General features: G+C 42.5%; 57 protein-coding genes and 1 tRNA gene (2 of these 58 running past the window's edge). 25 read left to right on the top strand and 33 right to left on the bottom strand.

What is annotated here, in order from left to right; translation table 11 throughout:
• On the top strand, nt 1-524 hold the 3' portion of the coding sequence (locus ACTJIX_RS00515; protein WP_008306696.1) for a M48 family metallopeptidase. The gene continues 247 nt to the left of window position 1, outside the view; the window shows 524 of its 771 coding nt (coding positions 248-771); its start codon lies off the left edge, out of view; it ends in the stop codon at nt 522-524.
• 125 nt (nt 525-649) lie between these two features.
• Here the strand turns inward: ACTJIX_RS00515 and slyD are convergent, their stop codons facing one another.
• The 3 genes from slyD to ACTJIX_RS00530 form a co-directional block, all read right to left on the bottom strand.
• Entirely contained in the window at nt 650-1,132 is a 483-nt protein-coding gene (slyD, locus tag ACTJIX_RS00520) for a peptidylprolyl isomerase (RefSeq protein WP_004815419.1), read from the bottom strand.
• A 138-nt stretch (nt 1,133-1,270) separates the two neighbouring features.
• Nucleotides 1,271-2,557: an NAD(P)/FAD-dependent oxidoreductase gene (locus tag ACTJIX_RS00525; RefSeq protein ID WP_004815420.1), complete on the bottom strand. Its 1,287-nt coding sequence runs from the start codon at nt 2,555-2,557 to the stop codon at nt 1,271-1,273.
• A gap of 232 nt (nt 2,558-2,789) precedes the next feature.
• Entirely contained in the window at nt 2,790-4,094 is a 1,305-nt protein-coding gene (locus tag ACTJIX_RS00530; RefSeq protein WP_004815422.1) for a D-alanyl-D-alanine carboxypeptidase PBP6B, read from the bottom strand.
• A gap of 175 nt (nt 4,095-4,269) precedes the next feature.
• Between ACTJIX_RS00530 and ACTJIX_RS00535 the strand changes: the two genes are divergently transcribed.
• On the top strand, nt 4,270-5,973 hold the full coding sequence (locus ACTJIX_RS00535; RefSeq protein WP_262478644.1) for a M61 family metallopeptidase: 1,704 nt from the start codon (nt 4,270-4,272) through the stop codon (nt 5,971-5,973).
• A gap of 51 nt (nt 5,974-6,024) precedes the next feature.
• On the opposite strand, the gene ACTJIX_RS00540 is transcribed toward ACTJIX_RS00535, so the two are convergent.
• The 4 genes from ACTJIX_RS00540 to ACTJIX_RS00555 all read right to left on the bottom strand — a co-directional run bounded on the left by ACTJIX_RS00540 (nt 6,025) and on the right by ACTJIX_RS00555 (nt 8,813).
• Nucleotides 6,025-6,645, bottom strand: coding sequence for a hypothetical protein (locus ACTJIX_RS00540; RefSeq protein ID WP_108619360.1), 621 nt, complete (start codon nt 6,643-6,645; stop codon nt 6,025-6,027).
• Nucleotides 6,646-6,727: 82 nt separating this feature from the next.
• Nucleotides 6,728-7,123 carry a hydroxyisourate hydrolase gene (uraH, locus tag ACTJIX_RS00545; RefSeq protein WP_262478643.1) on the bottom strand — a complete coding sequence of 132 codons (396 nt, stop codon included), beginning with the start codon at nt 7,121-7,123 and terminating at the stop codon, nt 6,728-6,730.
• Between the two features lie 119 nt (nt 7,124-7,242).
• A complete protein-coding gene (locus tag ACTJIX_RS00550) occupies nt 7,243-8,034 on the bottom strand; it encodes a pseudouridine synthase (protein ID WP_004815429.1) in 792 nt (263 codons plus the stop codon).
• A 233-nt stretch (nt 8,035-8,267) separates the two neighbouring features.
• A complete protein-coding gene (locus tag ACTJIX_RS00555; RefSeq protein ID WP_227591100.1) occupies nt 8,268-8,813 on the bottom strand; it encodes a 3'-5' exonuclease in 546 nt (181 codons plus the stop codon).
• Between the two features lie 434 nt (nt 8,814-9,247).
• Between ACTJIX_RS00555 and ACTJIX_RS00560 the strand changes: the two genes are divergently transcribed.
• From ACTJIX_RS00560 to ACTJIX_RS00575, 4 genes are all read left to right on the top strand, one after another.
• Nucleotides 9,248-9,382 (top strand): hypothetical protein, encoded by a 135-nt coding sequence (locus ACTJIX_RS00560; protein WP_004892608.1) that lies wholly within the window; start codon nt 9,248-9,250, stop codon nt 9,380-9,382.
• 175 nt (nt 9,383-9,557) lie between these two features.
• Complete coding sequence (locus ACTJIX_RS00565; RefSeq protein ID WP_262478642.1) at nt 9,558-10,109, top strand: M23 family metallopeptidase; 552 nt, start codon at nt 9,558-9,560, stop codon at nt 10,107-10,109.
• An 86-nt stretch (nt 10,110-10,195) separates the two neighbouring features.
• Nucleotides 10,196-11,503, top strand: coding sequence for an acyltransferase family protein (locus tag ACTJIX_RS00570; protein WP_262478641.1), 1,308 nt, complete (start codon nt 10,196-10,198; stop codon nt 11,501-11,503).
• A complete protein-coding gene (locus ACTJIX_RS00575; protein ID WP_262478640.1) occupies nt 11,500-12,000 on the top strand; it encodes an SGNH hydrolase domain-containing protein in 501 nt (166 codons plus the stop codon). Before ACTJIX_RS00570 ends, ACTJIX_RS00575 begins: the two co-directional genes overlap by 4 nt.
• A 47-nt stretch (nt 12,001-12,047) precedes the next feature.
• Here the strand turns inward: ACTJIX_RS00575 and ACTJIX_RS00580 are convergent, their stop codons facing one another.
• A complete protein-coding gene (locus ACTJIX_RS00580) occupies nt 12,048-13,478 on the bottom strand; it encodes a pyridoxal phosphate-dependent aminotransferase (RefSeq protein ID WP_071320667.1) in 1,431 nt (476 codons plus the stop codon).
• A gap of 229 nt (nt 13,479-13,707) precedes the next feature.
• Between ACTJIX_RS00580 and msrB the strand changes: the two genes are divergently transcribed.
• Genes msrB through ACTJIX_RS00595 form a run of 3 tightly spaced genes read left to right on the top strand, consistent with a single transcriptional unit; the run spans nt 13,708 to nt 15,093 of the window.
• The gene (gene msrB, locus ACTJIX_RS00585; protein WP_262478639.1) at nt 13,708-14,127 is read left to right on the top strand and encodes a peptide-methionine (R)-S-oxide reductase MsrB; all 420 of its coding nucleotides are present in this window, start codon (nt 13,708-13,710) and stop codon (nt 14,125-14,127) included.
• Complete coding sequence (locus ACTJIX_RS00590) at nt 14,124-14,600, top strand: glutathione peroxidase (RefSeq protein WP_004815442.1); 477 nt, start codon at nt 14,124-14,126, stop codon at nt 14,598-14,600. Before msrB ends, ACTJIX_RS00590 begins: the two co-directional genes overlap by 4 nt.
• 40 nt (nt 14,601-14,640) lie before the next feature.
• Complete coding sequence (locus ACTJIX_RS00595) at nt 14,641-15,093, top strand: energy transducer TonB family protein (RefSeq protein WP_262478638.1); 453 nt, start codon at nt 14,641-14,643, stop codon at nt 15,091-15,093.
• A 30-nt stretch (nt 15,094-15,123) separates the two neighbouring features.
• Here ACTJIX_RS00595 and dapC read toward each other — a convergent pair whose 3' ends face one another.
• The 5 genes from dapC to ACTJIX_RS00620 all read right to left on the bottom strand — a co-directional run bounded on the left by dapC (nt 15,124) and on the right by ACTJIX_RS00620 (nt 21,829).
• The gene (gene dapC / locus ACTJIX_RS00600; RefSeq protein ID WP_004815447.1) at nt 15,124-16,293 is read right to left on the bottom strand and encodes a succinyldiaminopimelate transaminase; all 1,170 of its coding nucleotides are present in this window, start codon (nt 16,291-16,293) and stop codon (nt 15,124-15,126) included.
• A gap of 17 nt (nt 16,294-16,310) precedes the next feature.
• The gene (glnD, locus tag ACTJIX_RS00605) at nt 16,311-18,983 is read right to left on the bottom strand and encodes a [protein-PII] uridylyltransferase (RefSeq protein ID WP_004815450.1); all 2,673 of its coding nucleotides are present in this window, start codon (nt 18,981-18,983) and stop codon (nt 16,311-16,313) included.
• Between the two features lie 27 nt (nt 18,984-19,010).
• A complete protein-coding gene (gene purT / locus ACTJIX_RS00610) occupies nt 19,011-20,225 on the bottom strand; it encodes a formate-dependent phosphoribosylglycinamide formyltransferase (protein WP_262478637.1) in 1,215 nt (404 codons plus the stop codon).
• A 507-nt stretch (nt 20,226-20,732) separates the two neighbouring features.
• The gene (gene ygaH / locus ACTJIX_RS00615; protein WP_005222633.1) at nt 20,733-21,080 is read right to left on the bottom strand and encodes an L-valine transporter subunit YgaH; all 348 of its coding nucleotides are present in this window, start codon (nt 21,078-21,080) and stop codon (nt 20,733-20,735) included.
• Nucleotides 21,077-21,829: an AzlC family ABC transporter permease gene (locus ACTJIX_RS00620; protein ID WP_262478636.1), complete on the bottom strand. Its 753-nt coding sequence runs from the start codon at nt 21,827-21,829 to the stop codon at nt 21,077-21,079. Before ACTJIX_RS00620 ends, ygaH begins: the two co-directional genes overlap by 4 nt.
• Nucleotides 21,830-21,934: 105 nt before the next feature.
• Here ACTJIX_RS00620 and ACTJIX_RS00625 point away from each other — a divergent pair, with 105 nt between their 5' ends.
• Nucleotides 21,935-22,420: a hypothetical protein gene (locus ACTJIX_RS00625; RefSeq protein WP_004892643.1), complete on the top strand. Its 486-nt coding sequence runs from the start codon at nt 21,935-21,937 to the stop codon at nt 22,418-22,420.
• A gap of 68 nt (nt 22,421-22,488) precedes the next feature.
• On the opposite strand, the gene ACTJIX_RS00630 is transcribed toward ACTJIX_RS00625, so the two are convergent.
• Nucleotides 22,489-23,184 carry a Crp/Fnr family transcriptional regulator gene (locus ACTJIX_RS00630; protein WP_004892645.1) on the bottom strand — a complete coding sequence of 232 codons (696 nt, stop codon included), beginning with the start codon at nt 23,182-23,184 and terminating at the stop codon, nt 22,489-22,491.
• Nucleotides 23,185-23,286: 102 nt separating this feature from the next.
• Here ACTJIX_RS00630 and ACTJIX_RS00635 point away from each other — a divergent pair, with 102 nt between their 5' ends.
• Nucleotides 23,287-23,832, top strand: a complete 546-nt coding sequence (locus tag ACTJIX_RS00635) for an Mpo1 family 2-hydroxy fatty acid dioxygenase (RefSeq protein WP_163165655.1) — start codon at nt 23,287-23,289, stop codon at nt 23,830-23,832.
• 57 nt (nt 23,833-23,889) lie between these two features.
• Here the strand turns inward: ACTJIX_RS00635 and ychF are convergent, their stop codons facing one another.
• From ychF to ACTJIX_RS00670, 7 genes are all read right to left on the bottom strand, one after another.
• Complete coding sequence (ychF, locus tag ACTJIX_RS00640) at nt 23,890-24,981, bottom strand: redox-regulated ATPase YchF (RefSeq protein ID WP_005222625.1); 1,092 nt, start codon at nt 24,979-24,981, stop codon at nt 23,890-23,892.
• Between the two features lie 112 nt (nt 24,982-25,093).
• Nucleotides 25,094-25,753: a methionine ABC transporter permease gene (locus ACTJIX_RS00645; protein ID WP_262478635.1), complete on the bottom strand. Its 660-nt coding sequence runs from the start codon at nt 25,751-25,753 to the stop codon at nt 25,094-25,096.
• A complete protein-coding gene (locus tag ACTJIX_RS00650; RefSeq protein WP_262478647.1) occupies nt 25,734-26,804 on the bottom strand; it encodes a methionine ABC transporter ATP-binding protein in 1,071 nt (356 codons plus the stop codon). Before ACTJIX_RS00650 ends, ACTJIX_RS00645 begins: the two co-directional genes overlap by 20 nt.
• 10 nt (nt 26,805-26,814) lie before the next feature.
• Nucleotides 26,815-27,645 carry a MetQ/NlpA family ABC transporter substrate-binding protein gene (locus ACTJIX_RS00655; RefSeq protein WP_005222622.1) on the bottom strand — a complete coding sequence of 277 codons (831 nt, stop codon included), beginning with the start codon at nt 27,643-27,645 and terminating at the stop codon, nt 26,815-26,817.
• A 19-nt stretch (nt 27,646-27,664) separates the two neighbouring features.
• Nucleotides 27,665-29,077, bottom strand: a complete 1,413-nt coding sequence (locus ACTJIX_RS00660) for an LLM class flavin-dependent oxidoreductase (protein ID WP_262478646.1) — start codon at nt 29,075-29,077, stop codon at nt 27,665-27,667.
• Nucleotides 29,078-29,088: 11 nt separating this feature from the next.
• The gene (locus ACTJIX_RS00665; RefSeq protein ID WP_262478634.1) at nt 29,089-30,312 is read right to left on the bottom strand and encodes an SfnB family sulfur acquisition oxidoreductase; all 1,224 of its coding nucleotides are present in this window, start codon (nt 30,310-30,312) and stop codon (nt 29,089-29,091) included.
• A gap of 11 nt (nt 30,313-30,323) precedes the next feature.
• A complete protein-coding gene (locus tag ACTJIX_RS00670; protein WP_262478633.1) occupies nt 30,324-31,526 on the bottom strand; it encodes an SfnB family sulfur acquisition oxidoreductase in 1,203 nt (400 codons plus the stop codon).
• A gap of 535 nt (nt 31,527-32,061) precedes the next feature.
• Between ACTJIX_RS00670 and ACTJIX_RS00675 the strand changes: the two genes are divergently transcribed.
• Nucleotides 32,062-32,826, top strand: coding sequence for a glutathione S-transferase family protein (locus tag ACTJIX_RS00675; RefSeq protein WP_004815483.1), 765 nt, complete (start codon nt 32,062-32,064; stop codon nt 32,824-32,826).
• A 53-nt stretch (nt 32,827-32,879) separates the two neighbouring features.
• On the opposite strand, the gene ACTJIX_RS00680 is transcribed toward ACTJIX_RS00675, so the two are convergent.
• Nucleotides 32,880-34,454 (bottom strand): hypothetical protein, encoded by a 1,575-nt coding sequence (locus ACTJIX_RS00680; RefSeq protein WP_004815485.1) that lies wholly within the window; start codon nt 34,452-34,454, stop codon nt 32,880-32,882.
• A gap of 359 nt (nt 34,455-34,813) precedes the next feature.
• On the opposite strand from ACTJIX_RS00680, the gene ACTJIX_RS00685 reads away from it, so the two are divergent.
• Nucleotides 34,814-35,284 carry an Lrp/AsnC family transcriptional regulator gene (locus tag ACTJIX_RS00685; protein ID WP_004815486.1) on the top strand — a complete coding sequence of 157 codons (471 nt, stop codon included), beginning with the start codon at nt 34,814-34,816 and terminating at the stop codon, nt 35,282-35,284.
• 135 nt (nt 35,285-35,419) lie between these two features.
• Here the strand turns inward: ACTJIX_RS00685 and ACTJIX_RS00690 are convergent, their stop codons facing one another.
• Both ACTJIX_RS00690 and ACTJIX_RS00695 read right to left on the bottom strand, forming a co-directional pair.
• Complete coding sequence (locus ACTJIX_RS00690) at nt 35,420-36,169, bottom strand: YebC/PmpR family DNA-binding transcriptional regulator (protein WP_004815488.1); 750 nt, start codon at nt 36,167-36,169, stop codon at nt 35,420-35,422.
• 256 nt (nt 36,170-36,425) lie between these two features.
• Nucleotides 36,426-36,986 carry a 1-acyl-sn-glycerol-3-phosphate acyltransferase gene (locus tag ACTJIX_RS00695; RefSeq protein WP_004815491.1) on the bottom strand — a complete coding sequence of 187 codons (561 nt, stop codon included), beginning with the start codon at nt 36,984-36,986 and terminating at the stop codon, nt 36,426-36,428.
• Between the two features lie 778 nt (nt 36,987-37,764).
• Here ACTJIX_RS00695 and ACTJIX_RS00700 point away from each other — a divergent pair.
• Together ACTJIX_RS00700 and mdh are read left to right on the top strand one after the other, a co-directional pair.
• A tRNA-Ile gene (locus ACTJIX_RS00700) sits at nt 37,765-37,841 on the top strand.
• A 201-nt stretch (nt 37,842-38,042) separates the two neighbouring features.
• Nucleotides 38,043-39,215: an iron-dependent methanol dehydrogenase gene (gene mdh / locus ACTJIX_RS00705; protein ID WP_005222600.1), complete on the top strand. Its 1,173-nt coding sequence runs from the start codon at nt 38,043-38,045 to the stop codon at nt 39,213-39,215.
• Nucleotides 39,216-39,655: 440 nt separating this feature from the next.
• On the opposite strand, the gene ACTJIX_RS00710 is transcribed toward mdh, so the two are convergent.
• Nucleotides 39,656-40,837, bottom strand: coding sequence for a transcriptional regulator (locus tag ACTJIX_RS00710; RefSeq protein WP_163165669.1), 1,182 nt, complete (start codon nt 40,835-40,837; stop codon nt 39,656-39,658).
• A 206-nt stretch (nt 40,838-41,043) separates the two neighbouring features.
• On the opposite strand from ACTJIX_RS00710, the gene exaC reads away from it, so the two are divergent.
• Nucleotides 41,044-42,555 (top strand): acetaldehyde dehydrogenase ExaC, encoded by a 1,512-nt coding sequence (exaC, locus tag ACTJIX_RS00715; protein ID WP_005222596.1) that lies wholly within the window; start codon nt 41,044-41,046, stop codon nt 42,553-42,555.
• Nucleotides 42,556-43,049: 494 nt separating this feature from the next.
• Nucleotides 43,050-43,289, top strand: coding sequence for a hypothetical protein (locus tag ACTJIX_RS00720; RefSeq protein ID WP_005222593.1), 240 nt, complete (start codon nt 43,050-43,052; stop codon nt 43,287-43,289).
• Nucleotides 43,290-43,447: 158 nt separating this feature from the next.
• Here the strand turns inward: ACTJIX_RS00720 and ACTJIX_RS00725 are convergent, their stop codons facing one another.
• Entirely contained in the window at nt 43,448-43,657 is a 210-nt protein-coding gene (locus tag ACTJIX_RS00725; RefSeq protein WP_005222592.1) for a hypothetical protein, read from the bottom strand.
• 106 nt (nt 43,658-43,763) lie between these two features.
• Nucleotides 43,764-44,858: a tRNA epoxyqueuosine(34) reductase QueG gene (queG, locus tag ACTJIX_RS00730; protein WP_005222590.1), complete on the bottom strand. Its 1,095-nt coding sequence runs from the start codon at nt 44,856-44,858 to the stop codon at nt 43,764-43,766.
• A 23-nt stretch (nt 44,859-44,881) separates the two neighbouring features.
• Here queG and ACTJIX_RS00735 point away from each other — a divergent pair, with 23 nt between their 5' ends.
• A complete protein-coding gene (locus ACTJIX_RS00735) occupies nt 44,882-46,354 on the top strand; it encodes a bifunctional ADP-dependent NAD(P)H-hydrate dehydratase/NAD(P)H-hydrate epimerase (protein WP_005222589.1) in 1,473 nt (490 codons plus the stop codon).
• Between the two features lie 7 nt (nt 46,355-46,361).
• Nucleotides 46,362-46,652, top strand: a complete 291-nt coding sequence (locus tag ACTJIX_RS00740) for an acylphosphatase (RefSeq protein WP_005222587.1) — start codon at nt 46,362-46,364, stop codon at nt 46,650-46,652.
• Here ACTJIX_RS00740 and ruvC read toward each other — a convergent pair.
• On the bottom strand, nt 46,649-47,191 hold the full coding sequence (gene ruvC / locus ACTJIX_RS00745) for a crossover junction endodeoxyribonuclease RuvC (RefSeq protein ID WP_004815506.1): 543 nt from the start codon (nt 47,189-47,191) through the stop codon (nt 46,649-46,651). The genes ACTJIX_RS00740 and ruvC overlap by 4 nt on opposite strands.
• A 120-nt stretch (nt 47,192-47,311) precedes the next feature.
• Here ruvC and ACTJIX_RS00750 point away from each other — a divergent pair, with 120 nt between their 5' ends.
• Both ACTJIX_RS00750 and ACTJIX_RS00755 read left to right on the top strand, forming a co-directional pair.
• Nucleotides 47,312-47,878 (top strand): FxsA family protein, encoded by a 567-nt coding sequence (locus tag ACTJIX_RS00750; protein WP_004892709.1) that lies wholly within the window; start codon nt 47,312-47,314, stop codon nt 47,876-47,878.
• A 132-nt stretch (nt 47,879-48,010) separates the two neighbouring features.
• Nucleotides 48,011-48,649, top strand: coding sequence for a LysE family transporter (locus ACTJIX_RS00755; protein WP_005222585.1), 639 nt, complete (start codon nt 48,011-48,013; stop codon nt 48,647-48,649).
• Nucleotides 48,650-48,654: 5 nt separating this feature from the next.
• On the opposite strand, the gene ACTJIX_RS00760 is transcribed toward ACTJIX_RS00755, so the two are convergent.
• The 3 genes from ACTJIX_RS00760 to ahpF form a co-directional block, all read right to left on the bottom strand.
• Nucleotides 48,655-48,846, bottom strand: a complete 192-nt coding sequence (locus tag ACTJIX_RS00760; protein ID WP_005222584.1) for a hypothetical protein — start codon at nt 48,844-48,846, stop codon at nt 48,655-48,657.
• A gap of 174 nt (nt 48,847-49,020) precedes the next feature.
• Nucleotides 49,021-49,269: a hypothetical protein gene (locus tag ACTJIX_RS00765; RefSeq protein WP_005222579.1), complete on the bottom strand. Its 249-nt coding sequence runs from the start codon at nt 49,267-49,269 to the stop codon at nt 49,021-49,023.
• 299 nt (nt 49,270-49,568) lie between these two features.
• Nucleotides 49,569-51,134, bottom strand: a complete 1,566-nt coding sequence (ahpF, locus tag ACTJIX_RS00770; RefSeq protein WP_005222577.1) for an alkyl hydroperoxide reductase subunit F — start codon at nt 51,132-51,134, stop codon at nt 49,569-49,571.
• A gap of 235 nt (nt 51,135-51,369) precedes the next feature.
• Here ahpF and ACTJIX_RS00775 point away from each other — a divergent pair, with 235 nt between their 5' ends.
• Nucleotides 51,370-51,588: a DUF1653 domain-containing protein gene (locus ACTJIX_RS00775; RefSeq protein ID WP_005222572.1), complete on the top strand. Its 219-nt coding sequence runs from the start codon at nt 51,370-51,372 to the stop codon at nt 51,586-51,588.
• A gap of 27 nt (nt 51,589-51,615) precedes the next feature.
• Nucleotides 51,616-52,206 (top strand): O-methyltransferase, encoded by a 591-nt coding sequence (locus ACTJIX_RS00780; RefSeq protein WP_005222567.1) that lies wholly within the window; start codon nt 51,616-51,618, stop codon nt 52,204-52,206.
• Between the two features lie 23 nt (nt 52,207-52,229).
• Here ACTJIX_RS00780 and ACTJIX_RS00785 read toward each other — a convergent pair whose 3' ends face one another.
• Nucleotides 52,230-52,436, bottom strand: coding sequence for a KTSC domain-containing protein (locus tag ACTJIX_RS00785; RefSeq protein WP_005222566.1), 207 nt, complete (start codon nt 52,434-52,436; stop codon nt 52,230-52,232).
• 310 nt (nt 52,437-52,746) lie between these two features.
• On the opposite strand from ACTJIX_RS00785, the gene ACTJIX_RS00790 reads away from it, so the two are divergent.
• The gene (locus ACTJIX_RS00790) at nt 52,747-53,838 is read left to right on the top strand and encodes a zinc-binding metallopeptidase family protein (RefSeq protein WP_005222565.1); all 1,092 of its coding nucleotides are present in this window, start codon (nt 52,747-52,749) and stop codon (nt 53,836-53,838) included.
• A gap of 66 nt (nt 53,839-53,904) precedes the next feature.
• Here the strand turns inward: ACTJIX_RS00790 and ahpC are convergent, their stop codons facing one another.
• On the bottom strand, nt 53,905-54,468 hold the full coding sequence (gene ahpC, locus ACTJIX_RS00795) for an alkyl hydroperoxide reductase subunit C (protein ID WP_005222564.1): 564 nt from the start codon (nt 54,466-54,468) through the stop codon (nt 53,905-53,907).
• Between the two features lie 690 nt (nt 54,469-55,158).
• On the opposite strand from ahpC, the gene hrpA reads away from it, so the two are divergent.
• Nucleotides 55,159-56,966, top strand: partial view of an ATP-dependent RNA helicase HrpA gene (hrpA, locus tag ACTJIX_RS00800; protein WP_314295855.1) — the 5' end (the start) only. It continues 2,080 nt past the right edge of the window; 1,808 of the gene's 3,888 nt are visible here — the first part of the coding sequence; the start codon lies at nt 55,159-55,161; the stop codon falls past the right edge of the window.

Below are 56,966 nucleotides of genomic sequence, written 5' to 3' on the forward strand. Positions count from 1 at the left end.
GCACCCGATTTGACTGGCAGCTGGCTGTACTGAAGAGCGATCAGGTCAATGCTTATGTTGCACCAGGCGGTAAGGTAGTGTTCTATACAGGTATCGTCAATAAATTGAACTTAACTGATGCTGAAATTGCAGCAATTATGGGTCATGAAATGGTGCATGCGCTAGAAGAGCATTCTAAACAGAAGATTGGTGCTCAGGCACTGACTGACTTGGCTTTGGGCATTGGCCTGAGTGCGGCAGGTGTGGGTCAGGGTGGTGCAGCAGCTGCACAACTAGGCAGCCAGATTGGTATTGGTCTGCCATACTCACGTAATCTGGAAAGCCGTGCTGACCAAGGTGGCTTAATGTTGATGGCTCGTGCAGGTTATAACCCGAATGCTGCAATTACCCTGTGGGAAAAAATGAGTAAGCAAACCAGTAGTGGTGTCGCGTTCTTATCGACTCACCCATCAAGCAGCCAGCGTATTGCCGCAATGCGTCAAAATCTGCCAGCCGCAATGCAGATTTATAACCAACGTAAATAATTATTGCTTGAATCATAAAAAAAGCAGGGTAGAGGCTCTGCTTTTTTTATGCCTGAATAAAATATATAGGCAACAAAAAAAGGCAAAGTTTTCACTTTGCCTTTTGCACTTCAGATCAATCGATCTTAGTGGTGGTGACCGCCTGCACCGTGTACGTGACCATGGTCAAGTTCTTCTTGAGAAGCTTCACGGATTTCCACGATTTCAACGTCGAAAGTCAGGTCTTGGCCAGCAAGTGGGAAGTTCGCATCAACAACAATGTTTTCGCCTTCAACTGCTTTAACAGTTACGATTTGAACGCCGTCATCAGTTTGCGCCTGGAATTGCATACCAGGTTGGATGTTGTCCACACCCTGGAACATTTTCGCAGGAACTTCTTGTACTAGCTCTGGGTTGTATTCGCCATAGCCTTCAGCTGCTGGAACAGTTACAGTGAATTTGTCGCCTACAGTTTTACCAAGTAGTGCATTTTCAAGGCCAGGAATGATGTTGCCTGCACCATGCAAATATGCAAGTGGTTCACCTTGAGATTTATCGAGAGTTTCACCCTCTGCGTTAGTCAATGTGTAGTGGAAAGAAACCACGAGGTCATTTGCAACTGCAGTCATGATATTGATCCAATCAAATTTTTTAAGAGATACATCATAAAGTGAAATTGAGTTTTTGTAGACTAAAATTAGCAAAAAAAATGCAATTTCCCTATATAAATGCTGATTTTTTCATTGATGGGGGCGCATCTGTAAATTTCAATGCAATTTTATCTTCGGCGAGATTTTTCTTGTAACGAAGTCTTTTACCGTCATTACCCCAGCCTGAGTATAGCCCAAGATCGTGGCCTGATGCAGCCGGTATAATGAAACATACATCGACTTGGCGACAAAGCCCTGTACATTGACCTGACCGAGTAATTCACCTACGGCTTTATTTTCACTTAAGGACACCAGAGAACCTTTATCCGAGAAGACAAACATCGGTAACTGTGTCTGACCATTCGCACGTAATCGTAAAGAATTGACAAGGAAACTGGCCTGCTGGCTGGCAACCTGTGCACGTGGTCCCAAGACGGGTTCATCAGCTCTAGGCTTGCAATGTGCACAATCTCCAAAGGCAAAAATATTCGGATCTGCGGTCGTCTGCAATGTCGCATAAACTTTAAGGCGATGAATATTGTCTCTTTCCAGTCCCTCAAGTTGCGTGAGTACCTCAGGCGCCTTGATTCCGGCTGCCCAGACTTTTACTTCTGCTTCCAAACTTGAACCATCTGCAAAATAAATATGCTCTTCATCGACTTTAGCCACACGATGTTGAGTTAGTACTTCAATACCTAGCTGTTTCAGCTGCTTCATCGTGTGCTCAGCAACTTTGGGAGACAGGGCAGGAAGAATACGATCTGCAGCTTCAATCAGGGTAATTTTGACCTTATTCGGATCGATCTTGTTTAGACCATATTTATGAAAATTATTCTTGGCAGAAACCAGTTCTGCTGCCAGTTCAACGCCTGTAGCACCTGCACCAATAATGGCAATTTTCAGTTCACGGCTATCTGCTTCATTCTGGGCATTTAAGTAAAGATGCAGCAGGTCTTGCTGGAAAATATCCGCCTGTTCGCGACTGTCGAGGAAATGACAGAACTGTTTGACACCTTTGGTATTAAAGTCATTTGAAGTGGAGCCTAAAGCAAGCACCAAGGTGTCATAGTCAATATTTCTATTCTTGGTAGGTTGGACTTTTTTAGAAAAGTATTCGGTTTCAACCAAAATCTGTTTGGTTTCACGGTCAATATTTTTAAACGTGCCCAGAACAAATTCATAATGATTTGCTGCGGCATGGGCAAAATAATTGGTTTCTTCTTCATGCGGATTGAGTGTTCCCGCTGCAATTTCGTGAAGAAGAGGTTTCCAGATATGGGTCAGCTTCTGGTCGATCAGGGTAATCTGGGCCTTACCATTTCTGCCTAAGCTTTGTCCTAACTGGGTAGCCAGTTCCAGACCACCTGCACCACCACCTACAATCACAATTTTATGGGCTGTCATACCTTATTAACCTATTTATTTTTTTAATGAAATAGAAAGAAAACATACTATGACAGGCTTAAAATAAGGTCTTGATAAGAATTGTTATACAGCTTACAAATTGTAGCAATTCAAGGATATAAATTAATAATGTCTTTTATGGAGGTTGTTATTGGTAAAATTAAAAATAAATGTAGGCAATAAAAAAGGACGGCTAATTAATATAATTACCATCCTTTGTCTGTCTCAGATTTTATTTGCCAATCGGATACAATATAACGTCTGCGTTCGTATTTGAGAATAGGCCAAATAACCATTGCAGGAACTTTTCAAAGAAATTCGCTTCTTCAATATCGACCTGATCTTCAATCAGGATGGTACGAATCAACTGATTATTCTGATAGACGTTTACCGTTGCCAATTGCATGACTTTTGCCAGTGGCGCGGTCAGTTGGGTCTCATTCACTTCAATGTTTAAGTGGGTCTGAGTTTCGCGTAATGGCTCAATGCTTTGTAGAGTACCATTCCCTGTATCTAACATCACGCGTTGAGTACTTTGATCAAACTGGTTCAGGTCAATGCTATAGCTCTGATCATAGAGTGAAGTAGTAATTAATTCAGGTTTTTTGGTCGCTACCTTAAACATTTTCAGGGTAGATTGAACCACAGGCAGTTCAGCCAGCACTTGCTTGTCCTTAAGTGCTACCTCATTGCGGGTATAGGTATAGGCCAGATTCATTAGCTTATGAGCGACTTCCGCACGTTTTACCGCACTTTTGCTCCCCATCACCACGACGATTAAACGACGGTTAGATAGACTCATGTCCATGCTTGGACGGATCGCGGTGGCAGCTAGGTTATAACCCGCGGCACGGGTAAAACCAGTTTTCAAGCCGTCTACTGTTGGGTCTATTTTTAGCAATAGATTGGTGGCACGGTGGAAACGCTGGTTATAACTGAAGCTCTGTTGCTTGGAATAGAACAGATAGTTTGGCGTTTCATTGACCAAAGCCTGAGACAGTTTGGCCAGGTCGGCTGCCGTGGAATAGTGCTCAGGCATGGTGATACCAGCCGGATTCTGGAAGTTGGTATGCTGCATGCCCAGTGCTTTGGCTTCCTGATTCATACGCTCCACAAATTTGGGTACGCTTCCAGAAATTTTTTCCGCCAACGTCACTGCGGCATCATTGGCAGACATTACAATTAAGCCTGCTAATAACTGATCTACTGAAATCTGATCACCTTCTTTTAGGTACATCTGGGATTCATCCCACATCACCATATTCACTACAGACGTTGCAGTTATTACTTCATTTTTATCTAATTTTCCGGCCTGAATTTCCTTGAGCGTGATATAAGCTACCATCATTTTGGTCAGGGAAGCCGGAGCACGTTGCAGGTCTTCATTATGTGAAGCAATAGTCTGACCGGTCTGGCTGTCCAGAATGGTCCAGGCTTCTGCCTCAACACTTTCAGGATTAATATTCAGTAGGGCAGCATGCGAGATTGCGGACATAAAAAAGCACAATGTCGCAATCAGTGAGGCGATAAATTTCAAGGGGGTTCCTTATTCGACCAGTCCGTTGGCGAGCAAAAAAATTTTAGGCATGCTAAGCCTTTTTTTTTGTCATGGCTAGTACTCATTGTAGACATTTAAGACACTTCCGCAATGTATTGGAAAAAAATGTTAAGCTTAGACTTAACACATTCTAATTTCTTTTGAATCGCCCATTATGTTGCATTATCAAATCGAATTTGACGATTATCGTCAGCATCTTGTTCACGTGACTGTTCGCTTTTTAGCAGACCCTACACAGGTGTTGTCTTTGCCAACGTGGATTCCGGGCAGTTACCTGATTCGTGAATTTTCCAAGCACATTGAAGGGGTGAAAGCCTTTGATGAAGCAGGACGCCAGCTGAAAATCCAGAAATTTGAAAAGAATAAATGGCGCTTGTTTAATACCGACCATGAGCTGATTACGGTTGAATATGATGTCTATGCCTATGATCTGTCCGTACGCGGTGCATATGTCGATGGAACACGTCTATATGTGAACCCGGCCTGTACTTGTCTGGGGCTGGAAGGACAAGAAAATAAAGCGATTGAAGTTGAAATCTTCCTGCCAGATGAACTGAAACATTTCCAGTTAGCAACCGGTATGGCATCCAAGAGCCTGGTCAAAGGCCGCTATACGCTTAAAGCAGAAAATTATGCCGAGCTGATCGATTCACCATTTGAACTGGCAGAACAGACCCGTTTTAGCTTTGAAGCCAATGGTATTCCGCATGAGTTCGTGGTTTCTGGCAAACATGAGATGAATGCTGAACGTATGCAGCAGGATCTGGAAAAGATCTGTAGTACCGAAATTTCTATGTTTGGTTCGGTGCCATTTAGTAACTATACTTTTATGACCATGGCAACAGGCAACAGTTATGGTGGTCTGGAACATCCAAATTCAACCAGTCTGATTACACCACGTGACGAGCTGCCGAAAGCCAACGAGCCGGAAGAGCCATCGAAGGATTATCAGCGTTTCTTAGGTTTATGTAGCCATGAATATTTCCACTCTTGGTTAGTGAAATTTATTCGCCCTGAAAACTTTGTAAATTACGATTTAAACAAAGAAGGCTACACCTCTTTACTTTGGATCTTTGAAGGATTTACTTCTTATTATGATGACCTGATTCTGCTACGTAGTGGTGTGATTAACCAGGAATCATATATTGCTTTACTGAAAGCACAGATTGACCGTTATTTGCAAAACTCAGGTCGCTTTATTCAAAGTGTGTCTGAATCAAGCTTTGATGCCTGGGTGAAATTCTATCGTCAAGATGAAAACTCGAATAATGCTGGCACCAGCTATTACAACAAAGGTTGTTTAGTGGCACTTTGCTTAGATTTAGGCTTGCGTCTACGTGGTTCAAGCCTGGATGCCTTGATGCGCAAGTTGTATGAAAATGCGCAAAATGGCATTCAGGTGAACGAGCGTACTATCTTCGAGTTATGTGAAGAATTGACTGGCGATAACTGGTTAGAACAGATCAACCATCTGATCAATACCACAGAAGAATTACCACTGGATCAGTTATTCCCTGAGTTTGGGGTAAGCTATACCCTGAAAAATGACAAGTCTCTGCCATTTGGTTTGAAATTGGTAGATAAGCCTGAAGGTGTATTCGTTCAATCCGCTCGTCGTGACAGTGCTGCGGCTAAGGCAGGCCTGTCAGCCAATGATGTGATCATTGCAATTGATGGCTTGAAAGCGACGACAAAGCTTGCCGAGAAATATGCGAAGCAGGAAGGAATTTATACTGTTCATGCATTCCGTCGTGATGAGTTAATGGCCTTTGATATTCAAGCAGCGGGTTCTGAATTGACTGAAGTCGAACTTAAAATTGAAGATCAAACTAAAGCTGAGAAATGGTTGAAAGCTTGATTTGCATAGCTTAAATAAACCATGTAAAACCCATACTTAGGTATGGGTTTTTTATTGAATAGAGATGTACTTACTGCAAGTTTTTAAAATGGATGCATTTGCATGTTTAAATTCGTTCATAAATTCTGATTGATTATCTCTATATTCTAAAAAATCAATTGTAGACCAAGGATAAAAAAACTCTAGATAATTTATATAGTTTTGAAGATCATCCCAAGAATCATTATCAATACGGGATTCTAGTAAGATTTGTAATTGTTGAGATTTTGTCCTCAAAGGTACAGCTAGTTGAATGAGTTCAGCATAAATGAGATTGTAATCTTTTTCTTTCGTATTGACCGTAAACGTATATGTGAGTTTATAAATTTGCGATGTTAGCTGAGTATGTAAATCCCATATTTCTGTTACTAATTTTGAAATCAAGGTTAAGTTATGCTGATGTTTCCAATTAAGCACTAAGATTGCTGCAGTAACAGCAGCAAATACCGTTGCAGCAGAACTTAAAAGAGATGTGATAAAGCTAAGATCTTCATAGTTATTATTAATACTCGAAAGCCAGCCTCCAAACCATAAATATAAAATATTTATAAAAATGAAAGCTGCTGTTAAAAATATAAAAACATGTGTAGAAAGTATAAATCTTAAAAAAGAGTAGAATGCTTTTGATAACATTTTAATATCTAGTAATATAATCTAGAAGGTAAAAATGCATTAAAAATATAATAAAATCAAGAGATTTTGAATATAGCTTTCATTAATTCCCCCGATACGTTGAATATCCATAAGAACTTAACAACGGTGGAATATGGTAATGCTCCAAAGTACCATCAATCACAAATACAACCGGAATTTCTGGAAAAAAGGTGCGTTGATTATTGGTCTTAAACCAGTCACCGGTTTTAAAAGTCACTTTATAAATTCCTTTCTGCAGATTGGTATCTTTGGGATATCGTTCTTTAATCCGGCCATTACTATCGGTTTTGGCTTCATTCAGCTTGACCCATTTCTCACCTTGCTGGGCTTCTAAAGTTACCGTGACATTGCTGGTAGGCAGGCCGGTTTCCTGATTGAGCACATGCACACTGAGCGGATTGGCAAAACCAAAAGTTGAAAGGGAAGTCGCAGCTAAAGCAAAAATAATTTTTTTCATGAGACCCATCGCAAAATAAATACTTATAATTATTCTAAAAGACTGAAAAATAAAAAATATTAAAGTTATGTAATAAAAAAAAGCCCACCTTCGTGAGCTTTCATTAATTCATTTAAATATTATCCACGACCGCGTCCGCGACCACGTGGTGCTTTGGTATTTGGACGTGTCGTACCATTGGTCTTACGACGTGGTTTTTCACCTTCTTCCAGTTGCCAAACACGTGGTGTACCGGTTTTCTTCTTGGTACCGTCTTTATTCACTTTTTTATTGAGTGGTTTGCCGCCCGTACCACCTGGTTTTTTCACATAAGAACGTGAACGGTATGGCTCTTCTGCGGGTACATCTTTAAAGTCAGGGTAAAGCAAAGGTTCAATTTCTTTGGTTTCACCCGGTTGCAGACCCAATTGAACCAGATCAATAGAACCGATTTTGGTACGGATCAAACGTAAAGTTGGGAAACCTACGGCAGCAGTCATACGACGTACCTGACGGTTACGGCCTTCACAAATTGAGATTTCTACCCATGAAGTTGGCACAGAAGCACGGTAACGAACTGGAGGATCGCGATCCCATAACCATTCAGGTTGCTGAACCTTGATTGCTTTTGCAGGTAAGGTCATACCATCTTTCAGCTCTACACCTTTACGTAACTGCTCAAGTGCTTCTTCAGTCACGTCGCCTTCAACCTGAACCAGGTAAGTCTTGAATTTTTTATTGGCAGGATTGGTAATGAACTGGTTTAAACCACCATGATCGGTCAGGAATACCAAACCTTCCGAGTCCATATCGAGACGACCTGCCAGACGCAGTGTAGGATCATCTACGAAATCAGACATCGTCATGTGTGCTTCGTCTTTACGAAACTGGGAGAGGACGTCATAAGGTTTATTTAGAATGACGATTTTCATAGGAAAAGACTTCTATAATTACAAAAATTTGAAAATGAGCAGATTTCTTCGCGTGGGGATAGTCGTGATCTCCCATTGAAATCTAAAAAGCGGTGGATTTATATATGGGTATTATGAGGGAAGACGGCCTTAAAGTGTTGCTTATCTCGAAATATTTTTGAAACCGCTCGCAGTTGAATCTGTAAATAGTATCTTGTAAAAGGGTAAAGTGCAGCTATAAGCGTTAATAAAAATCAAACCTGAATCTGTTTTAAAATTAAACGGAACAGCTCAGCCTGAAAGATCGCATCCTGTAATGCATTATGATTGCCTCTGCTTTGTGGCTTTAAAATTTCAATAATATTCTTTGCCCGTGTTTCTGACCAACGTCCGCCAAATGCACCCATATAAAGAGATTTAATATCGAGTGAGGAAACACCAAAAGGATTGTGTCCGATAAATTTATGGAAATAATAATTCATAAAAGACCAGTCAAAACCGGCATTTAATCCGACAAAAATTGGTGTTTCAGATTTGGAAAGATGTTGCTCAATCCACGCAGTGCAATTCTGCATCGCAGTGGTGGGATCTATCCCATTTTTTGTTAAATCTTCTAAATTGAAATCGGTAACGGCCAAGGCTTTCGGGTCAGCTTTATGGGAGACCGGCTTTAATTCACAATAAAACTGGATCTCAGGTTGATCGACGAGACACATGCCGATAGATAGCAAATCATATTCCCCAGGAATCGGGCCGGAAGCTTCAATATCGACGGAAATAAACACTTCTTTTTTAGCCATTTTTGTCTAATCACTCTCATCTATCTGTGAAAATTTTAATCTTGCTTGCCAGGTTTTCTGAACATCCATATTAAAATCACTATTGTGGCAGAGAAGGGACTCTTCCAATATCTTAGATAAACAATACAGGGTTAAAATGACCGAGTTAAAGTCATCATAATCTGTGATCTTTACAGTCGGAGCTGACACTAAAATTCTGGCTTTATAATTATAAACCTCAATATATAAATTATACGCTGAGTAATCTCATGTTTCAGCGTGCAAACATCTGTAAGACTTGTAATAACAAAAAACCATGTCCCCTTAAAACAGAATAACTTAGTTAAAGTGTAATTACATTGAAGCAATTAGATACGACTCTGGCATTGGTTATTTATTTATAGTGGTTAGAGTAGAAAAACAATCTTTTTGATCGAGATGAGTAGGAGTCAAAAATGGCTAGATCTCAGGCAAAACATAAGCAGGTTCAGCAAAAGGACAAAAAGGATTCCATGCAGGATGAGGATCAACAGCAGCAACAGCAACAACCTCAAAAATCTAAACCATCACGGGCGAAAAAACGTAAATAGTCCATGATTTCGAATCGGTGATAATCAATGATAAAACCCTCTATAAGAGGGTTTTATTGTTTAGAAGAGAAAAAATAATTTTCAAAGGAATCATCAATAAAAATTACAAGAACAGCACGTGTAATCAGATTGAATTGAATAAGATTATTTTAAGAAGAATGAATGAGAAATTACAGTGCCGAATTTAAGCGCTTCCTTGTTACTGATTACTGTATTAATACTTCTGAGTGGCTGTCAGCCACCACCTTCTGGTGAGTCAGCGGGCTGGAAAAGTCCTTATCTGTATTGGCAATTAAGAAAAGAAACTTTATCGCAACCTTTAACCATTCCAGTCGAAGGTGTGACCCAAAGACAGCTCAATGATACTTGGGGTGCTTCACGAAGTGCAGGCCGTAAGCATGAAGGAATTGATATCTTTGCTAAACGAGGTACACCTGTGCTGAGTGCAACCAGAGGTATTGTTAGAAATATTGGAACAAATAATCTCGGTGGTAAAGTGATCTGGGTAACAGGACCGGAGCTGAGCCAGCATTATTATGCACATCTGGAGGATTATGCTGAGCATATTCAGGAAGGTGACTGGGTGGAAGCTGGCGAAGTCATTGCCTATGTGGGCAACACCGGTAATGCTAAAACCACACCACCACATTTGCATTATGGAATTTATTTTAGTGGGCAGGGCGCAACGAATCCTTATCCTTACTTGAAAGCTGAGGAATTAGAATAAACGCCATAATGTAAGATAAATATAAAAAAATTTATTCTGAAATTGGAAAGGCATAAAATAGCTTATCTCCCGCTTTTCCTGTTTTTATGAGTATTGCCTACAGACCAGATATCGATGGCCTACGTGCTATTGCGGTATCTCTGGTTATTTTCAATCATTTAGGCTGGTCACTATTTTCTGGTGGCTATATTGGCGTAGATATCTTCTTTGTGATTTCAGGCTATCTGATCACTATTATTCTCACACGCGATATTCAGGCCCAACAATTTTCAATTGCGCGATTCTATAAAAAGCGTGTAGTTCGTTTGGCACCAGCGTATTTTACCGTACTCGCTGTGGTTAGCCTGATTGCCTGGCAGGTGATGCTGCCGGGTGAACTGACTGAATACTTTAAGAGTGTCATGTATGCCACTGTGCTCATTGCGAATCTCTATATGCGCAATGAAGTGGGGGATTACTTTAGCCCGAGCGTGGAAAATGTACCGCTATTGCACTTATGGTCATTGGGGGTGGAAGAACAGTTCTATATTTTCTGGCCTTTAATATTATGGCTATTTTTTGCCAGAGCATCACGCAAATATCTCTGGTTGATGATCAGTACATTGATTATTGTTCTACTGGTTTATGCCCAGTACCAACTCACGCAAAATCCAACCAAGGCCTATTACAGCATGCCGGTCCGGGCTTTTGAGTTACTGATTGGCGCATTGATTACCTGTTTGCCACGACCAAAACTCCCTAAAAAATTATTACAAATTCTGGTGTGGCTTGGGGTTCTTGTTTTATTTGCAGCAGCAATATATTTTGATCAATACACGCCATTTCCCGGTCTTATGGCGCTGATTCCGTGTCTGGCAACAGCAGTAATTATTTATCTGGGCCAATCTGTATCCGTAACTAATCTGCTGCTCAGTAATCAGCTGAGCACCTGGATCGGAAAAATTTCATATCCGCTGTATTTATGGCACTGGCCGATTATCATGTTATTTGGCATTTATATGCTGCCACTCAATACAGAAAATCAGATCATCATTCTCCTGCTGTCAGTGCTTTTGGCATTTCTTACCTATCAGCTGGCAGAAAAACCCCTAAAACGCTTTGTAATGGCTGCCAATTACAAGGTGATTCTTCTCGGATTTTTAATTCCTGCGATTATCTTTATTGTAATTGCCCAGATCATTAAAACTAATGAAGGTTTTCCTGATCGGTTTCCACCCTCCGTATATGTCAAGCAGGAAGCATTGCAGGCTTATGCGCATGTGATTCGTAGCCAGTGTATGGATACGAATCCGAAAACCTTACCTGATCCAAAAGATTGTATATTAGGGCACACGAAGGATGATATTGATTTAATGCTCTTACCGAACATCTGTCTAAAACCCATTATCCAATGATTATTTTGGTCGGTTCTTATGCACCATATTTTGGAGATGAGGTAAAACTTAAAGATGGGATTCATCAGCGCAATAATGAAATCTTTAAAGTCGGCTTGATGAAAGCGCTAGAAATTGCCCACAAAGCGAGTGATCAAGTGGTAATACTGAACGATGTACCACGATTAGATTGGGATGAGATCCCTTCAGACTGTAATATCCGTAACGAGATTCTAAATCGACATGCACAATGTACGGTTTCCAGAAGGAGTTACGAAACCCATTTAAAACCATTTAACCAAATATTGGCTGAAGCTAAACTGAAATACCCTGATTTGAAAATCATTGATCCGACCAAAGTGATCTGTGATCAGCAGGTATGTAAGATCATCGTGAATGATGTGCCTTTATATCGCCTAAAAGATGATAACCATATTAATGATCAGGGTTCACGTCAATTAGGGATTGAATATCTGAAACAATTTGGTAATCCACTAAAAGACTTAAAAGCAAATTAATTATAAAAAAACCGCGTTATTGAACGCGGTTTTTTTTATCGGTGCTATTAACGAATTTTTGCTAGGAAACGGCTCAAACGATTAATGGCTTCACGCAGTTCATTTTCTGCTGGCAGAAATACCACACGGAAATGATCCGGAGTTGGCCAGTTAAAGCCTGTACCTTGAACCAGCAATACTTTCTCGGCACGCAGCAGATCCAGCATCAGTTTTTCATCATCTTCAATCGGGTAAATTTCCGGATCTAAACGCGGGAAGCAGTACATTGCACCTTCTGGTTTCACACAAGTGACACCAGGAATTTCATTGAGCATTTCCCAGGCAATATTGCGCTGCTCATACAGGCGACCACCTGGGCGGATCAGGTCATTAATTGATTGGTAACCCCCGAGAGCAGTCTGGATTGCATATTGAGCCTGATGGTTGGCACAAAGGCGCATCGATGCCAGCATATCCAAGCCTTCGATGTAATCTGCTGCACGAGACTTATCACCCGTAATAGCCATCCAGCCAGAACGGTAACCTGCAATACGGTAAGCTTTAGACAGGCCATTGAAAGAGATACATAGCTGATCACCGGCAAGTGATGCAACGGCAACATGCTCAATACCGTCATAAACGATCTTGTCATAAATTTCGTCAGCAAACAAAATCAGGTCGTGCTTTTTCGCCAGATCCACGATTTGCTGTAATACGTGACGTGGATAAACTGAGCCCGTCGGGTTATTCGGGTTAATGATCACGATACCGCGGGTATTCGGTGTGATCTTGCTTTCCATATCTGCGATGTCTGGATACCAGTAATTTTCTTCATCACATTTATAGTGAATCGCAGTACCACCAGACAGGTTCACTGCCGCAGTCCACAACGGATAATCAGGCATTGGAATCAGCATTTCATCGCCGTCATCCAGCAAGCCTTGCATTGCCATTACAATCAGCTCGGACACGCCGTTACCCACATACACATCATTGACGTGCATATCCAGAATACCTTTTTGCTGGTAGTACTGACAGATCGCCTTACGTGCCGGGAAAATACCTTTTGAGTCGGTATATCCAATCGCATTTGGCAGGTTGAGTGCCACATCATTGATAATCTCTTGTGGTGCTTCAAAACCAAATGGAGCAGGGTTGCCGATATTCAGCTTGATGATCTTATGTCCGGCTTCCTCCATCTCGTTGGCCGCTCGTAACACTGGTCCGCGAATGTCATAGCATACATGCTCGAGTTTAGACGATTTTTTGATTTCGCGAGATTTTTGGAAAGTGTTCGGCATTTTGATGTTCTCTGAAAGAGTGGAGGTCACTTTTGCATAACGATATAAATAGCTTTTAAATGTCTCAGTGGTGACTAGATCGAGATCGTGCTCATCTCGGAGTAATGCAACAATCTTTTCATGCGTAAATCCAAGCTGTTGATATTGTTTAATCACCGGCAATAGATTTTTAAAAATTACGCTTTTTTTTTGCGACATTATTTAATCCTGAGCAAATTTAGTACCAAGCCTACCACTAAAATTGCTTACAAAAAAGCATTTAATGAAAAAAATGCTTACTTTTATTTTGTTTATTTGCTTACTTTTTGCTTTTTTGGGAATTATATGTCTTTTGTAAAATGTTAAACAAACACTAGAATTTTTAAAATGAATCACGTAAATATAGAATTATCCTATTTAAAATAGCAAGATAGAAAGGACCGTCATCATGGGAAAACTCAGTAAATCAGACAGAGAATGGCAAAGAGAGTTATCACCTGAAGAGTTCCGTATTACACGTCAAAAAGGGACGGAGCCAGCATTTACCGGTAAATACTGGAATACGAAACAAGATGGTACTTATGTATGCCGTTGTTGTGGTGAACCTTTATTTACCTCAGAAACCAAATATGACAGTGGCTGTGGCTGGCCAAGCTTCTATAAGGTGATCAACGGCTCTGCAATTGAAGAGCATTTAGACACATCTCATGGTATGGTCAGAACAGAAATTGTTTGCCATCATTGTGATGCACATTTAGGGCATGTTTTCACTGATGGACCTCAGCCAACTGGCTTACGTTATTGTGTGAACTCCGCTTCATTAGAATTAAAAACACAAGAAAAGAATGATGAGGAAACTTATCCATGACCAGCATATATCAGTTTGAAGCTGAATTGTTAGATGGAAAAACCAAACAATTTGCAGACTATGAAGGAAAGGTACTGTTAATTGTGAATACCGCAAGTAAGTGCGGTTTCACACCGCAGTTCGCCGGCCTGGAAAAACTTTACGAGAAATATAAAGATCGTGGCCTGGAAGTTTTAGGCTTTCCCTGTAACCAGTTTGGCGGACAGGATCCGGGCAGTAATGAGCAAATTGGTGCATATTGCCAGAAGAACTATGGGGTGACATTTCCGATGTTCTCCAAGATCGATGTCAAAGGTCCTGAAGCACATGCAATTTTCCGTTATCTGACCAATAATTCTAAAGGGATTCTGGGTAATGGTATTAAATGGAACTTTACCAAGTTCCTGATTGGGCGTGATGGCAAGGTGCTGAACCGTTTTGCGCCAACCACCAAGCCGGAAGACCTGGAAGCTGAGATCGAAAAAGCGCTGTAAGGCGGTTATTGGCCGCCTTTACTCTCTTCAAGTCATTGCCATGCCATTCAGAATCCTCGTTCAGAGCCTGCTATTTAGCGCATGTATCGAGCTGTTTTTAGCTCCTGCTTATGCACAGGATGAAAAAACCCGGCAATTACTAAAAAGGCTGAAGCAGCCTGTTCCAGCGTATCAGCCGCCTACTGTCAAAAATGCTGTTCCGCCACATTTGCTGGCGAAGCAGGGCTATGAAGTCAGCTGGCTAAAAGCACCGTATCTGAGATTTAATGATGCAGAACTGCAACGTGCCAAGACAGTAATCGTGCAAATGACGGTCATCGCCAATACAGGGCGGATTACCGACGTTGAGATCATTCAGAGTTCTGGCTTGAGAGTTGTCGATGCTAAAGTTAAAGAAGCGGTACTGGCTGCCAAGCTGGAGCCGATTAAGGGTGTAGACCACAATCTGGTGTATATTCTGGAATATAAGATTGAAATAAAAAATCCACTATAAATATAGTGGATTTTTTATTAAAATTTTAGGTTAAAGAATGGCTTTTAAGCGCTCAATGACCTGTTCACATTGTGCCAGATCAGCCACCAATGCCAGACGTACATGGTTTTCACCTGGATTGCCTTGCTCAGTATCACGAGACAGGTAGCGGCCAGGAAGTACTTTGATATGTGCCTGTTCCATTAAGCGTTTGGCAAATTCTTCATCATTGTCTACTTTCAACCAGTAGTAGAAACCCGCATCCGGTTTTTTCAGTGGCAACAAGTGACCAAGCTCTTTCTGGAACAGATCAAACTTGGCACGGTACTGTACGCGGTTTTCTTCAACATGTGCTTCATCATCCCAGGCAGCAATTGAAGCCAGCTGATGTTGAACCGGCATCGCTGCACCGTGGTAAGTACGATATTGCAGATAAGGTTTAAGCAAATCCGCATCACCCGCAACAAAGCCTGAACGCATGCCTGGAAGATTCGAGCGTTTAGAGAGCGAATGGAATACTACGCAGTTTTTGTAGTCATCACGACCGATTTCTGCACAGACTTCCAGTAAGCCAACCGGTGCTTCATCAAACCATAGCTCTGAGTAGCATTCATCTGAAGCAATCACAAAATCATATTGATCAGAAAGTGCAATTAGCTTTTTAAACTGTTCTTTAGACAGGACTGCACCTGTCGGGTTACCCGGTGTACAGACAAATAGAAGTGCGGTTCTTTTCCAGACTTCAGCAGGGACTGTATCAAAATCACCAAGATAATTATTTTCCTCAGTGCAGTTAATGAAGTACGGTTTTGCACCTGCAAGTAGCGTTGCACCTTCATAAATCTGATAAAAAGGATTTGGCATCACTACATAAGGTGCATCTTCACGATTAATCAGTGCCTGTACAAAAGAGAAGATTGCTTCACGGGTACCCGATACTGGCAAGATATTGCTGTCTGCACTAATGCTGTTCAGTTTAAAACGGCGAGTCAGCCAGTTGGCGATACTGGTACGCAGTTCAGGTAAACCTTTCGAGTTTGGATAAGTTGAAAGATGCTGAAAATTATCAATAATGGCCTGTTTCACGAACTCAGGAGCTGGATGCTTTGGTTCACCAATCGATAGGGGAATGAGTGGCATATTCGCAGGCTTAATATCCGCAAAAAGTTTATTCAACTTTTCAAATGGATAAGGATGCAATAAAGACAAGCTAGAGTTCATGAATGAGTTACCGCGTTTTAATGTGAGTGTTGACTGTTGACCTGATTAGAGGCTTCATCCAGCGCTGCTTTTAACGCAGAGGCAAATTCAGAAGATTCTTCAGGGTTCAACGGCATGCCATCTTTTTTGGTGACAAAGAAAATGTCTTCGGCACGTTCGCCAAGTGTGGCAATTTTAGCAGAATGGATATCCAGACCACGCATCATAAATAATCCGCCTACTTTGGCAAGTAGACCCGGTTGGTCGAGCGTGGCAATTTCCACCATATTCTGGTTCAAAACAGGGTTCAGGCTGATATCTACCGTATTTTCAATATCAAAATGACGAAGCTGACGTGGAATACGGCGCTGCATCAGGCCTGGATATTTATCGGAGTGGCTTAAAGCATCTTTAAGTGCATCAATCACTTTCAGCTCGCGTTCCGGATCGGTGAGGAGTGTACCGAAACGGTCAAGCACGACATAAGTGTCCAGACTGAACGCCTTGGTCGCCGTGATAATCCGCGCATCCTGTACATCCAGGTCCATGCGGTCCAGAACGGCCACTGTGGTGGCAAACAGATTTGGTTTATCTTGCGTATAAATAAAGATTTGCACTGCATCTTGCGCATATTTACGATGCGGACGCATCAGCACCAGCGGTTCAGAATTATCACCATGCTGTAAAATGGCACGAGTATGCCAGGCGATTTCATCTGGCGATTCTTTCAGGAAGTAGTCATCACCGAGTTCCTGCCAGATGGTTTCCACATCATATAAAGAGAAGTCCTGTACCAGTAGTTCGCTGGCAGCAAACTTGGTGTCTTCAATCAGCATCTGATAGTCCACCGGACGACCCAGACCAGAACGGATCACATCGCGCGCATGCGTATATAGCTGACGCATTAAAGATGCACGCCAGGTATTCCACAGTTTGGGATTGGTGGCATTAATGTCGGCAACGGTCAGGGTATACAGATAGTCCAGGTGCTCCATATCACCCATTTGTTCTGCGAATTCACGGACCACATCCGGATCAGAAATATCTTTTTTCTGTGAAGTCACTGACATGATGAGGTGATTCTGAATCAGCCATGCAACCAGATTGCATTCACGCTCGGTAAAGCCATGCGTGCGGCAAAATGCAATCGCATCAGTGGCACCGAGTTCGCTATGGTCACCACCACGACCTTTGGCAATGTCATGGAACAGGGCAGCCAGATAGACGATGTCACGACGGGCCAGACGCTGGAACACTGAACTGACTACTGGGAATTCTTTGGCGAATTCCGGTTCCTTAAAGCGGTTCAGGTTACGTAATAGCAATAGGGTATGCGCATCTACAGTATAGATATGGAACAGGTCATACTGCATCAGCCCCATAATCTGGCCAAAGGCCGGAATATAATTCCCCAATACGCCGTAGCGTTTCATTGCTACCAAGGTTTCATATAAACGATGTGGTGAACGGATAATCGCCATGAACAGCGCTTGATGAACGGGATTATTGCGATAATCCTGATCAATCCGTTTTGCTGCGAGCGTTAATAGACGCAAGGTACGGGCACGGATGCCTTCAATCTCCGGACGGTTTGCCAGAAGATAAAAGATTTCCAGAATCGCGCTTGGATTTTCCGAGAAAGTTTTATGGTGCTGTACCGCAAGTTTGCCATCAACCAGTTTAAAGTTCTGGTTAATTTCTTCGATGTTACGCTCATAGTTTGGCAGACGCGGAGTAATTACCGATTCATTAAAATAAGCCAACAGCATTTCATTCAGCGTCGATACCTGCTGGGCATTGCGGTAATAGCGCTTCATAAACTGTTCAATCGGATAGTTCTGCGGCTGGCCTTCTTCACGTACATAGCCGAACTTCGCGGCGATATCACGCTGATAGTCGAATAACAGGCGGTTTTCATCGCGTTTGGTGATGCGATGCAGATGATGACGGATTTCCCAGAGGAAGCTTTCGGCTTCTTCTAAAACGGCCAGTTCAAATTCTGAAATAAAACCAAGATGTACCAGATCATAAATACGGTTTACGCGGAAATGACGTTTGGCAATCCAGCCGATCTGGTTAATATCACGAATACCTCCCGGGGCATTTTTAATGTCCGGCTCGAGATTACTTTCGGTATTGTTGTGTTGAGCATAGCGTTTATGCTGCTCTTCCATTTTGGCATCAAAAAAGGTCTTGTCGGTCCAGGATTGAGACACGATACGACGTGGCCATTTGGCCAGGCTTTCATTACCGGTAATCAGACGGGACTCAATCAGGGTCGTGGCTACAGTCAGGTCACTGCTGGCCTGATTGACACATTCACTAATGGTGCGGACGCTAATACCTGGCTTGAAATTGCCGACATCCCATAAGGATGAAATAAAGGTCGAAATCAGCTGTTCCTGTTCAGACGTAATTTCATCTTCTGACAGGATCATGATATCGACATCAGAATAGGGTAGCATTTCGCGGCGGCCGTAGCCACCGACAGCAAATAGACCCAGATCAGTCTGATCGAGTTCAGCATGCTTCCACAGGAACTGTAGCGCTTCATCAATCAGATTTGATCGGGTCAGAATAATGTCACGGATCGACTCACCATTTTCAAAACATTCCTGCAGCTGGTGTTCGACATCACTGCGCCATTCGTTAATAGCTTTAATGTCATGGTTACTTTTGGTGTAATTCAGCAATGGCAGGGTATTGATCATGAACAGTCGTCCGTTTCGTTTTTCAGCTTAGTTTTGGTTGACACTGACTTGTTGAGCCACCTGTTGCGCAAGTTCACGTGCCTGATCTGTTGTTTCAGCACGTGCAGTTGCTACACCCATACGACGTCGTTTGAAGCCTTCAGGCTTGCCAAACAGGCGCAAGTCTGTGTTACCCTCTGCTAAAGCAAGATCCAGACCAGAATAAGAAAGATTCTGATCATCTACACCAGCGTAAATCACAGCACTGGCTGCAACGCTATGACGAGTGGTATTTACCGGAAGGCCCAGGATTGCACGCGCATGCAACTCAAATTCACTTTGGAACTGGGAAGCTAAAGTGACTAAGCCGGTGTCGTGTGGACGTGGTGACACTTCACTAAACCATACTTTGTCGCCTTTGACAAAGAGTTCTACCCCAAAAATACCGCAACCACCGAGCGCAACGGTTACTTTATTGGCAATTCGCTTGGCTTCTTCCAATGCAGCAGGTGTCATTGGCTGAGGTTGCCAGCTTTCAACATAGTCCCCAGAATCCTGACGGTGACCAATCGGGTCGCAATAAGAGGTTTCGATTTCACCTGTTTTCGGATTTTTGGCACGAACAGTGAGCAGGGTGATTTCAAAATCAAAATCAATCTGTGACTCAACAATGACGGTACCTTGATTTACACGACCACCCGTTTGCGCATATTCCCAAGCAGGATCAACTTCATCGAAGCTTTTGACACGAGACTGACCTTTGCCTGAAGAGGACATCACAGGCTTCACAAAGTTTGGATAACCAATATCATCACAAGCGGCACGGAAAGATTCCAAAGTATCGGCAAAACGGTAAGCAGATGTTGGCAGGCCCAGTTCTTCAGCAGCCAGACGACGGATGCCTTCACGGTTCATGGTCAGATTCACTGCTTTCGCGGATGGAATTACCGTTGCGATATTCTGCTCTTCAATTTCAACCAGCACCTGGGTGGCAATCGCTTCAATTTCCGGGACAATCAGATTTGGTTTCACCTGATCAATCAGCTGTCTGAGTTCTGCTGGATCAGCCATATTCAAGGTATGCGACTGATGGGCAACTTGCATGGCAGGTGCATGGTCATAGCGATCAGCAGCGTGAACCTCGACACCTAACCGTTGCAGGGAAATTACCACTTCCTTGCCCAGTTCGCCTGAACCCAGTAATAAGACCTTGAAGGCAGAAGCCTGTAATGGGGTACCAATCGTCACGCTCATGTAAATCATCCATGCTTGATTTTATGGGCTTTTAGCATAGCAGAACTCTCTGCGGAGATAAGCCAAGTTTCATATAAAATTGTGATATTGACCAACAATTTTATTTATAAAGTTCGCAAAATTTAGATTAAGAAATCAGAAGGATACTTTCACCGGATCAATTTGAGGATCTAAATAATAAATATGATTTTGCGGATTCAGTTTTTTCATTTTCAGAATCTACCCCCCGGACTTAATTCCAGCTAAGGTAGGGGTTTCATGGTTTGATTGGGTTGCTAATAAAGATAGGGAGCAGCAAAGGGAAGAACCAAGCCAATAGAAAAGACTGAGTAAAGCATTCGAAATCCGGCAGGGAAACAGTTTCGAGAATATTGTAATGCTTCACCCCAGCGCTGATGAATAAAGATCTTCCTTTAATAATCTGTTTTGGCTCAAGCATGCCAATTTTCTTATTATCATTAAAAGAAGCTTATACCGGAACGTAGCATAAGCCTCTTATATTCATTGATTTAATCTTTAAAAATGAATCGGCAGGTAAGTATAAATCAGGCCATAGGTGAGGGCAGCCGTCAAAGTGGCCATCACAATGCGTTTAAACTTGAAATACAGCACTGTTAATACAATAAAACCGGCCAGCATCGCCACACTTTTATCGGGAGTTTCCAGCAAAGGCGGTAGTGTCGCCACGACCAACATTGAGCTAATTGCAGAAATTCCAATCGCACCTAAGGCAATTTTCAACCACAGCGCACCACGCTTTTGTGAACCTTGCTGCGATTTCTGAATCACAAAAAAAGGTCCGAAACGGGAAGCGAAATTGGCAATTCCGACCAGAATACCAACCAGAATAATTTCTAAATTCATAGTTCTTCTCCCATATGCTCAGGATCGGGACGTTTGAGTACATAGTGCTTGAACAGGCCTGCCAGAATACCGGAACTGATGCCGATAAAGATTGCAGCAGACAGGTCGATTATGTAGCAGGCAATAGCAGAAACAACAATAGTCACAGCGACAACAAAAGTATGTTTCTTCTCAAAGGCTGCTAGCAGGAAGCTTAGGAATAGCGCAGGTAACAGAAAGTCTAAAGCAGCCTGTAAAAATTGCGGTAAGTTGCTGACCTGATCTGCAAATAAGCCACCCAGAAAAGAACCTGTTGCCCAGGACAGCCAGCTGAATAAACTCAACCCCAGCATCCACGATTCAGACCATTCCTGACGCCGTTGCGACAGTTTGATCATGCCAGAGGCAAATACCTCATCGGTGAGTCCCCAAGCCCAGACTGCGGTTTTTTTCAAATTGAGCCGATCCTGAATCAAATTCTGTAGCGCAGGGCCATAAAGTAGATGACGGATATCCAGAGCAATCACGGTTAATGCAGTCATCCAAATGGAGGTGCCACTCCCTAAGAGTGCAACAACCAGGAATTGACTGGCACCTGCATACATGGAGCAGGACAGGAATAATGCTTCCCATGCGGTAAAGCCAAATTGGGTCGCAGAAACCCCAAAGGCAAAAGAAACGGGCAAATAGGTAAAAATAATCGCCTGGCTGTCTTTGGCACCTTGCCAAAAACTGGCAGGTTTTACAGCGTGTTGATTCAGTTCGGACACAGCACACCTTGGAGGGAGAGTTGAACAAGGGGTCAAATGGTAATTGAGTATTGTACGTGAATTTAATAGCATAGTGCCGAATTGTTTAAGATGGCGAGCCTGATAATGTTCATGTTCAAGACACGTTATATATTGAGTGTTGCTTTAGTCAGCACAGCATTGTTGTTACAGGCATGCGGAAATGAGGGTTCAGGCAATCAAGCACCGGAAATTAAGCCAGCCCCGAAACTGAGCAATGATGCGACCACTTATGCCCATGAAGCTTGGACATTTATGAATGAAGTAGATCCGCTGGTCTACAACAAGCAGATTGATCAGATTGAAAAACGCGTTCGTCAGCCTGCACGCAAGTTGAGCACGGATTGGCGCATTAATGTGAAAATGACTGATTCCGTGACTGAAGGAAAATATGCATTATGTCGTAAGGCTTTAACCAGTCTGGAAATCTGGGCACGTACCACACTTGAAGATGGGAATAGTCTGGCACAGAAGCAAGCCGATTATGAACGTGACAAAAAACAGTGTGAAAGTGCAATTGCTCATCCACAACTGGGCAATACTGATCCGAAACAGGTGGGTGTCGCAAGCTGATCGATATTTTATTCGTATCAAAAAGGCTGAGTCATATGCTCAGCCTTTTTGATTTTCTTGGTTCGGAATCAGTGGAGCGGGACGCCAGTCAATTGATGTAGTCGTTGCACATCCAGAATTTCAATCTGTTTAAAGGCAATTTTCAGGATATTCATTTTTTCCAGCTGTTGCAGTTCCTGATTAATAGTCTGGCGGGAACACATCAGCATTTGTGACAATTGTTCCTGCGACAACTGAATGGTACGGTTTTTAATGACCAGGTGATTGCCATAGCCTTGCAAAATAAACAGTAAACGCTGCGCTAGGCGTTGTTGCATGGTTTGGGTCTGAATAGAAAATAATTCCAGAAACACATAACGTAATTTCTGGCTCATGAGCTGGGAGATGTGAAACCAGAATGCAGGGTGTTCAGCCACCAGTTTATAAATAAATTGCGCGGGAATATGCAAGAGCAGGGATTTCTTGCAGGCGATGGCGTGATGAGAACGCGGCTGTTCATCTACCAATGATATTTCACCAAACCAGACAATGGGTTCCACAATTGCAGAAACTGCCTCTTTACCCTCAATATTGATAGACCCTAAACCAATTGCACCTTCTAACACAGCATAAATTCCATCAAACACATCACCTGAATAAAATACGGTCTGGTCTTTATCGACGGATAAGGTAACTGCATGTTTCAGCAGGACGTTCTGGAAATGAGAAGGTAATTTTGAGAACCAGGAATTTTTTTCTAATTCAACAAGATGTTTTTCTTCCACTCGCTTTATTGCTCCAAGTTTTATGAGTTGTCGTCCAGCTGACAACTTATCTTTTATTGTTGCGCTATAGTCAAATTCTATGGCCAGTCAAGGAAGAATAATATGACCAGAGTAGAACGACTATTAAGCCAGTATGCAGCTTATCATTTAGACCGTAAGAATGTCATGACACATTTTATTGGGGTCCCATTAATTGTTTTTTCCATTATTTGTCTTACTGCACGTGTATCACTGATGATGTCCGGCTTTGAGGTGACTCTCGCCTTGGGACTTCTCATTGTTTCAATTCTTTATTATTTAACTATTGATGTATTTTTTGCATTGATCATGGCCTTCATTTTTATGTTTGTTTATCCTTATGCCTATAATGTGGCACAGTGGGATACTGGAACCTGGCTGAGTACCAGCGTTGGAATTTTTGCCATTGGATGGGCATTCCAGTTTGTAGGTCATTTCTACGAAAAGAAAAAACCGGCATTTATGGATGATCTGATTGGCCTGGCGATCGGACCTTTATTTGTTCTTGCGGAATTAATTTTCCTGTTCGGCTTTCGCAAGGAACTAGAAGCAAAAATGTTACTTGAAGCACGTAAGCAACGCTTGCTAATGGAACAAGACACCTCATATGCGGAAATAGCAGCTGATTAATCCTTTTTAAAATACATAAAAAATGCCCCGAATTATCGAGGCATTTTTATCTTCAACTTATACGTTGAAGCGGAAGTGCAGAACATCGCCGTCCTGAACGATATAAGTTTTACCTTCCAGACGCCATTTACCTGCTTCTTTGGCGCCAGCTTCGCCGTTGTACTGTACGAAGTCATCGTAAGCAATACATTCAGCACGGATAAAGCCTTTTTCGAAGTCAGTGTGGATTACACCCGCAGCTTGAGGGGCAGTCGCACCCACTTTTACTGTCCAGGCACGAACTTCCTGTACGCCAGCAGTAAAGTAAGTTTGTAGACCAAGCAGTGAATAACCTGCGCGAATTACTACGTTCAGACCTGGTTCTTCCATGCCCATAGCTTCCAGGAATTCAGCACGGTCTTCATCTTCAAGTAATGAAATTTCTGCTTCGATCTGGTTACAAAGTGGAACCACGATTGCATTTTCAGCAGCAGCCAGTTCACGTACAGCATCTAAATGCGGGTTATTTTCAAAACCATCTTCAGCCACGTTGGCGATATACATGGTTGGTTTAAGCGTTAACAGACCAAAACCACGTACCAGTTTACGTTCGTCATCATCTAAGGTTGCAGCACGAGCAGGTTTGCCTTCATCTAAAAGAGGCAGAATCTTATCTAGAACTGCTTTAGTCGCGATCGCTTCTTTATCGCCACCTTTTGCAGATTTCGCTAAACGGGTCACAGCTTTAGTCACAGTTTCCAGGTCAGCCAATGCAAGCTCGGTATTAATTGTTGCGATGTCATCAAGCGGGTCGATTTTACCGTTCACATGAATCACGTTTTCATCTTCGAAACAACGCACCACGTGAGCAATTGCATCTGTTTCACGGATGTTTGCCAGGAACTGGTTACCCAGACCTTCACCTTTAGATGCACCAGCGACAAGGCCCGCGATGTCCACGAATTCCATAGTTGTCGGGATCACGCGTTGTGGTTTTACGATTTCAGCAAGTTTGTCCAGGCGTGGATCTGGCACAGGCACGATACCGGTGTTTGGTTCAATGGTACAGAATGGGAAGTTTTCTGCAGCAATTGCAGCTTTGGTTAATGCATTGAAAAGCGTAGATTTACCAACGTTAGGCAGGCCTACAATACCACAATTAAAACCCATGAAATAACTCACAAAGCGTTATATAAAAATTGCCAGTGATTTTACATGAAAGCCATGACAAAGTCAGGTCATGGCTGAGGGCTTTGTTGAAAACTTATGAAAAGAGAGGTTTTTAAATTTTGCGTTTGTCGAGCTGATTGGACAGGGTGTCACCAGTGGCCTGAACCAGCATCACCAGAATAATCAGTACTACAATCACGGCCAGCATGATCTGCATATCAAAACGCTGATAACCATAACGGTATGCAATATCACCTAAACCACCGGCACCAATCGCACCAGCAATGGCTGATGAATTGATCATAGTGACTAAGGTCACGGTAAAGCCAGCCACAATACCGGGAAGTGCTTCAGGTAACAGCACATGCCAGATAATCTGCTTGCGGTTACAGCCAATCGCCTGTGCAGCTTCAATCAGTCCCTGATCCACTTCACGTAAACTGACTTCAGCAATCCGCGCAAAGAAAGGGGTAGCTGCCAAGGTTAAAGGCACAACTGCGGCCCAGACCCCATAACTGGTGCCGACAATCCAGCGGGTAATTGGAATCAGCGCGACCATCAGAATCAGGAAAGGCACAGAACGGGTGATATTTACAATCCAGCCTAAAGCCTGATTAATTGGTTTGGATGGATAAATGCCATGCTCCGAGGTACTGACCAAAACCACCGCCATTGGTAACCCAATCAGAAAAGCAACGATGGCAGAAACGCCTACCATGATTAAGGTATCGGTAGTTCCCGTCAGTAATAAATCAATGAGTTGGTCGTGCATAGCCAATCACCTCAATTTGTGCAATGTGTTGTTTGAGTTTTTGCTGGAGCAGGTTGGTATCCAGATTCAGGTCAGCCACCGCGACAATCAGACTGCCGACCAGATGGTTCTGGATACTGTCGACATGACTCTGATAGAGGTGAACCGGATGATCAAACTGCTCAAAAATTACCTTTAAATCTGGTGAATGCTGAACACTGGAGGCATAGCGCAGTTTGACAATGCTATGCGTGGTATCCGCGGTTACTTCAGGACTAATGGCAAATGGGAATTCCAGTTGTTCCAGATTCAGCAGTTCCTGAGTAATCTGCTGCTGAGGATTGGAAAATACTGACCAGACTTCACCCGCTTCGACAATTTCACCCTTATCAATCACTACTACCTGATCGCAGATTTCACGGATCACCTGCATTTCATGCGTAATCAGCACAATGGTAATGCCAAGTTTCTGGTTGATTTCTTTCAGTAAAGACAGCACCACTGAGGTACTTTCTGGATCTAGTGCAGAAGTGGCTTCATCACAGAGTAAAATTTCCGGATGATGCACCAACGCGCGGGCAATACCGACACGCTGTTTTTGTCCACCAGAGAGTTGAGAAGGATAGCTCTGCGCCTTTTCGCTTAAACCGACCAGTTGCAGTACTTCATTGACGCGTGCATCGATGTCTGACTTTTTATAGTTTGCAACTTTGAGCGGCAGAGCGACATTTTCCCAGACGGTTTTGGCAGACATCAAATTAAAATGCTGGAAGATCATGCCAATACGCTGGCGCAGTTGAATCAGTTCAGCGTGTGAGAGTCCAGCCAGATCTTGTTGATGGATATGGATATGACCTTCACTGATCTGTTCCAGACCATTCAAGGTACGTAGTAGCGAGGATTTTCCCGCGCCACTTTTGCCGATAATTCCGAAAATCTTGCTTTCAGGAATATCCAAGTTAATGTTTTTCAATGCATGAACTGATTTGCCTTGAACTTCATAATATTTATTCAGGTTGCGGATTTTGATATGTGGGACGGAAAACGCTACCTGAGAACCAAAACTCACCATAGTATTTTCCTTATTTCCAGCCTGGGAACCAGAGCTTCGCACCAAAGTCAGCATCAAGAGCTTCCTTTACGCGAGGTGAATTCTGATAGATGTCGACAAATTTCTTCAGCTTGTCATTCTTGTCCTGATAGTCCTCACGTACTGCAAACAGAATTGCATAGCGGTTGTCCTTATTAGAGTCAAATAACAGTGCTTTTTCAGGATCAGCTGTTTTTGCCAGTCGCAGGTAATGCGGATAACCAAATGCCAGATCGACATCATCAATGGCACGTGCAGTTTGTGGACCTTCAACTTCAACAAACTGCAGATTCTTCGGATTTGCTGCAAGATCTTTCAGGCTAGATAAATGATTATTTGGATTTTTGAGTGTTACCAGTTTGGCCTGTTGCAATAACAGTAGGGCACGACCCTGGTTTACAGGATCATTGGGAATGACCACTTTCGCGCCATCATTTAGTTCATCAAAGCTTTTAATTTTCTTGGAATAAAGGCCAACATGAGTGGCTGCACCTTTAGCAAAGGCTTTGATCTTAAAGTCGGTTTCTTTCTTGGCATTATCCAAAAACGGCTGATGCTGGAAGAAATTGGCATCAATATCGCCATGATTCAGGGTGATATTTGGCGTATTCCAGTCCGAGAATTCGACCAGTTTGACATTGATACCTTGCTGTTTGGCTTCTTCTGCTGCCACCTGTAAAGGTTTGGCAAAAGACGGACTGATACCAATAACCAGTTCATCCGAACCAGATTTTTTTTGTTGGTTCCACACCATCAGCCCGATAATGACGACGGCAATAATCACCCCAATAATGGTGAATTTTGTTTTAGCGGTTTGTGCCATGTTGCACCTCAAAATAAATTTATGCTGATTGTTTTTGCTTTAGGTTTATGTTCGCTGTTGAGGCGGAGCTTTGACATCGAAATTGCTGCACTGGATGAGCGCTGGATAAGCGATCTCCTTGCTGGAATAGCTTGTGTCTGAAACTGCCTTGTTTATATTCAGTCTTATAGCGTCCGCGCTGCTGTAATTCAGGAATAACAAAATGGATAAAATCCAGATGCGATTCTGGAGCCACCGTACGGGTCAGGTTGAAGCCATCTATCCCGGTTTCATCGACCAGCTGAATCAGTTTTTCTGCCACCGTTGCACCACTGCCCACGATCAGTGGATAACGCCCACCCAGTACATGCTGTGCTTTCAGATCAGTTGGTGTAAGCTGTTGTTCTTTAAACTTGTTATTGACTGAAGCAATGCTGTTGGTTTGCTGGTAAGGAATTGGCTCATCATCGGCAAATGTGGACAGGTCAATTCCGACTGAACTGGAGAAATGTGCAAGGCCAGCTTCAGGGCTGGCATAAAAACGATATTCTTCCAGCTTTTGCTGCGCCATTTCATCCGTTTCTGCGGTTACCACAGTGATACCAACAAAAATTTTGATCGCTTCAGGATCACGTCCTTGTTCAGTGGCCTGGCGACGGATCTGATGGACCTGTTTCTTGATTCTGTCCGGATGATCACCACCAATAAACATGCCTTCCGCATGCTGGGTGGCAAAGGCCATACCACGCGGTGAAGCACCAGCCTGGAACAATACCGGAGTACGTTGAACAGAAGGAGAAACCTGAAATACGCCCTGACTGCGGTAGAACTGACCTTGATGATTAACCTGATGCACTTTGGCCGGATCGGTAAAGATCCGCTGCTGTTTGTCTTTCAGCACAGCATCATCTTCCCAGGAGCCTTCCCAGAACTTGTAGCACAGCTGCAAAAATTCTTCGGCCTGCTCATAGCGTAGATCATGGTCTTTCAGACCATTTTCACCAATCAGGCGCTGGGCACTGTCCAGATAACCAGTGACAATATTCCAGCCGATACGGCCATGGGTCAGATGATCCAGACTGGCGAAGCGACGGGCGAATTGATAAGGCGATTCATAGCTGAGATTGACTGTAACGCCAAAACCAAGATGCTGGGTCACGGCTGCCATGGCAGACACGAGGGTGCTTGGATCATGACTCGGTAATTGAATCGATTCTCTTAGAGTCAGATCAATGCCATTTTGATAGACATCATAGACCCCGGTGATGTCGGCCATAAACAGGCCATCAAACAATCCTTGTTCTAACGTTTTTGCCAGATCGGTCCAGTAGCTCAGCTCATTAAAGCGATACGATTCATCCCATGGATGAGTCCACAGGCCATGATTGATATGACCTACGCAGTTCATATCAAAGGCATTGAGTAGGATTTCCTTCGCTTTCGAGCTGTTCATAATATTTGTCATTACAATGTCCCCCGGCGTGGAGGCAGAACACCATTCAGCAAATAATTGGCAATGAAATAATATTTCCAGCGTGAAGCATCATGCAGGGTATGCACACGGGCATTGCGCCAGAAGCGGTCCAGACCATCTTCACGCTGGCTGCCACGGCTGCCAGCCAGTTCAATCAGCTTCGATGATGCTTTTAATGCGGTTTCAGAACTGTGTGCACGCACTTTGGCTATATCTAGAGAGGCTTTGGCAACACTGACCTCAGTCGGAGCAACCTTGGCGGCATCAACAGAACGTGCGGCCTGTTTGAGTAACACTTCAGAAGCACGCACATCAGCGACCACACGGCCCAGTTCAAGTTTGGTCAGCGGATCATCGGTGGCCTTGTCCACACCAGAATCAATCCACGGACGCGCCTGACGTACACGGTCCAAGGTTTCCTCAAATGCAGCACGGGCAATGCCGGTTTCAATGGAGGCATGTAGCAATTGTGCGAAAGGACCGGAAATGGTTGGGCGGGAATAGGCCGTATCAAAACGTACCACATCTTCCTCAAGCACCTGCACGTTGTCGAATTTCACCGTGCCGCTGCCAGTGGTACGCTGGCCAAAACCGCTCCAGTCATCAATCAAGGTGAGACCTTCACTGTCACGTGGGACAAAGGCCAGGAATTGCTGTTCGCTTTCATGCACGACCAGTGTCGGAATGCGGTGCGCAAACAGGCTGCCGGTGCAATAGAATTTTTCGCCGTTAATGACATAACCTTGCTCGGTTTTGCGAATCGCAGTTTGGCGCTGTGCAGCAGTCTTGGTCTTGAATTCAGCTAGGGCATTACCAAAACGGGCACCTTTTAAGACTTCGGCATAGAGTTTCTGTTTTTGTTCCTCCGTGCCGTTATTGCGCAGGATTTCCAGACCATAGAAATGGTTTTGCGGAATCTGACCGATTGATCCATCCACACCGCTCATTAGGGCAATGACTTGTGCCACCGTATAGCTAGACACTTCTGCACCACCATATTGTTTCGGTACGGTAATCGCCCAGAGCCCGGACAGGCTATAAGCCTCGATTTCTTCAAAAGGAAGAATACGTTCGGCATCACGCTGTACGGCACCCGCCTTGAATTGCTCTGCCAGATTACGGGCAATTTCTAAGGCTTCCTTATCAGACTGGATGATATGAGCTTGCGCCAGCTGCTCGGATTGAAATGGAATAATGTTTTGAAATGAAGTCATGGCAAATCTCCCTAAATCCAGGCGTGGCGGGCAGGGAGTTTATGATTCAGGTAATGATCCCCGAGTGCATGCAGCTTCCAGCGGATCGGGTCATGCAGGGTATGCACACGTGCATTACGCCAATGCTGATCCAGATTGTGCTGACTCAGGCTGGAGCGGCTGCCGCCCAATTCCAGTAACTTTTCCGAAATATTTAAGGCTGCATCATTGGCATAGATCTTGGCTTCAGCCACTAAAATTGAGGCTTTGGCTGCCTGCTCATCAGTCACAGATTCCAGCTGATCCAGTTCATCCAGATATTCAGCAGCTTCATCCAGCAGTAAAATCGCGGCATCTAATAACACAGATGACTTACCCACTTCCTGCAGGGTGTAATGCTCAAAGCTGGCTTTTTCGACTTGTGCATCCACAACCGGACGAGCCTTATGTATGGCCGTCAGCGTATCGGAAAAAGCCGCTTCGGCAATGCCGACATCAATTGCCACTTGTAGTAATTGTGAATAAGCACCGCGGTAATTCGGTTGGTTGGAAAGCAGGCGTTCATCAAAAATCAGCAGCGGATCAACTTCGACATGCTGCAGTCTGACCGTGCCACTGGAGGTGGTGCGTTGACCAAAACCATTCCAGTTATCAATCACTTCAACACCGTCAGCAGTCCGGTCGACAATAGTGAGCACCACATGCCCTTCAGGATGAATCGCTTTAATTGCCAGCCAGTGCGCGAAGCTGCTACCAGTTGAATAGAATTTTTCGCCATCGATAAAATAGCGACCATTTTCGATTGTAAGCGTGGTCGCCAGAGTTTTAGTATCTTTGGTATGACGTTCCGGACCGCCATTGGCCAGACGTTTACCCTTTAAAATTTCACTATAAAGAAACTGTTTTTGTTGTTCTGTACCCATGATCTGGATCATGTTGAGTAATGCGATCTGGTTCTGAGGGATTTGCCCGACACTCGAATCAGCTTTATTCACAATACGGAATACATGCGCCAGGGTTTTATTGGAAACGAAGGCACCGCCGTACTGTTTTGGAATACGTATACCGCCCAGACCCCTTTGGCTGAACAGGTCAATTTCAGCAAGAGGAAGTACACGTTGCTGATCACGCTGATTTCGGCCTTCCAGAGCAAAGTCTGCAACATGGTAGGCAGCATTAATCGCGTCATGATCATTTTCAATAATATGAACTTTTTCAAAAGTTAAACGAGACATAATGACATCCTAAATCGATATCAAAACGTTACAGGCTAAGCTTTATGAGATTAAGTAATTGCTTTCGCAAAGCTTATGAAAAAACCTATTTAGGACAAAAACTGCTAGGTTTTTATCAATTTTGAATATAGTAAATAGTTAAAAAACAAAAGGATTTAATTTTTTTTAACCTATAAGTATGGCTTTTAAAAAGACATATCGGCTTTAAATATAAACAAGACAAAAAATTGTATAAAAATAAACATTAGATATCTTTCATAAGTCAAAAAATGATCGTTATATTTATATTTAAATGGATATTGAAAGTTCCTTCTCCCTCTGGGAGAAGGTTAGGATGAGGGGAGTTTTTAGAAAGAACCTTTCCGTGTAGTGATGCAAAAATGATTTATGAAAGAGCCCTATTGTGGAGTTGAATAAGTAACATCTTAATTTTGAATTAAAAGCACATTGTATTTCTAATTGAGGGTGTCTAAAGTATCCAACTGAAATAGATGGTTTTAATGTGACCGAATTTAATAATCAACATGGAGATTTTATGCGCACCTTATACCAGTTTCCTTTATCACATTTTTGTGAAAAAGCACGTTGGATGCTTGATCATAAAGAACTGGATTATGTCGCACAAAACCTCATGCCAGGTGCGCATCGTGCCTTTGCTCGTCTTAAAACCGGACAGAACCGTCTGCCAATTTTGCGTGACAAGGAACAATGGATTGCAGATTCGACCCAGATCGCCTTGTATCTGGATGAACATTATCCTGAGCATCGTTTATTACCAGTAGAAGGGCGCTTACGTCAAAAAGTGCTGGAGATTGATGAAATGACTCAGGAACTGGGACGTCATATCCGTCGCTGGATGCTGGCCCAGGCTTTATCCCATGATCATGAATCGATGGAGATCCTGATCGGTGAAAAGGGGTACCTGCGTCAGTTCGAAAAATTTTCCAAACCTTTGCTTAAAACCCTTCTCAGCAAAGGTTATGCACTTACTGAAGATACACTTGCTCAGTCCCGTGAATATATTAAAGAGACAGTTGAACAGCTGAACCAGACACTGATCGAGAATAAGGGAGCTTATTTTGCTGGATCGCGTTTTAGTCTGGCCGATATTGCAGTCTGTTCAATGTTGGCACCTTTGTTGGCAATTTCCGGTACACCGTGGGAGCGTGACAGCTTTGAATCTATGTCAGATGAATATCGGGATTATCAGACCTATCTCTCGGAATTGCCTTTAGGCCAATATATTAAAAACATCTATCGTCATGAACGTAATGCTCGTATTGATTGGCGCGGTGTATAAGTTAAATAGTGAAATAAAAAAACGCGCTTAAAGCGCGTTTTTTTATTTGATACTTAGCCCCAAGGGTTTGTGAGATCAATATCACTCTGTTTATTAAAGCCACTGAGAAGTGAGCTAAAGTCAAACTTCGGTAATGGACTACCGCTCGAGATATTGGAAATTGTTTCTTTGATGGTCGGAATAATTTCAGTAATACTGATATTGTTATCAACTGAGCTACCACCTGAAATAAGATCACCTAATTCTGGAATAATGCTCGAACCTAAGTCGCCTAGACTTCCATCAAGTAAGCTTTCAAATGCATTTGAACCTAAACCATTGCCTAGGTCGCCTAAACCACCCAGTAAGCCACTCAGATCAGAGCTATCATTTGCACTCACGAGACCACCAAGTAAATTGGTCAATTGTGAAAGGTCGAAGTCACCGCCATTATTGCTGAAGCCAGAAATAATATCGGTAATCGCACCTAGGTCGAAGTCACCAAGACCACCTGAACCACCAATTAAGCCACCGACCAGTTGAGCGATCTGACCGATATCGATGTCACCATTGCCTTCAATTAAGCCGCCAACCAAGCCTGCAATTGCCCCGATGTCGATACCTTCAAGACCACCAGAGCCACCGATTAAGCCACCAACGAGTTGAGCGATCTGCGCGATATCAATATCACCATTCCCGCCAATCAGATTGCCGACTAGTCCTGCAATTGCGCCAATATCAACACCTTCAAGACCACCAGAACCACTAATTAGGCCACCGACAAGCTGGGCAATTTGCGCGATGTCGATGTCGCCACCTTGGATTAAGCCGCCAACAAGACCTGCGATTGCCCCGATGTCGATACCTTCAAGACCGCCAGAACCACCAATTAAGCCACCAACGAGTTGAGCGATCTGCGCGATATCAATATCACCATTCCCGCCAATCAGATTGCCAACCAAGCCTGCAATTGCGCCAATATCAACACCTTCAAGACCGCCAGAACCACTAATTAGGCCACCGACAAGCTGGGCAATTTGCGCGATGTCGATGTCGCCACCTTGGATTAAGCCGCTAACAAGACCTGCGATTGCACCAATATCAACACCCTCAAGACCGCCAGAACCACCAATTAGGCCACCGACAAGCTGAGCAATTTGCGCGATATCAATGTCACCGCCTTGCAGAAGGTTACCAGCCAGGTCAGCAATTTTACTGAGATCTAAATTACCGGAACTACCACCAATTAACCCACTGACTAATTTAATCACGGCATTTAAATCTAAATTTGATGTATTGCTACCCATTAAACTACCCAGCAGATTACTGATCGAACCCAGATCAAAACTGCCGCCGTTGGCTTGAGTGAGTTTGCTAATTAAACTGTTAATATCGAGTTTTGTAGCATTCGAACCGGTAAATTGAGTAATTAAATCAGTCAGGGAGCTTGAACTTAAACTCTTACCTGAAAGTAAGCTATTTAAGAGGGAATCTAGGGAAGGAGTAGCGGGAGTAGAACCCGTGATAGAACCAATAATGCCAGAAAGACTGCCACCTAAAAAACCGCTAAGTAAACTCTTGTTTTGCGTCTCTGTCGTGAGCACCGGGCTGAGTTTACTTTTAATTGAACTAAAAATACTGAAAGCCATAACCGTTCCTTGCGTTTTTGTCTTGTTTTGATTATTTTGCGTTGTAAATAAAACGACTAATTTTTATTCAATTTCTATACAAGTGTAAATCTAAGCATGAATAATCACGTTTTGAACATAGTATTATTTGCCTGGATAAAGCTTTAAACAGATTAATTTATGATAAATAATAATGGTTTATTAGATATTTGCGTTTATCTAAAATATATTTTATGCGATGAATGGCTATCGAAAGGACTTAAATTTCCTCTAGATCATCATCTGGTATTTTTTTGCAAATATCTGGTAATTTATGAAAAAAATATCAATATTATGCGTAAAATAATGAGGTATTTTAATAAAGTGGCAAGAGACTAAAGATGGAATTAGATCGTTTTGATAAGCACATTCTTGAAATTTTGACCCATGAAGATGTCAATTTGAATGAACTCTCTGAACGGGTGAATCTTTCGGTCAGCTCGGTTCATCGCCGTATTAAACAGTTGATTGACCATAATATTATTAGTGGTCTAAAACGGGAAATTAATTATCAAAAGCTTGGTTTCAGTCTGCATGTACTTTTGCAGGTTTCCTTAAGCAAACATGATAGTGACACTTTTGCCAAATTTCTGGGTGAGCTGGAAAGTATTCCTGAAGTGATTAATGCCTTTCTGGTAACAGGGCAGTCGGCAGATTTTATTGTCGAAGTAGTTGCACGTGATATGGAAAACTACAGTGAGATCCTGCTTAACAAGATCGGCAAGATTGAACATGTGGTCGCACTGCATTCCAGCTTCGTGATCAAGGAATATAATGTTTTTAACTGCAGTGGCTTACTCAATAAAGTTTAATTGAAGAGATAGCACTATCTAAATATTTGTCTCCGAATAACTAAGTAAATTGATTGAAATCACCTACAAAATGATTTAATAAGATAGATCAAAATAAAAAACGCACCCAAAAGTGCGTTTTTGTTTTCCTGAAGATTAAGCGTCTAGCTGAGCCAATACTTCTTCAGAGAATTCAACGTTGGTATAAACGTTTTGAACATCGTCCAGATCTTCAAGCATATCAATCATTTTCATGATTTTTTTCGCTTGATCTATATCCGTGATTTCAGCTTTGGTGGAAGGGCTCATTACAACTTCAGCATTATCAGATTTTAAACCTGCAGCAGCTAAAGCATCCTGAACTGTACCGAAGCTTTCTGGTGTAGTAATGACCAGGATTTCATCTTCATTAACTTCGATGTCTTCAGCACCAGCTTCAAGAGCGACTTCCATGATTTGATCTTCTAAAGATACATCTTCAAAAGTAATCTCACCACGTTTGGTGAACAGGAATGCAACTGAACCATTAGTCCCTAAGTTACCATCAGTTTTAGAGAAGCAGTGACGTACGTCAGGTACAGTGCGGTTCAGGTTGTCTGTCATTGTTTCTACAATTACGGCAACACCACCTACGCCATAGCCTTCGTAAGTTACTTCTTTAAGATCGTCGTTATCTTCGCCGCCTGCGCCACGTTGAATCGCACGGTTGATCACATCACGTGTCATGTTTACAGACAATGCTTTTTCGACAACAGCACGTAAACGTGGGTTGCTACCCGCATCTGGTCCGCCGAGTTTTGCAGCAGTAGTTAATTCACGAATATATTTGGTAAAAAGTTTACCGCGGCTAGCATCTTGTTTTGCTTTACGATGCTTAATATTGGCCCACTTGGAATGACCCGCCATGCGAAATATGCTCCTTGTAGATTGGCTGTATGCCTATCGAATTGGGCAAATTCTACCATAAGGGCTTTTTTTAAAAAAAGAGCCTGGTTTTTAGATTTAACGATAATGACAAAAAAATAGACGCACTGAGAAATTTATTCGGGGATTAAAGGTAATAATTTAGTTTAAAAATAAAAAATATTTATTGTGGAAAAGAGTATAGAAGGAGAAGAAGAAATGAGATGCTAGGTCATGCATAACATCTCATGGACATACATTATTTTTTTTCAGGGATCACGATATCCAGACCGACATTGTCTTTATAAAGCTGTTTCATTAAAGCCAGGTCATGTTCAAGGTCTGTTGGATAAATTTTTCCGAAAATGCCACCCTGTTTGGTTTTAGAATTGGCATACATGAGTACAATCGGCACATTCGCTGCTTTGGCAATATGCCAAAAACCGGTACGAATTGGTCGACGCTCTTCACCATTTTTGGCACGAGTCGCTTCAGGTGCAATCACCAAATTGAATTTTTCATTACTCTGAAAAAGTTCAACCATCTGGGTCACAATATCCTTGCTCGATTTACGATCTACCGGAATACCGCCAATGTTTTCTAATAATGGCTTAAATGGACCTTTAAATAATTCTTTTTTAATCAAAGTATGAATTTTGATGTCGTATATCTGAAATAAGGCCAGAGAAAGCACGGCATCCATCATTGAAGTATGCTCAAAGCCCACAATCACTTGCTTGTCTTCAAGCACATTTGGTTCAACGTGATATTGCCAGCCTGCAAGTTTAAACGCAGATTCGCCAATGAATTTCTTAAACATAGGGGATGGAGTGTGTGAAAAAAAACATAATTTGTGCTTGTTCTTATATTTCGTCAAGTGGAATTGATTTAAAAGTCTTAAATACATTCAAAAAGCAAGTGAATAAATATATTGAGTAATGGTTAATTAAGATTTAAAAACAATAACAAAATTAATTTTAATTAGTCAAACGTCTTATAATAGATAAAAATACTCTTAAAAATGCTAAAAAATGGCTGTTCAGTACAAAAAATAGTTATTAGACTTTTGTCGAAGCCCAAGGATATGTTTCGGCTTTAAGACACTTCCAATCATGTTCGCGAGAGAGGATAAAGAATGACTTACTTAACGGCTTTGGTGCTCTCATTGTTCATTTTTGCACTCATTGTTGTATGGTCTTTGATCGAAATTTATCTGGATATGCGCAAAGAAGAGAATTTGGAGCACGAAGCTTAAGCTTTTAATTAATTTCATAGCTGAATTGATCCGGATATAAAAATTAATTCAGCCATTCAAAGTATTTAAATAATTATATATAAAAAGTATAAAAGCATAGTCGAAAGTTAATTTTTAAATATATTTTGATAGCAGCTATGTTTTGTAAAGAAATGGAAATTTTCCTTCTGAATGACTATGAGAGCCTTCTAAAGTATGAGGAATTTACAAAGTGTCTATTTTTTCTAATTTATAATTGCTGATGAAGTGTGCAAGTGGGCATAAAAAGGCTTGTCTTTTAAAAAAATCTTAGCTAGTATTCTTGTCGCCTAAACCTATTGATAAATAAGGTTTTCGGCATATAGGGCCTATAGCTCAGTTGGTTAGAGCAGCGGACTCATAATCCGTTGGTCGACAGTTCAAGTCTGTCTGGGCCCACCAAATTCTTAAGCACTTAGAAGTAAATGTCTAGGTGCTTTTTTATTTATCCCTTTCATCAAACTAACTATCTAAAATAATTAAAAATACAAAGTCTTATAAAAGGTTGGATTTTGGTAGGTAGGATTCTTTTATTGTTCATTGAATACTCAAATCACGGTGAGGGTCACCGATAATAAGATGAATGGTAGAAGGAATCGCACCATGGCTTTTAAGAATATTGCAGATCAAACCAACGGTTTTTATATCCCTTGTGTTTCACTTTTCGGTCCAGGATGTGCCAAAGAAATTGGTGTTAAAGCCCAAAATCTAGGTGCCAAAAAAGCCCTGATTGTTACCGATGAAGGCTTATACAAATTTGGTGTCGCAGATACCATCGCAACTTATTTAAAAGAGGCTGGTGTAGACAGCCATATCTTCCCGGGCGCAGAGCCAAACCCAACTGATATTAACGTCCATAACGGCGTGCAAGCTTACAATGACAATGGCTGTGATTTCATTGTCTCGCTAGGCGGCGGTTCATCACATGACTGTGCCAAGGGTATTGGACTAGTCACAGCAGGTGGTGGTCATATCCGCGACTACGAAGGTATTGATAAAAGTACAGTGCCGATGACGCCACTGATCGCCATCAATACTACAGCAGGTACAGCTTCGGAAATGACCCGCTTCTGTATCATTACCAATACCGATACCCATGTCAAAATGGCAATTGTGGACTGGCGTTGTACACCGCTAATCGCAATCGATGATCCTAAACTGATGATTGCTAAGCCTGCCGGACTCACTGCAGCAACTGGTATGGATGCCTTGACACATGCGGTAGAAGCTTATGTATCAACTGCGGCCAATCCGATTACCGATGCCTGTGCAGAAAAAGCCATTACCATGATCAGTGAATGGCTGAGTCAAGCAGTAGCGAATGGCGACAATATCGAAGCGCGTGATGCGATGAGTTATGCGCAGTATCTGGCAGGTATGGCATTTAACAATGCATCTTTAGGATATGTGCATGCGATGGCACACCAGCTCGGTGGCTTCTATAACCTGCCGCATGGTGTATGTAATGCCATTTTGCTCCCACATGTATGCGAATTTAACCTGATTGCCTGTCCAGATCGTTATGCAAAAATCGCTCAGCTGATGGGTGTCAATATAGAAGGACTAACAGTCACTAAAGCAGCCTATGAAGCAATCAATGCCATTCGCCAGCTTTCAGCTTCTATTGGAATTCCATCTGGTCTGGCAGGACTCGGTGTAAAAGAAACAGACCTTGGCATCATGGCAGAAAATGCGCAAAAAGATGCCTGCATGCTGACCAACCCTCGTAAGGCCAGTCATGCGCAAGTGGTCGACATTTTTAAAGCGGCAATGTAATGCCTCAATGTAAGTCATCTCTCCACTCGGCAGACTTACATTTTTTGCAACCCTGCTCGCACTTCTTATGAAGTGTGCCAAGACAAGCGTATCCCCATATGTTTGTCTTGGCTTATCCTAAATCCTTGAGAGGATAAGGAGCAGACGTTGCTCTTTTTTTTGCTTAAAATATCAGTTACTTCGAAGATATATCAACGGTTATTCCATCTGGGAGTGACAGATTAAGAGAGGATGAGTGATTTTTCAAAAATAAAAATGATTAAATAATATACCTTGCTACAAGGTGATTCTTGTCATGGATTCAGTGAAAAAGTTTTATAAAAATTATAATTTTAAAGTGTTTAATGACTTTTTATATTGAGCTAAATTAAAAAATTTATTGTTAGATAAATCAAATCTATTGTTGACTGAAAAGTTAAAAGCCCAACAAATTCTGATGTTTAAATATCTTGAAACTTAAGTAGTGTCTGATGCACTGGATGGTTTTTCGGCATCAATTCAATCAAACGTTCTACTGCATCAATCGCTTCAGGAAAACGTGCCACATGCTTGAGTAGTACATCAGTTTCATTGGCCTTGAAAATGGCATCACTAAGACGTGATTCCAGACAATCCCGCCAGGCACATAAAAATGGACTTTCGGTTTTTGCCAGAAATACGCCAGTATAGAGTTTTAAGGCAGAATCGATATAACCAGCATCTAACGACTGTTCTGTTTGCAGGAAATCCGCTTCCACATGGGCGAGTAAACGATAAGGTCTGGAACCGAGCATACCGCCTAATAGATCTCGCAGTTGTGACATTTCCGCTTTTAAGGTGCCGATGCTGACTTTACGTTCTCCATAGAGTGCCTGGTGCAGACTATCCAGACTTAGACCTTGTGGACATAAAGCTAGAATCGCTAAAATTTCAGTTTGACGAGGTGTTAAGACCAGCGCCTTGCCATTAAAAATTACCTGAGGCACTGAAAAAGCCCGAATATACAATCGCTGTTTCTGGTATTCCAATAAGGCTGATTGAATAAGTGTGGAGCAATGCTCAGCAGCAAGCAGCCCTAAATTGTTATGTTTATGCCAGGTTGTTGACAGATCAATCACACCCAGGATTTGTTTCGAATAAGGATCAATAATCGGTGCGGCATAACAGACCAGGTCATGTGCTGATGACATGTAATGTTCACTGGAAAACACACAACTCGACTGCTGGGTTTTGATCGACAGGGCGAGGGCATTGGTGCCGACCAGTTCCTCCCGCCATTGACCACCTTCGATCAGGTGCACATTTTCAGCAACTTTGCGCATTTCAGGACAGGATGCTGTCCAGAGAACGGTGCTACCAATATCTCCCACAGCCAATACCATAGAAGACTGTTTGGCAATATGCCTTAGATTTTCAGCACAATATTGTAAAGCATGGCTTAAAGTCGAGGATGAACCGACTTTCTGGATATCGACCAGTGGGGCGGCCAAACGATCCTTCGGTATATCTGCTGAAGATGAGCGTTGCCAGGAGCTGACAATGCTCTGTTCTAACTGTGCAGCATGCAATGGCGATAAACTGCTGCTTTGACGTAGCTGGTCAATTTTTTGCCTGTGTTGTATCAAATTCTGCTCTGTCATCATTCCTTATCCTCACAATAATTCATGATTTACATCCGATGTAATTATTATTGTTTTTATGAAGAATCAAAAGAAATGTAAACCTGCTGAGTTCCAACCTTTCTCCAACCTTATACAGGTTATGTTAATCAAATAATGTACGGGTGTACCTTATACCAAAGCTGTAGATGCGGCTTTTTTATAGATTAAAATAAGCAAAGGAAATACATATGCGTTATATCGATCCGAATCAGCCTGGCTCAAAAGTTCATTTCAAAGCCCAGTATGAAAATTTTATTGGAGGGCAATGGATCGCTCCAATTAAAGGCGAATATTTTGATAATCTCTCACCTGTAGACGGTAAAGTATTTACCCGAGTGCCGCGTTCCAGTGTAGAAGATATTGAGCTGGCGCTAGATGCTGCGCACAAAGCCAAAGTGCAATGGAATAAATCTTCTCCAACGACGCGTTCTAATATTCTGTTAAAAATTGCGGATCGTCTGGAAGCCAATCTTGAGCAGCTGGCAGTTGCTGAAACTTGGGACAACGGCAAGCCGATCCGTGAAACCCTGGCGGCTGATATTCCTTTAGCAATTGACCATTTCCGTTATTTTGCTGGCTGTATCCGTGCACAGGAAGGCGGCATTTCAGAAATCGATGAAGATACCATTGCCTACCACTTCCATGAACCTTTGGGTGTGGTCGGTCAGATCATTCCATGGAATTTCCCGATTCTTATGGCAGCATGGAAACTGGCACCGGCTTTAGCTGCGGGCAACTGTATCGTACTGAAACCGGCTGAGCAGACACCAGTCAGCATCCTAGTGCTGGTAGAGCTGATTCAGGACCTGTTGCCAGAAGGCGTATTAAACATCGTTAATGGTTACGGTGTAGAAGTGGGCCGTCCACTGGCGACCAATCCGCGTATCGCGAAAATTGCCTTTACCGGTTCTACCGCTGTGGGCCAGCAGATCATGCAATATGCCACTGAAAATATTATTCCGGTAACGCTGGAGCTGGGTGGAAAATCACCGAATATTTTCTTTGAAGATGTCATGGCACAGCAGGATGATTATCTGGAAAAAGCCTTGGAAGGCTTTACCATGTTCGCCCTGAATCAGGGGGAAATCTGTACCTGTCCATCGCGTGCGCTGGTACAAGAAAGTATCGCAGATCAATTCCTGGGACTGGCAATCGACAGAGTAAAGCGTATTAAAACCGGGCATCCGCTGGATACTGAAACCATGATTGGCGCTCAGGCATCTCAAGAGCAACAGGACAAAATTCTGGGCTGTATTGCCACAGGCCGCGGTGAAGGAGCTGAAGTTTTGGTAGGTGGCGGTGCACGTCATGAAGTAGGTCAGGGGTACTATATTGAACCGACCATCTTTAAAGGTACCAACGACATGCGTACTTTCCAGGAAGAAATTTTTGGACCAGTGCTTGCAGTCACTACCTTTAAGGATTTTGACGATGCGATCAAAATTGCCAACGATACTATCTATGGTCTAGGAGCTGGTGTATGGTCACGTTCAACCCATACTGCTTATCGCGCTGGTCGTGCCATTGAAGCGGGTCGTGTCTGGACTAACTGCTATCACATCTATCCGGCACATGCGGCCTTCGGTGGTTATAAAAAATCAGGCATTGGTCGTGAAAACCACAAGATGATGCTGGATCATTATCAGCAGACCAAAAACCTGCTGGTCAGCTACTCGACCAAACCGGCTGGTTTCTTCTAAAAATAATGCAAAAAGCGGACTTCGGTTCGCTTTTTTATCCTGGTGATTCTTCAATATGTAGCAGTTGCGATGTTTATCACAGTTGCTGTTTAAAAGTATGAATCAATTGAAATTTAACTTTATCGGAAAGTTGAAAAAATGCATGAAATTGATTTTACATTTCGAAAAAAGATGATTATAAGTAAGAGGTGGTTTTTTAATCAAAACAACAATAGACACTCAGGAAGAGTGGGCTACAGAAGCGTATTTAAATAATGATGAAACGGGAGTTTTGACAATGCTTCAGCTTTTGAAAAAAATATTTTGCTTGCATATTTATGAATATCAACACATGGAAGAAATTGGCACACAGCGAGAATGTCGCAAGTGTGGCATCAGTAAAGATTAAAACCTAACCCTAAGAAAAAGTGAGCATTTGCTCGCTTTTTTTATACCTGAAATTAAGAATATTCCGTTAAAATACGACATATATAAAGAGCTTAAATTGGTGTGCAATGAGCAAAGATTTTCAGGCTGAAACCTATATTGTCGATGAAAATCTGGCAGATACTTTACATTGGCTGAGTCTGCATCAGGAGAGTTTTGATTCATTCCATTATGATGCAATTACTCAGACACTTACGGTAGAACATGCCAGTGGCAGTGATGTGATTCGGATAGGGGATTATCTTAATGCGAAATATGGCATCCTGATTACAGCACATAATTTTGCTGCAAGTGGAAGTCAGAAATAACAGACCTATTAAAAACTTTATTTGATTTAAGTTGAAGAAACTAAATAACTGACTTTATACGTGATTAATATCGTTGTTGTTTTCATATCAATGAATTTTATCTTTCTCTAAAAGCGAAGCCCACAAAAAAAGTGGGCTTTGCTTGTTCAGTAAATCGATTATTTACTATGGTTGCCATGCGTGTCTTGTCCATGTAGATCTTTACGGTGCTGTTTGTTGAACACGCGTTGATCCTGTTCATGCTGGTTATTTTTTGGGGAATTAATCGGCCCATGTTGAGGCTGCTGTTGCTGCTGCATTTGCTCTTTCTGATGTTCCTGCTGCAACTGTTCCAATAGCTCTTGATTTGGATTTCTTGATGACATCATCGTTCCTCCATTTCCTTTCTGAGACTGTTTAAATTTATGACATAGTCTGGAACAGAGGTGTGTAAGACTTTTAATGGAATCTGTGACACCAGGTAAAGATAGAAAATTATCTGGATTTGGAAAGTTGTTCCTGAATCGACCAATCGATATGTACCTGTACAACTTCATCATGTTGAGCGCGAGAGTTTTGCAAGGCCTGAATAATCGCTGGATTAAACGGCGCATTGCCTAAACCAATAGCAATATTGCGCATAAAGCTTTGATAACCGGTACGCCGTAGTGGACTACCTTCTGTCGAAGCTAAAAAGGTGGGCTCATCCCATTGCCATAAATCCAGCAGGCTGGCTTGATCCAGTCCATGCCGTGGATGAAAGTCTGCAATGGTCGTCGTCTTGGCAAAGCTGTTCCATGGACAAATCAACTGACAGTCATCACAACCAAATACCCGGTTACCAATGCCACGACGAAGATCCTCAGGGATAATACCTTTATATTCAATGGTCAGATAGGCAATACAGCGCCGTGCATCCAGCATATACGGCTCAACAATCGCCTGTGTCGGGCAGATATCGATACAGGCCGTACAAGAACCACAGTGTTTGGTCGTCGGTTCATCAAATGGCAGTTCCAGTGAAGTAAACAGTTCGCCGAGTACAAAGAAAGAACCGGATTTTTTATGAATCAGCAGCGTATGTTTACCAGTCCAGCCCATACCGGCATTTTCAGCCAGAGACTTTTCAAAAACGGGTGCTGAATCGGCAAAAGGACGTGATTCAAATTCTCCGACTTTTTCTTTGATTTTAGCCGATAGCATTTTTAGCCGACCACGCATGGTCTTGTGATAATCACGACCACGGGCATAGCGGGCAATAATCGCCGAGTTTGGCGCATCTGGGACCATTCGCGGTTCAGGTGTTTCGACCAGATAATCTATACGAACACAGATGATTGATCTAGTATTTGGAATTAATAGCGTTGGATCAGCGCGTTTTTCCAGATTTTCTTCCAGAAATTTCATATCGCCATGATAACCACGCTCCAGATATTCCTTCAGGCGTGGCAATTCTGCTTGAGCATCCGGCCGGGCAATGACACAATCAGAAAAACCCAATTCCAGCGCTTGTACTTTGATCCATGCTTTGAGGACTTCTGGATCCTCTTGAAAAACCTGAATTTGCGCGGGAGAATCGGGTGTAGTCATAAACCGGGAACAGGGAATAAAAAATGCAGCAACGAGTTTACCATAGCCCCGTTTATCATAGCCAAAGTATTCAAGCTTGGGAGCAGCGTTGGTTTGCCCGAAAAAACAGTTCTTATGGTCTGATGCAGCAAGTGGCCTGGAGCATTGTACAGCGCCTGATTCCTTTATTTGTTGAAGAGAATGTTCAAAAGGTCGCGGTCTGTTGTGGGCAGGGTAATAATGCCGGAGATGGATATCTGGTCGGGAAGTACCTACAGCAGGCTGGTTTTGAGATAGAGATTTATGCAGCAGAAAAGGGTGGTTCACAGGATCTGGCTTCGGCGAGTCAGGAAGCACTTGATGCAGGCATAAAAGTCTATCCGCATTTTGATTTTCAGACTGAATATGATGCCTATATTGATGCGTTATTTGGGATAGGTCTTAACCGTGATCTCAATGACACATGGCAACAGATAATTCTAAGTATTAATGCTCAAAAGGGCTTAAAAATCGCAATTGACATTCCAAGTGGTCTCCATGCTAATACTGGGCAACCTTTGCCAGTCGCTATTCAAGCTGATTATACTTATACGGCACTGGGGCTTAAAACAGGTTTGTTTACCGGGCAGGCGAAAGCCTACGTTGGGCAAGTGGAATGTATATCTGCAATTCCAACCGATGCTGAATTGAAACCTGTTGCTCAATTATCTGGTACTCACATCCATTTACCCAAACGTCAGGCCTTTGGACATAAGGGCAGCTATGGACATGTACTGGTGATTGGCGGTCATGCTGATATGGGTGGTGCAGTAATCATGTCAGCTGAAGCTGCATTTGCAGCAGGAGCGGGTAAAGTGACTGTTATTTGTGATGCCAAACATCATACGGCAATCCTTTCACGGGCACCAAATATCATGCTTCGGGATATGAATGCCCTAGATGAAAATCAGCGTGACAATCTGTTGCAGCAAGTAGATGCCGTTTGTTTTGGTATGGGCTTAGGACGTGATCTCTGGGCTGAACAGCAGTATCAGTTCTGGTTTTCTGCACTTCAGCAATCAGAACTGGAAATCATATTAGATGCAGATGCACTCTGGTTTCTATCAACACAACCAGAACAATTAAATCCACGAACCTATTGCACCCCTCATCCGGGCGAAGCCGCGACTTTATTGAAATCTAAAACTCAAGAAATCGAAGCTGACCGAATCGCTGCCATTCATACCTTACAGCAGAAATTCCAAGGACAGTGGGTCTTGAAAGGCTCAGGTAGTCTGATTTTGGAAGATCAGCTGTATATCTGTACGGCTGGCAATCCGGGTATGGGCACTGGAGGGATGGGTGATGTACTGGCTGGCATGATTGCCAGTCTGAAAGCCCAGTTGCATGAGGATATTCATCTGCATGAAGTCGTGACTTTACATGCCTTGGCCGGAGATGAGTTGGCAAAATATGGTCAGCGTGGTTTGCAGGCACAGGATATGAAACAAGCCATTTATAAAGTGGTTAATCTTTAGGGAAGTCATGATGCAGGCCGTGAAACTGATTATTTCAGGAACAGTGCAGAAAGTAGGCCATCGAAATTGGTTTGAAGTTCAGGCAGTAGAACTGGAATTAAAAGGCTATGTACAAAATCTGCCAACTGCACAGGTAGAGACTGTAGTGGTTGGAGATGAGAGGAAAATTCAGGAGATGATTATACGTAGTCAAAAGGGACCAATTCATGCGGATGTAGCTGATATTCAGCAACTTGAATTAAATCCTGCTGAATATCAGTTTGACAATTTTCAGATCAAACGTTCATTTAATGATTAACGACGTCTGCTGACACGGCTACGTCCACGTGCCATGCCACCTAAAGCATTCAGTACTGCCATCTTGCTCATGCTACCCGAAGCATGGGCATGACAGATTGCCGCAGCCAAGGCATCCGCTGCATCCTGTTGGGGTTTGATGCTGAGGTTTAGAATTTTCATGACCATCATCTGTACCTGTTCTTTTTCTGCTGCACCGTAGCCAACCACAGACTGCTTGATCTGACGTGCCGTATATTCAGCGACTTGCAGATCCAGATTGACCAGTGCTGCAATGGCCGCACCACGGGCCTGGCCGAGTTTCAGGGCAGAGTCCGGGTTTTGTGCCATAAACACCTGTTCTACGGCCGCTTCTGTCGGACCATAGAATTTAACAATACGTTCAACCCCGGCAAAAATTCGCTTTAATCGCTCAGGCATTTCCGCAGTTTCCGTCCTGATGGTTCCTGCATCCACAAAAGACAGTTTGGAACCTTCTTTTTGAATAATGCCATACCCTGTAAGACGTGAACCTGGGTCAATCCCAATAATTAATGACATGCCTGCACTTTAAAAATAAAATAATGCCCATATTGTTACATAAGCGTATCAAAAAAGCTTGATCCTGATGAAGCAGTTGATTACATCCTTAATTATTGAATAGAGATTAGATTAATTTTCATGAAATTATTTCTTATTATCCTTGCTGGCGTAATCCTGGAAGTATTTGTGTGGATTGGCGTGGGCGACCTCGTCGGGAGCATGTGGTACGTCTTTTTCTGGTTTGTGGCCGCATTCTTTATCGGTATGAACCTGATTCGTAAATATGCCACCGGACTCATGCCGCAGATGCAACAAATGCAAATGGGCCAGATGAGTGCCGATCCGGCCATGACCAATAATCTGCCGAAAATTCTAGCTGGTTTTTTCCTGCTGATTCCAGGTCTGATTACAGACGTGTTGGCGGTATTAATGCTGATCCCCGCTGTACAACAGGCATTTAAAGCGACGATGATGAAAGTCATGATGAAACGCCAGCAAGCCATGATGGAAAAAATGATGGGTGGCATGATGGGCGATATGGGCGGTGCTCAAGGTCAGAATCCATTTGCAGAAATGATGCGTCAGATGCAGGAAATGCAAAATCAGCAAGGTGGTCGTGGCGATTCAACCATTATTGATGGTGAAGCACGTGAAGTGACGCCAGAAGCGAAAAAGATTGAAATGAAAGATGTGAATCCAAAATAATTTCGATTTACATTTATGCAGCCGGATCCCATGATTCGGCTTTTTTATGTGAGTAAATTAAGATAAAAGTACTGCGAAAATTTAAACAAAAGTTATAATGCTGCGGTTTCAGTCATTGCTAATAGAAGAAATATGTCTTTGTTGTTAACCATTTGTGGTTTGCATTTTATTGCTCAACTGAGCCCCGGACCGGACGTCCTGCTGATTGCACGAAGTGCAGCATCTACTACCCGTGCCAATACCTTAAAAATTATTGCCGGCATTTCGGCAGGGATCGTGGTTTGGGTAGTGCTGACCCTGGCTGGTTTTACCGTGCTGATTGACCAATTCCCCTGGATTCAGCAAGTACTCATGATTGTGGGTGGAGCATTTCTGGCAAGAATGGGCTGGGCGATGCTCAAAGGCGGATTACAGGCATTTAAACAACGTCATGAAACTAGCGACGATCAGATAGTAATGAATGAACCGAAAAATTATTTTACTTTGGGTTTATTGACCAATCTATCTAATCCTAAAACACTAATTTATTTTAGCAGTGTATTTTCGCTGGCATTGAGCTCATCTGCTTCAGATTATTTGAAATCACAACTGGCGGTGATTATTCCATTACAAACCTTTTTGACTTTTGCTTTACTGATGCTGCTTATTTCACAGCCTAAAATCAAAGTGCTGTACCAACGTGCGGGCAACTATATTGATCTGATTTCAGGCGTACTGTTCCTGATCTTTGCGATCTGGCTTTGGTATGATGCATTAGTATTGATGAATTAAGACGATCAATCCTGACGAGATGAATCTTGATCAGCCGGAACAGGGGAAACCGCAGTTTCCTCTTTTTTTTCTTCTGTTTTTTGTGAATTGCTGTATCGGTTTGGCTTGAGCGTGGCTTCTGTATTTTCTGAACCCTGATAGCTACGACTGCGATTGGCACGTTCTCTTAAACCACCTTTGCGAATTAACTGCACCATACTCAATACCTCAATAAGACTCGCATTATTGTAAATCAACTAGGCAGAGTGTTGCTGAATTTCTAAGGGATATAGCTAGGCTTTTGAGAATCAGTGTTTATAAAATGATTAGGCCTGATACTCAATATCAGGCCCCTGAGGAGAACGAACCGTGAAAATGAATCGTTATTAGAATTATGAAGATTGTTGTTTTACTTCAAGTTGTAATGCATTAAAAATCACATCTTTGGTGGGTACATCCTGATGTTCTTGTGAATAGACATGAACCACTTTAAACACGACTGCTGCAGCTAAGCAGGTCAATAAGCAAAACATCCAGAAACCATAGGGACTTCTGATGCTATGTGAGCCACAATTCGGGCATGAAGTATCAGTGGATGTAACAGCTTTATTGCAGCATGCACAATGATATTGATACTGCATATTTTTCTCCTTATTTTACTAGTTTTTATGGTTATTATTTTTAAACATCAATCCTTGGATGTTTGTTTATATTATGTGAGAGATTGTTTGTATTCGATAGCGTGTAATGAGGTTAAACGTGTAAGCGATTGTGGACAATCCTTTATTCAGAAAGAATGCTGCTTGAATTTAATGATTTGATAGTTAAAAGAATAATTGCCAAGAAATTATAGTCACTTAATTCAATTATGTCGTCCATTTAGCATGATCTCGAAATAGCAAAAAGCCTGCATAAAGCAGGCTTTTTGTTTCGCTCTGGCTTATTGACCAGAACGGATGATGTAATCAAATGCAGACAGTGATGCTTTAGCACCTTCACCTGTAGCGATAATGATCTGCTTGTAAGGCACTGTGGTACAGTCGCCTGCAGCAAATACACCTTTCACATTGGTTTCGTTACGTTCGTTAATCACAATCTCGCCACGGTTAGTTAACTCAACTTTAGTTTCTTTTAAGAAATCAGTGTTAGGTAATAAACCGATCTGAACAAAGATCCCTGCAAGCTCAACAGTGTGCTCTTCATCAGTCGCACGGTCTTTGTATTTCAATGCAGTCACTTGTTGACCATCACCCACCACTTCAGTCGACAAGGCATTTTTAATGACTGTTGTGTTTGACAAACTGTTCAATTTGTCTTGCAGTACTTGGTCAGCACGAAGTTTAGTGTCGAACTCCACCAGAGTCACATGCTCAACGATACCAGCCAGGTCAATCGCCGCTTCTACACCTGAGTTACCACCACCAATCACGGCAACACGTTTGCCTTTGAACAGTGGACCGTCACAGTGTGGGCAGTATGCTACACCACGAGTTTTGTATTCCGTTTCACCTGGAACATTCATTTCTCTCCAGCGTGCACCAGTAGACAGAATCACAGTTTTGGATTCAAGTTTTGCACCATTTTCTAAAGTGACTTCAACCAGACCGTTGGCAGTTTCATCTGCACCTTTGATGTTCGATACACGTTGCAGGTTCATGATATCAACACCATATTCACGAACGTGTGCTTCCATCTCAGCCGCAAATTTAGGACCTTGAGTCTTTTGCACTGAAGTGAAGTTCTCAATGTCCATGGTATCCATTACCTGACCGCCCATGCGTTCAGCGACGATCCCGGTTTTAATGCCTTTACGAGCAGCGTAGATTGCAGAGGTATTCCCTGCAGGACCACCACCGATCACCAATACATCAAATGCTTCTTTGGCATTGAGCTTTTCAGCATCTTTGGCTGCAGAGTTGGTATCCAGTTTGGCTACGATTTCTTCCAAAGTCATGCGGCCTTGACCGATATGTTCATTGTCCTGGAACACCATTGGCACTGCCATGATTTTGCGTTCTTCTACTTCGTCCTGGAAGAAAGCACCATCAATCATGGTTGCTGTTGTACCTGGGTTATAGATCGCAATCAGGTTCAATGCCTGAACCACGTCTGGGCAGTTATGGCAGCTAAGAGATACGAATACATCAAAGTCAGATTGAATGCCTAGACCTTTAATAGATTCCAGAACTTCAGCAGACACTTTTGGTGCATAACCTGAAGTTTGTAACAATGCCAAGATCAAAGATGTGAACTCATGACCCATCGGCAGACCTGCGAAGAACACGCGAGGCTGTTCACCGGCTTTTGCCACACCAAAGCTTGGTGCACGTTTGTTAGTACCATCAAAACGGGCAGTCACTAGGTCAGAAAGAGCAGCGATTTCCTCTACAAGTTCTTTGATTTTTGCAGATTTATCTGATGCATCTAAAGTAGCTACCAGTTCGATTGGACCTTCAAGGCGTTCTAAAAGGGCTTTTAATTGAGCTGTTGTATTTTGATCTAACATTGCTAACTTCCCCATAGGAGTAATAATTCATTCGATGAAGTCATATTACGTGAAATAGATGAATAGGTAAAACAGGTAGTTTTTATTTATTCAATCGGATTTGCAGATAAAATGAAAATTTCATCATTTATTTCAATCTTCTATATGTGGGTAATGTTGGAAATTTCAAGTGTTCTGCTGGTCTGAAACGGATTTTCAGTTAAGATGAGCACTACCGGAATTAGTGAGTATAACTATGGAACTTCAGCGCGGCATTTATCAACATTACAAAGGTAAACTTTATCAGGTCTTGCATGTAGCAACCCACAGTGAAACCGAAGAAAAGCTAGTGGTTTATCAATGCCTATATGGTGATTATTCGATCTGGGTACGTCCACTCAGTATGTTCACTGAAACAATCACTTTAGATGATGACCGTGAACTAGAGCGCTTTAAACTGATCACGCCACTATAAAAAATAATTTGAATAAGAGAGTAAAGCATGGAGCAGCTAAATAATTTTCAGAACTACGTCAGTGGATTATATGCGCGCTTTAGTGCGCATGATGCTGGTCTGAGCGATCGACTACAACGCTATCGTAATATCGAGCCGGAATCAGCGCAGTTCCTCTCTATTCTTATTCGTGCTCAGCAATCTAAACGAGTTTTAGAAATTGGAACTTCTACAGGTTATTCCACTTTATGGCTGGCTGAAGCCTTATCGGATACCCAAGGTCATATGGTGACTTTGGAGATTGATGCCGAACGCTCGAAAGAAGCTGAGCAACATGCCCAGCATCTAAAGCTGGATCATTGTATTGATTTTCAGGTAATGGATGCTTTGAACTATTTAAAGTCCTGTCAGAAACAGTTTGATTTTATTCTGCTCGATGCTGAGCGTGATGCGTATGTTGAGTATTGGAATTACCTGCCGCAACTGTTGCAACGGCAGGGTGGATTGCTCGTGGTAGATAATGTACTTTCCCATGCGGAACAAGTGGCAGAATTTAAGGCATTGGTCGATCAGGATGAGCGCTTTGTGTCTTCTACAATTAATATCGGTGCAGGACTACTACTGATCACGTTCCAATAATAGTATTTAATAAATGACCGGTTTTAATCACTATAAATCCGGGTAAAGTTAAGATCATATTCTAGGTATTTTTTCACAAAAGCAGCTTTGTCACGCCTCCTGAGCAGATTGTCATAAATATATTCAGGCACTGGGTGATAAAGCTCGGTCAAGCCATTGTCATAGAAAATTTTAAGGTGGCGGCTAGAAGGATTATATTTCCAGGAAATTACCGTTAAAAGTAGAGCCATACTGCACCTCCAATAGATAGGAAGATTTAGATTTAATTCTTATTGGTCTATGTCTTGAACTTAATTCAAGGGCACTGATTTCTATATAGTCGCTTTGTAAATTGTGTATCTTTCTCAGACTTTCCAAAATCATTAATTTAATAAATACAGCATGGCAAAGTCTTTATCAAGAAACTATACATTTCCATTAAGCAAAAAATATGCAAACTCTTGATACCTATTGCAAGAAAATGCTACAAAAAATTTAAAGTAGGCCAAAAAAACTGCTTTAAGATGAAGGGAAAACAAGAACGAATCAGAGTTTTTTAACATGCAATTATTCAAGTGCTCCCACTGTCATCAACCTGTTTATTTTGATAATAATTACTGTACTGCATGTCAGCATATGCTGGGCTTTGATAGCTCGACCATGTTGATCGTGGCTTTAGAACCAGATACAGATGGATCAATTTTGACAGAGCCGGATACGCAGGCTAAATACCGTTATTGTTCCAATGCTGAATATGCTGTGTGTAACTGGGTCATTCCGCAAGAAGATCCGCATGACTTTTGTCTAGCTTGTCGTTTGAACCGTGTCATTCCCAATTTAAATGAACCGCAATATCGACTGCGCTGGCATAAAATTGAACTTGCGAAACATCGTCTAGTATATTCCTTATTACGCTGGAAGTTACCGTTGCAGTCCCGACAGGAAAATCCTGAATCTGGTTTAGCTTTTGATTTTAAAGCCAATCCAAATAGCCCAGATGAACCTAAGGTGATGACAGGACATGATAATGGCGTGATTACCCTGAATATTGCAGAAGCGGATGATGTCGAGCGTGCCATGGAGCGCAAGAATATGGAGGAGCTTTATCGTACCTTGCTTGGGCATTTCCGGCATGAAATTGGGCATTATTATTGGGATGTGTTGGTCGATAACACCGAGTTTCTGGAACCCTGTCGGCAATTGTTTGGTGACGAACGTATGGATTATCAGGAAGCTTTAGACCGACATTATCATCAAGGGCCCCCTGCAGACTGGATGGAGCGTTATATCAGTACTTATGCCACCATGCATCCATGGGAGGATTGGGCAGAAACCTGGGCACATTACCTACATATCGTTGATGTTCTGGAAACGGCAGATTCCTTCGGCATGCAGATTCGTCCGCATGTCGTCGAAGAACGTGATGATCAGTTAATGACATTAACGAAACGGATTAATCCTTATTACACCTCTAGCTTTGATGAAATTTACCAGGCCTGGTTACCCGTAGCATTTGCCATGAATAGCCTAAATCGCAGTATGGGGCAGGAGGATTTTTATCCTTTCCTGATCAATCCGGTGGTGCAACAGAAATTGAAATTCATCCATGATGTGATTCAGAAAACAGCGGGTGCGCAGCGTAAAGTTGCTTAAAATCTTGCCAATAAAAAAGCCACGCAAAATGCGTGGCTTTTTCGAATCAGTTTAATCTAATACAGATTAGATTTTACCAACTAGGTCGATTGAAGGAGCAAGAGTTGCATCGCCTTCTTTCCATTTAGCTGGGCAAACTTCGCCTGGGTGAGCGTGTACGTATTGAGCTGCTTTAACTTTACGAAGAAGTTCTTGAGCATCACGACCGATACCACCAGCGTTGATTTCAACGATTTGGATTTTACCTTCTGGATCGATAACGAAAGTACCACGGTCAGCAAGGCCGTCAGCTTCGATTAGTACGTCGAAGTTTTTAGCAAGAGTCCAAGTAGGATCACCAACCATTACGTATTGGATTTTTTTGATTTCTTCAGAAGAATCGTGCCAAGCTTTGTGAGTGAAGTGAGTGTCAGTAGAAACTGAGTAGATTTCAACACCAAGTTTTTTGAATTCTTCGTAGTTGTCAGCAAGGTCACCAAGTTCAGTTGGGCAAACAAAAGTGAAGTCAGCTGGGTAGAAGAATACTACAGACCATTTACCTTTAAGGTCAGCTTCAGTAACTTCAACAAATTGGCCATTTTGGAATGCAGTTGCTTTAAATGGTTTAACTTCAGTATTAATCAAGCTCATCATTGTCTCCATGATTGAGGTTAGTCTTTAATTTTGAATAAGAATAGCGAACTTTGGGTCTTAGCTAAAATGGTATTTTTACATTACAAGAATCGGAAAAACCGAATTATGTAACTGACGCCAGTTTACCCAAGTCTTCTTTATGTACATTCGGCACAGCCAAAGCTGTCTGGATGACAAATCATGTTCGGTCATCAACCCGCATAAGAACATGATGTTTTACGAAGCAAAATTCAAGGGTAAAACTTAAAAAATTCATATTTTTTTTAAATAAATTTATCGGATTTGGAAATATTAATAGATACAAACTACTGATTTTATAAATATATTTCATTGTTATAATAGGTGAAAAGTGAAGTATGTTAGACGTAAGCAAAGGTGTCTTATTTAAATAGCCTAAGCATTATTATCGCTTATTTCAAATTTTGACTTGAAATGAATAGTTCGAGGTATTGAAAAAGAGGGTGGAGTATTTGTTTACTTGCTGTAATATTTTAAAAATACGAATCAGCTCCAGATCCAAGCGCAATGTAAATCATGGCTTTTAGTCACGCGGCGACAACTGAATTACGATCTAAGTGCACATAAGTACATTGGGAAAATGCATGAAAGTGAGTAGAATACTGTGTTTTAGAATAGTTGTAGGGCGCTGACTTGGCTGCGAAAGGTTTAAATGTCGAAAACTGGGTGATGGCACGTGACCTTCATCGTTTAAATCGTTTACGTAAAGGTAAGGACGCCAATGAAAAACAATACCAAGAATTATTCGAAAAATCGCATTTAAAAGTTTTGGAACGTGTTGAACGCATTCCCAATATCAAGCTGAATCAGGATTTGCCGGTTACCCAATATGCTGATAAACTGATTGAAGCCATTCAAAAGCACCAGGTCATTATTGTTGCCGGTGAAACCGGTTCTGGTAAAACCACGCAGTTACCCCAAATTGCCATGCTGGCAGGACGAGGCCTGACTGGTCTGATTGGTCATACCCAGCCACGTCGTCTGGCGGCACGTAGCGTATCACAGCGTATTGCGGAAGAAGTGGGAGAAACGCTCGGTGAGTCGATTTCCTTTAAAGTCCGTTTTAATGAGCAGGGTTCACAGGACTCTTTAGTTCGTTTGATGACAGACGGTATTCTGTTAGCAGAGCTGGCGAATGACCGCTTCCTGACCAAATATGACACCATCATTATCGATGAAGCGCATGAACGTTCATTAAACATCGACTTCATCATGGGTTATCTGAAGCAGTTGCTGCCACGTCGTAAAGACCTAAAAGTCATCATTACGTCGGCCACGCTGGATGTAAATCGCTTTAGTAATTATTTCAATGGCGCGCCAATCTTTGAAGTAGAAGGCCGTAGCTATCCGGTTGAATTGCGTTATCGCCCAATTTCAGAAATGACCATCGGTGGCAGTGATGACGATGAATTTGATGATTTCGAAGAAAACCTGCCCCGTGCAGTCGTAGCCGCTGTAGAAGAATGTTTTCAGGATGCACAAGATAAAGGTCATCCGGAACATGCAGATATCCTGATTTTTGCCAGTACTGAACAGGAAATTCGCGAGTTACAGGAAACCCTGATCAAGCATGGTCCAAGACATACAGAAGTTCTGCCTTTGTATGCACGTCTGGCTTTGGCTGAACAGCAAAAAATCTTTAATCCATCTGGTGGCGGGCGACGCATTATCATCGCGACCAACGTGGCAGAAACTGCGCTCACAGTTCCGAATATCCGTTATGTGATCGATAGCGGTTTTGCTCGTATTTCGCGCTATAACTATCGCTCACGTGTTCAGCGTCTACCGATTGAAGCGATTTCCCAAGCAGCAGCGAACCAGCGTAAAGGCCGTTGTGGTCGTATTGCACCGGGTGTGTGTATTCGCCTTTATTCCGAAGAAGACTTTTTAAGTCGTCCGGAATTTACTGAACCGGAAATCAAGCGTACCAACCTGGCATCGGTGATTCTGCAAATGCAGAGCCTGAAACTGGGTTCACTGGAAGAATTCGATTTTATTGAACCACCAGATCACCGTCTGGTGAATGATGGTCGCAAACTCTTAATTGAGCTTGGGGCGATGACGGAAAAGAATCCCCCTAAAGTTGCCGACGAAAAGCAGTCGACAACTTCTTCCCCCTTTAACAAAGGGGGAACACAAGGGGGATTAACCAAAATCGGCTATCAAATGGCGAAAATGCCGATTGATCCACGCTTGGCGCGAATGATTCTGGGTGGAGCACATTTCGGTGTTTTAAATGAAGTGCTGGTGATTGTTGCTGCGCTTGCCGTGCAAGATCCGCGTGAACGTCCCGCTGATAAGCAGATGCAGGCTGATCAAAAACATGCACTTTTCCGTGAAGCGGATTCCGATTTCCTGTTTTATATCAAACTGTGGGAAACCTTACATAATAACCGCGAAAGTATGAGCGAGAATAAACGCCGTACTTTTGCGCGTAATCATTTCCTCAGCTGGCTGCGTCTACGTGAATGGAAGAA

The sequence above is a fragment of the Acinetobacter sp. 22323 genome, assembly GCF_052044895.1.
Taxonomy (GTDB): domain Bacteria; phylum Pseudomonadota; class Gammaproteobacteria; order Pseudomonadales; family Moraxellaceae; genus Acinetobacter; species Acinetobacter schindleri.

What these genes read in the sequence shown, in the direction of transcription:
- ACTJIX_RS00655 (WP_005222622.1), bottom strand. Translation starts at nt 27,645, where the DNA reads ATGGCACAAACCGCTAAAACAAAATTCACCATTATTGGGGTGATTATT.
- ACTJIX_RS00740 (WP_005222587.1), top strand. Translation starts at nt 46,362, where the DNA reads ATGATGCAGGCCGTGAAACTGATTATTTCAGGAACAGTGCAGAAAGTA.
- ACTJIX_RS00735 (WP_005222589.1), top strand. Translation starts at nt 44,882, where the DNA reads ATGCAGCAACGAGTTTACCATAGCCCCGTTTATCATAGCCAAAGTATT.
- ACTJIX_RS00570 (WP_262478641.1), top strand. Translation starts at nt 10,196, where the DNA reads ATGAGTATTGCCTACAGACCAGATATCGATGGCCTACGTGCTATTGCG.
- ACTJIX_RS00785 (WP_005222566.1), bottom strand. Translation starts at nt 52,436, where the DNA reads ATGGCTCTACTTTTAACGGTAATTTCCTGGAAATATAATCCTTCTAGC.
- ACTJIX_RS00685 (WP_004815486.1), top strand. Translation starts at nt 34,814, where the DNA reads ATGGAATTAGATCGTTTTGATAAGCACATTCTTGAAATTTTGACCCAT.
- ACTJIX_RS00760 (WP_005222584.1), bottom strand. Translation starts at nt 48,846, where the DNA reads ATGGTGCAGTTAATTCGCAAAGGTGGTTTAAGAGAACGTGCCAATCGC.
- ACTJIX_RS00645 (WP_262478635.1), bottom strand. Translation starts at nt 25,753, where the DNA reads ATGCACGACCAACTCATTGATTTATTACTGACGGGAACTACCGATACC.
- msrB (WP_262478639.1), top strand. Translation starts at nt 13,708, where the DNA reads ATGGGAAAACTCAGTAAATCAGACAGAGAATGGCAAAGAGAGTTATCA.
- ACTJIX_RS00555 (WP_227591100.1), bottom strand. Translation starts at nt 8,813, where the DNA reads ATGGCTAAAAAAGAAGTGTTTATTTCCGTCGATATTGAAGCTTCCGGC.
- ACTJIX_RS00680 (WP_004815485.1), bottom strand. Translation starts at nt 34,454, where the DNA reads ATGGCTTTCAGTATTTTTAGTTCAATTAAAAGTAAACTCAGCCCGGTG.
- slyD (WP_004815419.1), bottom strand. Translation starts at nt 1,132, where the DNA reads ATGACTGCAGTTGCAAATGACCTCGTGGTTTCTTTCCACTACACATTG.
- ACTJIX_RS00790 (WP_005222565.1), top strand. Translation starts at nt 52,747, where the DNA reads ATGCAATTATTCAAGTGCTCCCACTGTCATCAACCTGTTTATTTTGAT.
- ACTJIX_RS00750 (WP_004892709.1), top strand. Translation starts at nt 47,312, where the DNA reads ATGAAATTATTTCTTATTATCCTTGCTGGCGTAATCCTGGAAGTATTT.
- ruvC (WP_004815506.1), bottom strand. Translation starts at nt 47,191, where the DNA reads ATGTCATTAATTATTGGGATTGACCCAGGTTCACGTCTTACAGGGTAT.
- ACTJIX_RS00575 (WP_262478640.1), top strand. Translation starts at nt 11,500, where the DNA reads ATGATTATTTTGGTCGGTTCTTATGCACCATATTTTGGAGATGAGGTA.
- ACTJIX_RS00660 (WP_262478646.1), bottom strand. Translation starts at nt 29,077, where the DNA reads ATGAACAGCTCGAAAGCGAAGGAAATCCTACTCAATGCCTTTGATATG.
- ACTJIX_RS00710 (WP_163165669.1), bottom strand. Translation starts at nt 40,837, where the DNA reads ATGATGACAGAGCAGAATTTGATACAACACAGGCAAAAAATTGACCAG.
- uraH (WP_262478643.1), bottom strand. Translation starts at nt 7,123, where the DNA reads ATGAAAAAAATTATTTTTGCTTTAGCTGCGACTTCCCTTTCAACTTTT.
- ahpF (WP_005222577.1), bottom strand. Translation starts at nt 51,134, where the DNA reads ATGTTAGATCAAAATACAACAGCTCAATTAAAAGCCCTTTTAGAACGC.
- dapC (WP_004815447.1), bottom strand. Translation starts at nt 16,293, where the DNA reads ATGAACTCTAGCTTGTCTTTATTGCATCCTTATCCATTTGAAAAGTTG.
- ACTJIX_RS00675 (WP_004815483.1), top strand. Translation starts at nt 32,062, where the DNA reads ATGCGCACCTTATACCAGTTTCCTTTATCACATTTTTGTGAAAAAGCA.
- ACTJIX_RS00755 (WP_005222585.1), top strand. Translation starts at nt 48,011, where the DNA reads ATGTCTTTGTTGTTAACCATTTGTGGTTTGCATTTTATTGCTCAACTG.
- glnD (WP_004815450.1), bottom strand. Translation starts at nt 18,983, where the DNA reads ATGATCAATACCCTGCCATTGCTGAATTACACCAAAAGTAACCATGAC.
- ACTJIX_RS00560 (WP_004892608.1), top strand. Translation starts at nt 9,248, where the DNA reads ATGGCTAGATCTCAGGCAAAACATAAGCAGGTTCAGCAAAAGGACAAA.
- ygaH (WP_005222633.1), bottom strand. Translation starts at nt 21,080, where the DNA reads ATGAATTTAGAAATTATTCTGGTTGGTATTCTGGTCGGAATTGCCAAT.
- ACTJIX_RS00625 (WP_004892643.1), top strand. Translation starts at nt 21,935, where the DNA reads ATGTTCATGTTCAAGACACGTTATATATTGAGTGTTGCTTTAGTCAGC.
- ACTJIX_RS00590 (WP_004815442.1), top strand. Translation starts at nt 14,124, where the DNA reads ATGACCAGCATATATCAGTTTGAAGCTGAATTGTTAGATGGAAAAACC.
- ACTJIX_RS00725 (WP_005222592.1), bottom strand. Translation starts at nt 43,657, where the DNA reads ATGATGTCATCAAGAAATCCAAATCAAGAGCTATTGGAACAGTTGCAG.
- ACTJIX_RS00690 (WP_004815488.1), bottom strand. Translation starts at nt 36,169, where the DNA reads ATGGCGGGTCATTCCAAGTGGGCCAATATTAAGCATCGTAAAGCAAAA.
- ACTJIX_RS00665 (WP_262478634.1), bottom strand. Translation starts at nt 30,312, where the DNA reads ATGACTTCATTTCAAAACATTATTCCATTTCAATCCGAGCAGCTGGCG.
- ACTJIX_RS00780 (WP_005222567.1), top strand. Translation starts at nt 51,616, where the DNA reads ATGGAGCAGCTAAATAATTTTCAGAACTACGTCAGTGGATTATATGCG.
- ACTJIX_RS00695 (WP_004815491.1), bottom strand. Translation starts at nt 36,986, where the DNA reads ATGTTTAAGAAATTCATTGGCGAATCTGCGTTTAAACTTGCAGGCTGG.
- ahpC (WP_005222564.1), bottom strand. Translation starts at nt 54,468, where the DNA reads ATGAGCTTGATTAATACTGAAGTTAAACCATTTAAAGCAACTGCATTC.
- ACTJIX_RS00720 (WP_005222593.1), top strand. Translation starts at nt 43,050, where the DNA reads ATGAGCAAAGATTTTCAGGCTGAAACCTATATTGTCGATGAAAATCTG.
- queG (WP_005222590.1), bottom strand. Translation starts at nt 44,858, where the DNA reads ATGACTACACCCGATTCTCCCGCGCAAATTCAGGTTTTTCAAGAGGAT.
- ACTJIX_RS00765 (WP_005222579.1), bottom strand. Translation starts at nt 49,269, where the DNA reads ATGCAGTATCAATATCATTGTGCATGCTGCAATAAAGCTGTTACATCC.
- purT (WP_262478637.1), bottom strand. Translation starts at nt 20,225, where the DNA reads ATGATTTACATGAGCGTGACGATTGGTACCCCATTACAGGCTTCTGCC.
- ACTJIX_RS00775 (WP_005222572.1), top strand. Translation starts at nt 51,370, where the DNA reads ATGGAACTTCAGCGCGGCATTTATCAACATTACAAAGGTAAACTTTAT.
- ACTJIX_RS00580 (WP_071320667.1), bottom strand. Translation starts at nt 13,478, where the DNA reads ATGTCGCAAAAAAAAAGCGTAATTTTTAAAAATCTATTGCCGGTGATT.
- ACTJIX_RS00650 (WP_262478647.1), bottom strand. Translation starts at nt 26,804, where the DNA reads ATGGTGAGTTTTGGTTCTCAGGTAGCGTTTTCCGTCCCACATATCAAA.
- ACTJIX_RS00595 (WP_262478638.1), top strand. Translation starts at nt 14,641, where the DNA reads ATGCCATTCAGAATCCTCGTTCAGAGCCTGCTATTTAGCGCATGTATC.
- ACTJIX_RS00635 (WP_163165655.1), top strand. Translation starts at nt 23,287, where the DNA reads ATGACCAGAGTAGAACGACTATTAAGCCAGTATGCAGCTTATCATTTA.
- ychF (WP_005222625.1), bottom strand. Translation starts at nt 24,981, where the DNA reads ATGGGTTTTAATTGTGGTATTGTAGGCCTGCCTAACGTTGGTAAATCT.
- ACTJIX_RS00670 (WP_262478633.1), bottom strand. Translation starts at nt 31,526, where the DNA reads ATGTCTCGTTTAACTTTTGAAAAAGTTCATATTATTGAAAATGATCAT.
- ACTJIX_RS00525 (WP_004815420.1), bottom strand. Translation starts at nt 2,557, where the DNA reads ATGACAGCCCATAAAATTGTGATTGTAGGTGGTGGTGCAGGTGGTCTG.
- ACTJIX_RS00540 (WP_108619360.1), bottom strand. Translation starts at nt 6,645, where the DNA reads ATGTTATCAAAAGCATTCTACTCTTTTTTAAGATTTATACTTTCTACA.
- ACTJIX_RS00535 (WP_262478644.1), top strand. Translation starts at nt 4,270, where the DNA reads ATGTTGCATTATCAAATCGAATTTGACGATTATCGTCAGCATCTTGTT.
- ACTJIX_RS00550 (WP_004815429.1), bottom strand. Translation starts at nt 8,034, where the DNA reads ATGAAAATCGTCATTCTAAATAAACCTTATGACGTCCTCTCCCAGTTT.
- mdh (WP_005222600.1), top strand. Translation starts at nt 38,043, where the DNA reads ATGGCTTTTAAGAATATTGCAGATCAAACCAACGGTTTTTATATCCCT.
- exaC (WP_005222596.1), top strand. Translation starts at nt 41,044, where the DNA reads ATGCGTTATATCGATCCGAATCAGCCTGGCTCAAAAGTTCATTTCAAA.